The following is a 54,549-nucleotide window of genomic DNA, read 5'->3' as shown; positions in this document are numbered from 1 at the left end:
CCCGGAGAGATCCTGGTGGCGCCGTCCACCGATCCCGGCTGGACTCCCTTGTTCCTGACAGCCGGCGGCCTGGTGATGGAGATGGGCGGGCCCAACTCGCACGGTGCCGTGGTGGCGCGGGAGTACGGCATTCCCGCCGTCGTGGGGGTTCCGGAGGCCACCGTCCGGCTTGCCACCGGACAAATAATAACGGTCGACGGCGGCGCTGGAACCGTAGTGCCCGCGTAGCCTCCGGCGGGCTCCCGGACAGGTGTAGGGAACGGGCCTGAGGCGTACCCTTGGACTATGGGCTCCAATGACGGAGACGGCTGGACTACGAACCGCCGGAGTATGGAGAGCAGGCGCGGCATGAACCGCGCCTGGTTGCGGTGGGTTCCTGCCGTGGCGGCACCTGCAGTGATCGCCGCCGGGGTATTGGTGGGATCCATTCCGGCGCGGGCCGGCGATCCACTGCCTGGCAAGACCCCGGCCGAAGTGATCGCCCTAATAGCCGGTCACAGGACGCACACTTTTTCGGGAACTGTCCAACAGTCCTCCGAGCTGGGGCTGCCGGAACTGCCGGCAACTGGGCCCACCTCGGGACCGGCATCTGCCGGCGGCGCAGCCTCAGTGATGGAGTTCCTCACCGGGGAGCGTACGGCCCGCGTATTCATGGACGGGAAGACCAAGGCGCGCATCCAGGTGGTGGACCGTCTCGCCGAGCGGGACATCATCCGCCGTGGCAACGACGTCTGGTTCTACTCGTCAAAGGACAACTCGGCCGCGCACCTGACCCTTCCGGCCTACGCCAACGACCTGCCGCTCACCCAGCCGCCGCTGGCCGACCCGGGCAACACGGGGACGCCACCCCTTGATAAGCCGCAGCGGGTCCCGCCCACGCCGCAGGAGCTTGCAGAGAAGTTCCTGGCCGCGGCGGACAGTTCAACTGCCGTATCAGTGGGGCCGGACGTGGAAGCCGCCGGGCGCCCTGCCTACAACCTGCTGCTTGAGCCGCGCGCCGGTGGCACCCTCGTGGGCAAGGTGGCCATCGCCGTCGACGCAGCCAGCGGCATGCCGCTCGCCGTGGAAGTGACGGCCCGCGGCGCAGCACAGCCTGCCTTCAGCGCCGGATTCACCAGCCTGTCACTGGAGGCTCCGGACGAGGCGCTGTTTAACTTCGTCCCGCCGCCGGGCAGCACGGTGGAGGAGCTGCAGTCCCGCCATCCCGAACGCTGGCCGCTCACCCCGGGTTTCCCGGCCGGTCCAGGCAAGCACGTCACCCCGGATGACCCGGCCGAGAGTATCAAGGACAAGGTCCGGCCCTACCTGGCCGGCGCCGGCTGGGAGACGGTGGTGGAAGTTCCGGCGGAGGCAGGGGCTGCCGCAGCCCTGGATACCTTCCTGTCCCGGAATCCGCTGCTGTCCCAGGCCGCCGTCGCAGTTCCCGGCGGTCGGCTGCTCTCCACCACGCTGTTCAACGTCCTGCTCACCGACGACGGCCGGATCTTCGCGGGCATGGTCCCGCCGGAGAGGCTGCAAGCCGCATCCGCAGCTCCGTGACAGGGGCCGCAGGAGGCCCCGGCTGGCGGACCCACGGCCTGACCATCGAGACGCAGGGGCTGACCAAGCGGTTCGGGCAGCAGGTGGCCGTCAATGGCCTTGACCTGGCGGTGCCACCCGGCGCCGTCTTTGGTTTCCTGGGGCCCAACGGCTCCGGAAAGACCACCACCATCCGGATGCTGCTGGGCCTCGCCGCCGCCTCCGCGGGGTCTATCCGGTTGCTGGGAATGGACATGCCCGGCAAGTTCCAGGAAGTACTCCCGCGGGTGGGGGCACTGGTGGAAGGCCCGGCCTTCTATCCCTTTCTCTCCGGGACCGCGAACCTCCACCGCCTCGACGCCGCCACCCGGCATGCCGCGCCAGCAACCCGCAAAGCCCGGGTGAACCAGGCACTGGAACAGGTGGGACTGGGCCACGCCGCGGGCAAGAGGGTGCACGCCTATTCCCTCGGCATGAAGCAACGGCTGGGCATTGCCAACGCGCTGCTGTCACCCCGCGAGCTGCTGGTGCTGGATGAGCCCACCAACGGACTGGACCCCCAGGGCACACGTGAAGTGCGGAACCTCGTCCGTTCCCTCGCAGCCGACGGCACCACTGTCTTTGTTTCGAGCCATCTGCTGGCCGAGGTGGAACAGATCTGCACCCATGCAGCCATCATGAGCGCAGGCCGGCTCGTGGCCCAGGGCCCGCTTGCCGAACTGCGCCGGTCCGGGAGCGCCTGCATCCGGCTCGTGACACCGGACGCCGGAGCCGCCATGACAGTCCTGGCGCGCCTGGGATTGTCGCCGGAGCCCGAAGCTGCGCAAGCTGACGGTGAGGTGGTGACGGCGGTGCTTGCCGGGTCCGGGGCGCTTGCGGGACCGGATGCTGAGGCCGGAGGGCCCGCGCCCGGGGCCGCTCCGGATGCCGCCGCGGGTGGCACCGCCCCTGAAGATATCGTGGCCCACCTGGTGCAGGCGGGCGTCCGGATCCGTGGGTTCGCGGTGCAACGGGAAAGCCTCGAGGACCGCTTTGTTGCCTTGACGGGGGAGGGGTTCGACGTTGCCCGATAGCGCGCGGCAGGAGACCAGAAAGACAACAGGAACAGCAGGAAGGAAGCCCGCGTGGGCGCCGCACGGATCCGGGCTGTCTCTTCCGCTGTCGGAACTTCGGGTGCTGTTTGGGCGGCGGCGTACATGGGCCCTGCTGCTGGCGCTGGCCGCCATCCCGGTCCTGATCGCGGTGGCCGTCAGGATCTCATCCGCGGTTCCGGCGGGGCGGGGTCCTGCTTTTCTCGACCGCATCACGCAGAACGGGCTGTTCGTGGCCTTCACCGCCATGCTGGTATCTGTTCCACTTTTCCTGCCGCTGACGGTGGGCGTGGTGGCAGGTGACACCATCGCAGGCGAGGCCAATCTGGGAACGCTGCGGTACCTGCTGGTTGCTCCCACGGGCCGCGTGCGGCTGCTGTTGGTGAAGTACGCGGGGGCCCTGGCGTTTTGCCTGGCCGCGCCCGTCACAGTCGCACTGGCCGGTGCCGCCATCGGGGCGGCGCTCTTCCCCGTGGGTCCCGTGACTTTGCTGTCCGGGGACGTGATCGAGCCGCCGGAAGCCGCGCTGCGCCTCCTCCTGATTGCTGCTTACCTTGCCGTTTCCCTCGCCGGGCTCTCAGCGATAGGGCTGTTCCTTTCGACCCTTACAGTGGTTCCAGTAGGTGCCATGGCCGCCACGGTGGTGGTCTCGGTGGTGTCCCAGGTCCTTGACCAGCTGCCCCAGCTCGAGTGGCTGCACCCGTGGCTGTTCAGCCATTACTGGCTGGGCTTTGGCGACCTGCTCCGCCAGCCGGTGCTGTGGGACTCGTTCACCAGCAACGCCTTGCTGCAGGCGGGGTACATCGCCGTGTTTGGGGCGCTCGCCTATGGACGTTTTGTCACCAAGGATGTGTTGAGCTGACCCGTGCCGGTTCGTGCCGCGGGTCAGTAACGCGCCGCGTATCCGTAAAGCTGCATGCCGGCCATCGCGCTGAGCGAGGTGACCCCGATGCCCTCCTGCGGATTCAGTGCGTGCACCACCTGGCCGTTCCCCAGGTAGATGGCCACGTGGTAAAAGTTCGACGGCGATCCCCACACCAGCAGGTCGCCACGCCTTGCCTGCGAGATGGGAACGTGGACGGAAGCAGCCGCGTACTGCTGCGCGGCCGTGCGGGGTAGGTACTTGCCGGCGGCTGCGAACGCCGTTTGCACAAGCCCTGAGCAGTCGAAACCGGTGGGGCCCGTGCCGCCCCACTGGTAGTAGTAAGGTGCACCGACCTTGCTCAGGGCCACCGAGATGGCAGCCTCGTAGGTTCCACTTCCAATGGATGGTGCAGGTGCAGGTGCAGGTGCCGGGACTGGTGCGGGTGCCGGAGCTGCGGGGGCAGGTGCGGGAGCGGGAGCAGGTGCGGGAGCGGGAGCAGGGGCTGGTGCCGGAGCTGCTGGGGCAGGTGCCGGTGCCGGTGCAGGAGCGGGGGCAGGTGCAGGTGCCGCCGGTGCCGGAGCTGCCGGAGCGCGAGCTGGACCTGGAGCTGCGGGCACGGCAGGAGCCGGTGCCGCAGGGGCTGCCTGGGCAGGCCGGTTTCCCGGAGCACCCGGCTGCTCCTGGGCGGACCGCTCCGCAGCTGCCAGCGCCGCCTCCAGCCTGGCCTCCTCGCGCTGCCGGTCGAGGGCATCCACCCTGGCCGATTCAAGGGCAACGGTGGTGTTCCGGAGCTTGGCCAGCTGGTCCACCAGGACGGTGCGCTGGGCCTTGGCGTCCGCCACGGCCTTGGCCTGGGCCGCATTGGCCTCTTCAGCTTGGGTCTTCCGGGCTTCCGCCGTCCTTGCGGCATCATCGGCCGCTTTTGTGGCATCCTCAGCGGCCGCCGTCAGCGACTCCGAGGCCTGGGCTGCCGCATCTGCCGCCTCGAAGGCCCGGCTCCGGCTGGCCGAAAGGGCCTGCAGCGTGGCGGCCTGCTGGATGGTGTCCCCGCTGCCGCTGACAAAGGTACCCAAGGTGGGGTTGAGCCCGCCGTGGCGGTAGAGGTCCCCGGCGAGTTGCCCCACCTGCTTCTTGGCTCTGTGCTGCTGGTCCTGGGCTGCAGTGGCCTTCGCCGAAGCGACAGCCGCCGCCGACGAACGTTGCTGCAGCTCCACCAGGGCCTCGCTGTAGGCGTTGTTGGCCTGCATTGAAACAGCGAAGGCGGCTTGTTGCGAGCTTGCCGCGGACTCGAGGATCCGTTCAATGGAGGAGACCTGGTCCGCTGTGGCAGACGCGCTGGCCTTGGCAGCCGCGATATCCTCCGCCGACGGCATTTCTGGAGCTGCAGGTACGGAGATGTGCGGCGCCAACGGCGTTGTTACAGCTCCTGCCGGCGCTGCCAGCGTTCCAATGAGCACCGCGGCGGCGCACAGCACGGCCGCTTTGCGCCCGGATCCGGTCAAAACCATCTGCAGAAACCTCGAAGTGATAAGGCTGGGAGGTCCTGATCACGGCAGGGCGGTGCCCCTGGTCTGCTCCCCAGCAGTCCCGAGGCTACGTGAGCTTCTGCACTTTAGCAACAGCCGTCACATCAATAACATAAACCACAACAGTGTCATTTTCGGCTTAGCCAAGCTGGCGTGTCGCAGCTCGAGCACGCGCCCACCAGTAATAGACCGCGGGCTGAGTAACACGGCTAGGCGTGCTGGTGCGCCTCGTGTTCGGAGTGCGTGGCCGGTTCCAGCTGGAACGTGCAGTGGTCGGTATCGAAGTGGGAGCCCAGGCAGGTCACCAGCTTGTCCAGCAACTGGTCCGCTCCGCGGGCGGTCAGCACGCCATCCTCCACCACCACGTGCGCTGAGAAAACAGGCACGCCGGAAGTGATGGTCCAGATGTGGATGTCGTGCACGTCGGAAACGCCCTCCACGGACAGAATGTGTTCGCGGATCATCTGCACTTCCACGCCCTTGGGGCTGGCTTCGAGCAGAACATCAACCACATCGCGCAGGAGGGTCCATGCCCGCGGCAGGATTAACAGGGCAATCACCACCGACGCGATAGTGTCAGCGGCCTGGAAGCCGGTGAGCATAATGACCACAGCGGCAGCTATGACGGCGAAGGAACCCAGCAGGTCGCCCAGGACTTCAAGGTAGGCGCCGCGGACGTTGAGGCTTTCCTGGTGTGCCCCGCGCAAGATGAGGAGCGAAGCGATGTTGGCGGCAGCACCGAGGATTGCGGCGAACAGCATGATGTCCGTCTGTACCTCAGGCGCGGTACCAATCCGCCGGATTGCTTCGGAAAAGATCACTACGGAGATCACGACCAGGATCAATGCATTGGCCAGGGCCGCAAGGACTTCGGCCCGCTGGTACCCGTAGGTCCGCTGGTCGCTTGCAGGTCGGCCGGCAATCCAGGCGGCAAGCAACGCGATGGTTACCCCGGCCGCATCGGAGAGCATATGTCCGGCGTCGGCAAGCAGTGACAACGAACCGGAGAGGGCTGCACCCACCACCTGCACCAGGACCACAACCAGTGTGATGACGAGGACGGCCACAAGCCGCTTCCGGTGACGGCCCGTTGCGGTAATACCGTGCGTGTGGCTGTGGTCGTGTCCCATGCCTACAAGGCTAGCCCCAGCCGAGCTCGTGCAGCCGGTCGTCATCGATCCCGAAGTGGTGGGCGATCTCGTGGACCACCGTCACGGCCACTTCGTGGATGACGTCCTCGCGTGAGGAGCAGATGTCAAGGATGGGTCCGCGGAAGATCGTGATGCGGTCCGGCAGCGAACCCGCGTCCCACCAGGAGTCCCTTTCGGTCAGCGGCACGCCTTCATAAAGTCCCAGGAGGACTGTGTCCGGGTCCTCCCCGGCCGGTGGCACGTAGTCGTCCTCGATGAACACCGCCACGTTGTCCATGGCCCTGGCCAGCTTGTCCGGGATGCTGTTCAGGGCATCCTGGACGGCGGCCTCGAACTCGTTCGCGGACATGGAGAAGCTTTGGTGTTGGGCGGAGTGAAGGGGCTCGCTGGGACCCTCAGGTACGACGGGCAGACCCGGCGGCAGGCTGGCTGGCATACTCCGACTTTAGCCAAGAACCTTTTGCTTGGCTTCGCGTCCCCGTCGGGTCCTGCGCCGGGTCAATCCGACGCCCACAAGGCAGACCAGGCCGCCCACCAGGCCCAGTGCCGTGGGGATCTCGCCCAGGAGGAGCCAGGAGATCAGGATGGTGGTGCCGGGCACCAGGTAGGTGGTGGCTGCGAGCTTGCCGGCCTCGACCAGCGAGAGCGCGTAAGCCCAGGTGGTGAAGGCAATGGCCGTGGGAAAGATCCCAAGGTAGACCAGGCCCATGGTTGCTTCGGGCGGTGCGGCCTGGACTTCGGTGATCAGCTGTCCCGTAAACGGCAAGCAGCACAGTGCGCCCACCAGGATCCCGAACCATGTGGCCTGCGCGGCGGGAAACTTCCGCAGTACGGGTTTTTGGATGATGACGCTGACTGCGGCGAGCACGGCGGCAAGGAGGCACAGCAACACGCCAGCAACATCCGCCGTCGAATCTTCCCCTGGCACGGAAGGCCGGCCCGAACCCACTGCAATCAGCGCTACCCCGGCGAAGGCAACCAGGCTTCCGATGATCAGCCACCGCGGGAAGCCCTCCTTGAGGAAGATGCCGGCCATGATGGCCACGAGGATGGGATTGACGTTGATGAGCAGGGCACTGGTTCCTGCGTCCAGCACGTGCTCGGCCGCGTTCAACGCCACGTTGTACCCGCCGAACCACATCACCCCGTAGGCGAGGATGGGCCACCACTCCCGGCCCCGGGGAAGGAGCCTGCTCTTCAGCAATTGGGGGAGGACCAGTAAGGCCAGTACGACGGCGGCAATGGCCAGCCTGCCGAGCGTCAGGGAGCCGGGGGAGAAGTGGGGGCCGATCGCCCGGATTCCCACAAACGCCGAAGCCCAGAGGACCACGGTGACGGCCATGGCAGCCACGCCGAGTGCTTTGATCCGGGACGCGGGGGCAGGTGGAGGAGCCGTTGTGCTGACGGGGGTGCTTGATGCCATGGTGCCAATCTAGCCGGGGGCAGGGGTCAGTGGCTGGCGGAAATCGGCCACGTCTGGCCAAGTTCCTGCCAAAGATAAGCCAAAGTGCCGCAATGGATACCGGGTTGCCGGTTAGGATGCGGGTTATGGCCTCAAACCTTTCTCCTCCGCGTGATACGGCCCGAGTGGTCCGGACAGTCATCTGGGTCGTCATTGCAGCAGTGGTAGTGGCCGGCGTGGCCTGGTATGCCGCGCTGACCTTCGGGAAGTCCCAGGAGTCCGCGCCGCCGGCCGCGGGTGCTGAACAGCTTGTCCGGGCGGACAGCCACCGCTTAACCAGCCCGGCGGTGGAGAAAGCGCAACTGGTGGAATTCCTCGACTTCGAATGCCCGTCCTGTGGGTCCGTCCATCCGGTCGTGGAGGAATTCAAAGCGGAGTTCGGGGACCGGATCACGTTCGTCCACCGGCACTTCCCCCTGTCAGCCCACCCGAATTCAGGCCAGGCGGCCTTGGCCGCGGAGGCGGCTGGACAGCAGGGCCAGTACCAGCAGATGGCCAACAAGCTGTTCGAAACCCAATCCCAATGGGCGGGAAGCCAGAAGTCCCAGGCGCCGCTGTTCCGGACTTACGCCCAACAGTTGGGGCTGGACCTTTCGCAGTTTGACGCTGTCGTCGCCGATCCAAAGACGGAGGAGCGCATCCTGGCGGACATCGCGGACGGAAATGCCTTGGGCGTGACCGGAACCCCCACCTTCTTTCTCAACGGGGAAAAGCTCACCCTGTCCAGCAAGGCCGACTTCCGGCAGAAACTCGCGGACGCCGTCAAGTAGGGCTAGTTCGCCGCGGCCCACTCCAGCAGCCGCTCCACTGGCCACGTGGTGATGATGCGTTCCGCGGGGACACCGTTCTTCTCCGCGCGCTCGGCACCGTATTGCAGGAAGTCAAGCTGCCCGGGCGCGTGCGCGTCACTGTCAATCGAGAAAAGGCACCCGGCTTCCAGGGCAAGCTGGATCAGGGCATCCGGCGGGTCCTGGCGCTCCGGCCGCGAATTGATCTCCACCGCCACGTTGTGCTCCGCGCAGGCGGCGAACACCTCCTTGGCGTCGAATTCCGACGGCGGGCGCGTGCCCCGCGATCCCTCCACCAGGCGCCCCGTGCAGTGTCCCAACACATTGGTCTGCGGATCCTGGATGCCTTTGAGCATGCGCCGCGTCATGGTGTTCCGGTCGGCGCGGAGCTTGGAGTGGACGCTGGCCACCACGATGTCCAGGCGGTCCAACAGGTCGGGATCCTGGTCCAGCTCGCCCGACTCCAGGATGTCCACCTCGATGCCGGTCAGCAGCCGCACCCGGTTTTCCTGCTGCCCGTCGGAGCTGGGATGCGTGCCGTCATTAATGGCTGCCACGACGTCCAGTTGCTGCAGGAGGCGTTCCGCTGAGAGCCCGTTCGCGATGGTGAGGTTGGGGGAATGGTCCGTCAGTGCAAGGTAATCCCTGCCGAGGACCCCGGCGGCTGCCACCATCAGCTCAATGGGGGAGCCGCCGTCGGACCATTCGCTGTGGCTGTGCAAGTCTCCCCGCAGCGCTTCCCGGATGTCCGCGCCCCCGGAAACCAGCGGCTGCACGCCCTTCTCCCGGAGGTCGGCGAGGTAGTCCGGGACCTGGCCCTCCACGGCGTCCCGAATGACCTGGTAGGTCCGGTCGCCGATTCCCTTCATGGATTTCAGCCGGCCGTTCCGGGCCCGGGCCGCCACTTCTTCCGGCGACAGCGGGGCGATCACCCCGGCGGCTTTCCGGAAGGCCTGGACCTTGAAGGTGGCAGCGCGTCCGCGCTCCAGCCAGAAGGCAATCTCGTTGAGTGCTGCAACGGCGTCCATCAGTCCATCTTTACCTGTTCCTGCTGCTCTGGGCGTGTGTTTTCGCCGATTTTGGATTATTCCTGAGTAGGCCCTATAGTTTTAGAGTCCAGTTCGGAGCAACGCGAAGAAGAAAGACGGAAAGCCTCGCTTTACGCCTTTATTTTTGTGCCGAATGGGTTCTGGCCCCCATCGTCTAGCGGCCTAGGACACCGCCCTTTCACGGCGGCGGCACGGGTTCGAATCCCGTTGGGGGTACGCAAGGAACTGGTCAAACAGACAAAAAATGTCTGGTAGGCTGGAAGCCTTGAAAAAAGCGGTAGAGATACTGTGAAGCAAGAAACGCAAGGCCCTGTAGCGCAGTTGGTTAGCGCGCCGCCCTGTCACGGCGGAGGTCGCGGGTTCAAGTCCCGTCAGGGTCGCTCTGATTGTTGGAAGAAATTCCGGCTCTCATGGTGACATGTCACCTAGGCTCTGTAGCTCAGTTGGTAGAGCGTTCGACTGAAAATCGAAAGGTCACCGGATCGACGCCGGTCGGAGCCACCACTGGGAAGCATCAGTTCTTCGGAACTGGTGCTTTTCTTCTTTAACGCTGGCTCTGGACTCTGAGCTCCCTGCCGCAGGCGTCGTGACCGTAGGGCGCTCCACCATTTGCGGGCGCCCTCCCTGCTGCCGTTAAGTCACAGCCAGGGGATAGTGTTGGGATCAACAGAAGGGGGAGTGCCTGATGGAAAACCAGAACCCACAACCCGGTCAGGGCATCCAGAGCCGTGCCGTCCCGGTTCCTGTGCCAGTGCCTGGTCTTGGCCGCACAGTGATCTCCGAAACCGCTGTCGCCAAAGTGGCCGGAATTGCCGCCCGGGCCGTCCCTGGGGTCTACTCACTGGGCTCCGGACCGTCACGTGCCCTCGGCGCCATCCGCGACGCCGTCGGCAGTTCGGATCATGCGGCCGGCGTGCGTGCCGAGGTGGGTGAGACGCAGGTTGCAGTGGATATCAGCCTCGTGGCGAGCTATGGAACACCGCTCCATTCACTGGCCAACGAGGTCCGCGCGGCAGTTTACCGGGCGGTCGAGGAACTCGTGGGCCTGCAGGTTATCGAGGTCAACGTGGAAGTCACCGACGTCTACGTGCCGCCTCCACTCAAACCCACTGCCGGTTCCACTGAAAGGGAGGCTCTGCTGTGAACCTCACCGTGGCCGGTACCGCCATGGGTGCCTTTGTTGCCTTTATGTCCCTGGAATTCGGTTTGTGGGGCTTCCTTATATCCCTGCTGTTTATGGCCATCGGGGCACTTCTGGGCCGCGCCGCGGAAGGGAAACTCGACCTTCGCGGCGTCCTGGACGCCATCATCGGCCGGCGCTCGTCCTCATGAACTCCACCGCCCCGGCCATCCGGGGCCAGGAGCTGAGCGGACACAACCGCATCAGCACGCAGGCCCTGACAAGCCTCGCCAAAGCGGCAGCCGCCCAGTTCCTGGGCGTGGATACGGACGATGTCCGGGCTGACTGGGCGGACGACGACGGCATGCTGGCGCTGTCCCTCGTCACACCTATCAGCATCCCGCCGTTGAACGCCGTGGTGATGGACCCCTTGCGGGTGGAGGGCGCCGGGGGCTCTATCTGGGACCGCACTGTGAGGGCAAAGGCCCGCATCCTCGCCACGGTGACAGAGCTGAGCGGGGCACGGTTGAGCCGGGTGGACATCAGGATCAGCGGGGCCAGGATCAGCGAAGGGGGACGCGTGCAATGAGCCGGCAGATGGAAAGCCAGGGCCCGGATATGGGCCGCATCCTGCACCGGGAGACGCACTCCTCACGTGCCGTGGTGGCCACCACTGCCGCGGTCCTGGTCATTGCACTTGCTGCCTACGGACTCCTCGAAGCTGCTGTCCATGCCTTTGGACAGCCGGCCTGGCTGATTGAGCCGCAGGTGGCAGCTGAACGCCTGGTGGCTCTGCCCGCAGGGATTTCGCCGTTGCTGCTGGGCGCCATTGGAGCAGTGCTCGCCATGTTCGGCCTGGTATTTTTCCTCAACGGGGTCCTGCCGGGGCGCCGTGCCCGGCACCTTGTCCGCGGCGGTGGGGACGCCGCTGGCCCTGCCGTGGTGGTGGACGATGAAGTCATCGCTTCCTCCTTGGCGCGCCGTGCCCGGCTTGCCGCTAACGTCACACCCGAACAAGTCACGGTGGTGGTCTCGCAACGGCAGGTAGTGGTGAATGTCCGGCCCACCTCCGGAGTTCCCGTGGACCATGATGCTGTGCTCAATGCCGTCCAAAGCGAGCTCGGCGGCATGGCACTGGATCCAACACCGGAGGTGCAGGTCAATGTGGCGCCGTCAGGAGTGATCGGCGCATGAACAGCACCCCTACGCTTCTCAACCGGATTCTGATTGCGCTCCTGGGGCTGATGCTGATTGCTGTGGGCGCCCTGCTGATGCTGCTGGCCGCAGTCCCGGCCGCGGCTTCCTGGTGGCATTCCTGGTCACCCGGGGTCTGGAACCAAGTCAACCAGGCTTTCAACGCCACCAGGTTCCCCGGGCGGGGTGAAAGCTGGCTGTGGATCGTGGTGGCGCTGGCCTTGCTGGTGCTGATCGGACTCATGGTGGCCTGGGTTGCCCAGCAGGGCAAGGGCCGGGCAAACCTGCTGGCCGTCGAATACGATCCGGGTGAGGTCCCGGGCGACGTGCGGATCGGCGGAGGAGTGGCGGAGCAGGCGCTCAAACATGCCCTCGCGAACCGCCCCGATTTAGCAGGCGCCACCGTGACCACCTACGACGTCAAAGGCAGCCCGGCCCTGAAAGTGCGCCTCCTCCCGCGCCAAGGCGTGGCCCCGCACCTGCTCGCCGACGAGGTCTACGCGCTGGTGGCCGCACTGGAACAGGTGGTGGGAAAGAGGATTCCCGTGCTGATCCATATCGGCGCCGGCGCACGGACGCGCTTCAGCAGGGCTGAGCGCGTCCGCTGACCGACGGCTCATTCAGTCTTTGGCGAGATAGACAGCGCAGTCCACGGGCACTTCACGCATGCCCGCCCACTCGGCGGCAGGTTCCGGGCCACTGGAGAGAACCACGGAATACCCTTCAGGGACCGGGGCGGACGCGAACCCAAGGTTGCCCAACACCAGGATGTCCCCGTTATGGAAGGCCAGCACCCCGCTGTCCGGCGCATGGATCTCGGCCCAGCCAACGGACCCTGCACCCAGCCGCCGGGCGGCCCGGAAGGCAAGGGCAGCGCGGTAAAGCTCCAGGGTAGAGCCCTCCACTCCCTCCTGCTGGTCCGCCGCCAAGGGCCCAAAGCTGTCCGGCTGGGGGAGCCAGGGCTGCGAAGTTTCGCCGTCCCGGGTTATGGAAAAGCCGTAGCCCGGCAGCTCCGCGGTCCACGGCAACGGGACGCGGCAGCCGTCACGGCCGATCTCTGCGCCCCGGGTCCGGAAGAACGTTGGGTCCTGCCGCGCACCGGCCGGAAGGGTGGTGTGCTCGGGGAGCCCCAACTCCTCTCCCTGATACAGGTATGCGGAGCCCGGCAGGGCAAGCGAGATCAACGTCGCGGCCCTGGCACGGGCCAGCCCCAATGCGGGGTCGGGCTGTTCGTCATCTCCTCCCAGGCCCTTGGGAAACGTCGTGGGATCCTTAAGGCCGAACCGCGTAGTGTGGCGGACGGTGTCATGGTTGCTCAGCACCCAAGTGCAGGGAGCACCCACAGAGGAAGCCGCTGCCAGGGAGGCCTCAATGGATTCCGCCATGCGCTCCGCGTCCCAGCCTGCAAGCAGGAAATCGAAATTGAAGGCCTGCTGCATCTCGTCCGGGCGGGTGTAGCGGGCCAGCCGTTCCGCCGGCTCCACCCAGGCCTCGGCCACCATCATGCGGTCGCCGTCGTACCCGGCAAGCACAGAGTGCCAGTCGCGGTAGACGTCGTGCACGCCGTCCTGGTCGAAGAACGGCGAGGGGGGATAAACCGGGGACACCGCGCGGTGGGGCTCTTCGGCGTCGGTATGGGCTCCAGGTGCGTCACCGGGGCGGTGCGCAGCTTCCCGACTCACTTCCGGAGTGCCTTCAACCATTGCGGCAACACTTTCCCAGTCGGGCAGGCCGGGCTCCTTGATCAGGCCGTGGGCCACGTCCACACGGAATCCATCCACACCCCGGTCCAGCCAGAAGCGGAGCACCGAGCGCATTTCCTCGTGCACCTCGGCGTTTTCCCAGTTGAGGTCCGGTTGCTTCGTGTCGAAAAGGTGGAGGTACCACTCGCCGGGAGACCCATCAGCCTCGGTGATCCGGCTCCAGGCTGGCCCGCCGAAGATCGATTTCCAGTTGTTCGGGGCGAGGTTGCCATCACCGGAGCCGGGAACGTCGTCCTTGCCGGGCCGGAACATGTAGCGGGCCCGTTCAGGGGAACCGGGCGGTGAAGCAAGCGCCTCCTGGAACCACACGTGTTCGTCAGAGGTGTGGTTGGGTACCAGGTCCACGATGACCTTCAGCCCGCGCTGGTGAGCTTCCTGCAACATGGCATCGAAGGTCTCAAGCGACCCGAAGAGCGGGTCCACCTGGCGGTAGTCGGCGACGTCATATCCCCCGTCAGCTTGCGGGGATTTGTAGAACGGGGAGAGCCAAATGGCGTCCACTCCCAGCTGCTGCAGGTAGGGCAGGCGTTCCGTAACGCCGCGTAGGTCGCCCATGCCGTCACCGTTGCCGTCCGCGAAGGACCGGGGGTAGATCTGATAGACAACGGCGTCCGCCCACCATTCCTGGCGGGCTGGGCGGTTAACACGAACGTCCGTGTTGGACATTTGGTTCCTCTCAGATAACTTTTTGATGTAAACGCTTGCATTATTCGCAGCAACCTTACTAGTGTGAGCGTCACCACATCAACCTCACCTAGCAAGAGCACGCAGACCTACTTGTCACTCAGCGAGGAGCTTCAAGCTTATGAAAACCCCTAGATTCCTACTTCCGGTTGCCACCGCCGGTGTCCTGGCCCTGACCTTGGCCGCATGCGGCGGCGGCGGGGGCGGTACCACCGGCGGTGGCGGCGGTGGCGGCGGGGACGCCGAAGCCAACATAGACAGCCGGGGTCCCATCACTTACGTGCAGGGTAAGGACAACAGCAACGTTGTGCGTCCCCTCATCGAAAAGTGGAATGCTGCCCACCCTGATGAGAAGGTCACGTTCAAGGAACAGACCGACCAGGCGGACCAGCAGCACGACGACCTCGTCCAGAACTTCCAGGCCAAGAATGCTGACTACGATGTAGCGAGCGTTGACGTTGTCTGGACCGCGGAATTCGCTGCGAAGGGCTGGCTGCAGCCGCTCAAGGACAAGATGGCCGTTGATACCGCGGGCATGCTCGAACCCACCGTAGAGGCCGGCTCATACAAGGGCACGCTTTATGCGGCTCCGGTCTCCTCCGATGGCGGCATTCTCTACTACCGCAAGGACCTGGTTCCCGAGGCGCCCAAGACCTGGGACGAGATGATGGAGATGTGCTCCATCGCCAAGGCCAACAAAATGGGCTGCTACTCCGGGCAGTTCAAGCAGTATGAAGGACTTACCGTCAACGCTTCCGAGGCCATCAACTCGGCTGGCGGTTCCGTCCTGAACGACGAGGGAAAGCCGAACCTGAACACTGCAGAGGCCGAGGAAGGCTTGAACAACCTCGCCGAAGCCTTCAAGAACGGGAACATCCCCGCTGAGGCGATCACTTACCAGGAAGAGGAAAGCCGCCGCGCGTTCCAGGAAGGCAAGCTGCTGTTCCTCCGCAACTGGCCTTACGTGTACAACTTGGCCACGACTGAAGGCTCCTCCAAGGTCAAGGACGTGCTGGGCATGGCTGCCCTGCCAGGCAAGACCGGCCCCGGCGCTTCCTCCCTCGGCGGCCACAGCGCGGCCATCAGTGTCTACTCGGACCACAAGGCGACCGCCCTGGACTTCGTAAAGTTCCTCGTTGAAGAGGAACAGCAGAAGTTCTTCGCGACGCAGGGTTCCCTGGCTCCGGTGTTCGGCGCTCTCTATGAGGACAAGGAACTGGTCGCCAAGCTGCCGTACCTGCCAGTCCTGAAGACGTCCATCGAGAACGCTGTTCCCCGCCCCGTGACCCCGTTCTACCCTGCTGTCACCCAGGCCATCCAGGAAAATGCCTACGCGGCACTGAAGGGTGAGAAGTCTGCAAAGGACGCGCTGTCCGATATGCAGAAGTCCATCGAGACCGCCGGCGCAGGATCGTAACCAGCCATGGCTACCGAATTGGGCCCGACGCCGGTCAAAGGGCCGGCGTCGGGCACTACCCCGGTCCATCACGGACCCAAGGGCGTAGGCGAAGACAACAAGATCCTCAGCCAGGGCAAGTGGGCCTCGTGGCTACTTGCCCCGACCATCATCGCGCTCGGCATCGTGATCGTTTACCCGATCATCAGCGCGATCATCATGTCCTTCACGAAGGACGCGGGACTCGACCCGGTTACCGGCCTCTTTACTGAAGGCGGCCCGGCAGGCATCCAGAACTACGTGAACTGGCTGGGACAGCAGTGTGCTGCCCAGGGCGGCGGTACTGTCGCCTGCCCGCCAGGCACCCTGGGCGGGCAGTTCTGGACGGCAACTGGCACCACTTTCCTCTTTACTGTTATCACCGTTGCCTTCGAGACGGTCCTCGGTTTTTGGATGGCCATGATCATGGCCCGGACATTCAAGGGCCGCGGCCTGGTCCGGGCGGCCGTGCTCGTTCCGTGGGCTATCCCCACTGCCGTTACTGCGCAGCTGTGGCTGTTTATGTTCGACTTCAACGGCATCATCAACAAGCTGTTCAACGTCTCCATCTTGTGGACGGGCAGCGAATGGCCCGCAAAGTGGGCAGTGATCATCGCCGATACCTGGAAGACCACGCCGTTTATGGCGCTGTTGATTCTGGCAGGCCTGCAGATGATCCCTGCCGAGGTTTATGAGGCCGCGAAGGTGGACGGTGCCACCGCTTGGCAGCGGTTCCGGATGATTACCCTTCCGCTGGTCAAGCCGGCGCTGATGGTGGCCATCCTGTTCCGCACCCTGGACGCGCTGCGTATGTTCGACCTTCCGTACATCCTCACCGGCGGCGCCAACAACACCACTACGCTGTCCATCCTGGTGATCAACCAGATCAGGCAAGGCTTTAACTCTGCAGCCGCCTTGTCCACCATTACGTTCATCATCATCTTCCTGGTCGCGTTCATCTTTGTCCGCTTCCTTGGAGCGAATGTTGTGGAACAAAGCGGAGCCACCGGCAAGGGGAAGAAATGACAACCACAACTGCCTCCACGGCATTGCGGGCGCAGCAGGACAAGGGGCGCAAGACTGCGCAGAACCGGGAAAAGTGGGCAAGCGTCCGTACCTACGTCAGTGCGGCTGTCATCCTTATCTGGTGCCTTGCACCTGCTTACTGGATGGTGGTGACGGCGTTCCGCGAAGTGGGCTTCACCTACGACACAACGCCCTGGCCCACCCACGTGACGATGGACAACTTCATCACGGCCTTCGATACCTCGTTCGGCAACAGGTTCGGCCAGGCCTTGCTGAACAGTATTTTCATCGGCGTCACGGTAACGGTGATCTCGCTGGTGATCGGAGTGTTCGCGGCGTACGCCCTGGCACGCCTGAACTTCCGCTTCAAGTACCTGGTGCTGGGCTTCATCCTGGGGGCGTCCATGTTCCCGGGCGTTGCCCTCATCACCCCGCTGTTCCAGCTGTTCACCAACATCGGCTGGATGGGCACGTACCAAGCGCTGATCATTCCGAACATCTCGTTTGTCCTGCCCCTCACCGTTTACACGCTGACCTCTTTCTTCCGGGAAATGCCCTGGGAGCTGGAGGAATCGGCGCGCGTTGACGGCTGCACCCAAGGGCAGGCGTTCCGGAAGGTGATTATGCCGTTGGCTGCTCCGGCGATCTTCACCACGGCCATCCTGGCTTTCATCTCCTCGTGGAATGAATTCCTGATTGCCAGCCAGCTGTCAAACGAGGCTACGAAACCAGTGACGGTTGCCATTGCCAGCTTCGCCGGCGCGCAGCCCAACCAGATCCCCTACACGGCCATCATGGCCGCGGGCACCATCGTCACCATTCCGTTGGTAATTCTGGTACTGGTCTTCCAGCGCAAGATCGTTGCCGGCCTTACGGCAGGTGCGGTCAAGTGACAGGCGATGCTTCCCGCTCCCGGTCCGCCGGGGCGGGAAGCGACCGCCGCCGGATGAGGTCCGGTGAGGACTTTGACATCATCATCGGGTTCCTCGGATTCTGGGCGCTTGTGCTGCTGGTGGTCACCGTCTGGATGGAGGTGACGGCGCAGCCGGCACTCGGTTGGGCGCTGGGCCTTCTGGCCACGCTGCTCGCACTCTACGGAATGGTGCGGCTGCGTCGGCGCCTGCCTGGCCGGAGGTAGCGCACACAGGGTTCCGCCGCCGTCGGGCACCCGGCGGGAAGTAACACTGCGATGCGGGCCAGCGCTCAAAATACTATGGCCCAGGGGTATCGCGCGAAGCAGGGCGGATGCCTGCAGGGAGTACATGAGGGGACACCGTGGCACGCACAAGTGAAAGGTCGCAACGGGGCGGCCATAGCGGGGTCAGTATTGAAGACGTCGCCGCCGCCGCGGGGGTGTCCACTGCCACGGTGTCGCGGGCGGTCCGGGGCCTGCCCCGCGTCTCACCCGCAACAAGGCAGAAAATTCTTGAGGTAGCGGGAGACCTGGGTTACGTGGCCTCCAGCTCCGCTTCCGGCCTGGCAACGGGCCGAACCAAAACCATCGGTGTACTGGCGCCCTTCGTCAGCCGCTGGTTCTTCTCCAAGGCCATCGAAGGCGCAGACCGGGAACTTCACGCCCGGAACTACAACCTCTCGCTGTTCAACCTCGGCGGCCATGGCAGCAACCGAGAGCGGCTCTTCAGCAAGACCATGGTCTACAAGCAGATCGATGCCCTGCTGGTCCTGTGTATGGCGTTGTCCCACGACGAACTGGAACACCTGCAGAAAATCGACATTCCGCTGGTGGTGGTGGGCGGCCACGTGGAGGAGTGCGCCTATATCGGTATAGACGACTACGCCGCCGCCTCCACCGCCGTCCGGCACCTGATCGACCTGGGCCATCGGGACATCGCCCTGCTCCACGGCGATGACGAAACAGACCTGAACTTCGATGTTCCCCGCGTCCGTATCCTCGCCTTTAAGGACGTCATGACGGCGGCGGGCCTCCCCACCCGCCCCGAATGGGACGAGTGGGGGGACTTCACGGTCAGCAGCGGACAGGAGGCCTTCCGCCGCCTGTGGGCCAAACCGGGCGACAAACCGACAGCCATCTTCTGCGCATCGGATGAGATGGCCATGGGCGTCATTTTTGAAGCGTCCAGGCTTGGGGTCCTCGTGCCGGAGGAACTTTCCGTGGTGGGTATCGACAACCACGATTTTGCTGACGCCATGGGCCTCACCACCGTGGGACAGCGGCCTGACGAACAGGCCGAGCTGGCCACCAAGATGCTCCTCGACGAACTGGACGGTGAGGCGGGAGCGGTTCAGTCCGCCGTCGCACCCCATGAACTGATCGTCAGGAGGACGACGGCGCCGCGCCAGTCCTAGCGCCGCCGGCGCTCCTGAGGGAGAGCTTCAGGAGGCGCGCGCCAGTTGCCGGATGGGGATCCAGCGGGAAGCCAGGCGGCGGTACGCTGCTGCGGCGCCCGTCATGTCGCCCTCGGCCAGGCATTCGATGCCCAGCCGGATGTCCATGGGCGAATCGTCCGGGTACACCTTGTCTGCAACAGCCCCGTAGTCCAGCTCCACCATCGAGTTCACATGGAAGAGTTCCAGCCACTCGGTGAGCTGCGCCAGATCGTCCAGCATGTCCAGGTCGGGTGCCGCCAACGCCAGGTTGGCCACAGCATAACGCGCACGCTCCAGGGCTTCCGTGATGGGTGCCCAGACCCGGACCGTGAGGATCCGGCCGGCAGCCTCCACTACGTCTTTATGGTCTGAATCCATAAAAAGGGAAAACCAGCTGAAGGGGATTCCCCAGGTGGACGCCCGCGTGTGGACACGGATGGCACCGTCACGGGCCTTCACCTGGTCGATTCTTTCCTGGTGCTTGTCCCGCTGCTCCTCCGGGATCAGCAGTTCGGCCAGCGGGCCGTGGATTCCCTCCATCAGGGCGTTCGCTGCCAAACCGGCCCGCAGTACCAACTGGCTGGGACAGTACAGCAGCTTAGGCTCGGCGTCAGCGCCGTCGTCGGACGGGCCTCCTGTGCCTTCTCGCGACGCCGGGGCCGTGGTGACGCGCACCAGGTCCGTCCGCCCCGTGGGGAAGGGGTCGCCGCCGGAACGGGTGATCCGTCCCAGTGAGGCCAGCAGTTCGGCGTTTTCGACGGCGGCACGCGAGGCAGCCTGCGCTCCGGCGGCAGCGATGGCTTTCCGCTGCTCTTCGGGGAAGGCGTCGAGCGGTTCGTAGACGCGAAGTGTTGAGGAGAATGGCAGGCCGGCCTGGCCCCGGTAGAGGTTTCCCGTCATCACGGTCTCCTTGAATGGGTCCGGGATGGTGTCATCAGTCTGCCAGTTCCACCAGCACTGGTGCGTGGTCCGACGCGCCCTTGCCCTTGCGCTCCTCGCGGTCAATCGAAGCGCCGGTCACTCGTTCGGCCAGGGCAGGGGAGCCCAGCACGAAGTCGATCCGCATGCCTTCCTTCTTGGGGAAACGCAGCTGGGTGTAGTCCCAGTAGGTGTAAACGCCCGGGCCGGGGGTATACGGGCGGACCACGTCGGTGAAGCCGGCAGACATGAAGGCATGGAAAGCGGCGCGCTCGGGCGGGCTGACGTGGGTGTACCTGTTGTTGACGAACAGGTCGATGTCCCACACGTCCTCGTCGAACGGTGCGATGTTCCAGTCGCCCATGAGTGCCACCTGTGCTTCGGGGTTCTGCGTGACGAGTTCCTGGGCGTGCGTCTTCAGGCTTTCCAGCCACTTGAGCTTGTACGGCATGTGTTCGTCGTCCAGTGAGCGGCCGTTGGGGACATAGAGGCTCCAGATCCGAACGCCGGCGCAGGTGGCAGCCATGGCGCGTGCTTCCTGGACCGGATCCTTGCCCGCCTTGCCGAAAGAGGGCTGATCCAGGAACGTCCGCTCAACATCATCCAATCCCACCCGGGACGCGATGGCCACACCGTTCCACTGGTTCACGCCGAAGTGGGCAACCTCGTAACCCATCCGTTCGAAGAGTTCCCAAGGGAAGTTGTCGTCTTTGCACTTCGTTTCCTGGATGGCCAGGACGTCGCAGTCGCTGCGCTGCAGCCAGGCCTCCACACGGTCGGCGCGGGCACGGAGCGAATTCACATTCCAGGTAGCAATCTTCACAGCTCCTAACTTACCGTGGCCGCGCGGATTGCGGGGCCGGGGCAGTGTTGGTGCAACGGGCGCAACGGTGCGGAACCGCCTGCGCTTCCGGCCCATTTCGCGGTTCTTCGCAGCGATATGCCCCACGACGGCGGCCGCCAGAGCGCCAAGGGGCGCGGTGGAGTTTAGTTGGAGGTCCGAGTATATTCGCAACCAGGAATGACCCGGGTCACACGCGAAGGAGCTTCCGGCCATGGTGCGCGAGCTTTCCCACTACGTCGGCGGCCAACACGCGGCCGGCACCTCAGGCCGTTTTGGCGACGTCTTCGATCCCTGCACGGGGACCGTCCAGGCCCGTGTGCCGTTGGCCGGTGGGGACGAGGTGACCAGCGCGGTTGCTGCCGCAGCCATGGCGCAGGAGGAATGGGCGGCCATGAACGCCCAGCGCCGCGGCCGCATCCTGCTCCGGTTCGTGGACCTGGTGAACCAGGACATGGACGGACTGGCGCGGCTGCTGTCCTCCGAACACGGCAAGACCCTCGCCGACTCCAGGGGCGACATCCAGAGGGGACTGGAAGTCGTGGAGTTTGCAGCTGCCGCCCCGCACCTGCTCAAGGGTGAATTCTCCACGGAGGCCGGACCGGGAATCGACATCCATTCCCTGCGTCAGCCCCTGGGCGTTGTGGCAGGGATTACGCCGTTCAACTTTCCCGCCATGATTCCGCTCTGGAAGTCCGGCCCCGCCTTGGCCGCAGGCAACGCGTTCATCCTGAAGCCCTCGGAACGTGACCCCTCTGTGCCGCTGCGTCTCGCCGAGCTTTACACCGAGGCGGGCGTTCCGGACGGGGTATTCAACGTGGTCAACGGGGATAAGGAAGCCGTGGATGCGCTCCTTGAGGACCACAGGGTCAAAGCCATCGGGTTTGTGGGCTCCACCCCTGTTGCCCAGTACATCTACGCCACGGCCACAGCCCACGGCAAGCGCGCGCAGTGCTTTGGCGGTGCCAAGAACCATATGGTGGTGATGCCGGACGCAGACCTGGACCAGGCCGCGGACGCTCTCGTTGGTGCCGGGTACGGCTCGGCAGGGGAGCGCTGCATGGCTGTTTCGGTGGCAGTTCCGGTGGGACAGGAAACAGCTGACCGGCTGGTCGCCAAGCTCCGGAACCGCGTGAAGGGGCTGAAAGTGGGGCACAGCCTGGACCGGGACGCGGACTTCGGGCCCGTGGTGGCCGCCGCCGCGAAAAAACGCATTGAGGGGCTTATCCAGGCGGGTGTGGACGAGGGCGCCAGCCTCCTGGCGGATGGCCGGGGCATCACGGTGGAAGGCTACGAAGGCGGTTTCTGGGTGGGGCCAACCCTCTTTGACCACGTGACGCCGGACATGGGCATCTATCGGCAGGAGATCTTCGGCCCCGTCCTCAGCGTGGTGCGGGCGGTCGATTACGATGAGGCGCTTCAGCTGTGCAGCAGGAATGAGTTCGGCAACGGCGTGGCCATCTTCACCCGTGACGGCGATGCAGCCCGCGATTTTGCCAGCCGCGTCGATGTGGGCATGGTGGGCATCAATGTCCCCATCCCGGTGCCCATCGCCTACTACACGTTCGGCGGCTGGAAGGCGTCAGGGTTCGGTGACCTGAACCAGCACGGAGCGGACGCCTTCCGCTTCTACACCAAGACCAAGACGGTCACCACCCGGTGGCCCTCAGGAATACGGCACGGAGCCAGCTTCGTGATGCCGGAAGGAAGTTGATGACGGACAGCTCGAAGACCGGTGAGGACAACCACAACGAGGTGCTGCTTGAGCGCCGCGGCCGGCTGGGGGTCATCACCCTCAACAGGCCTCAAGCCGTCAACGCCCTGACCGCCGGGATGGTGGGTGCACTTCTGGAGCAGCTCACCGCGTGGGCGGACGACGACGGCGTTGCCACGGTACTGGTGCGGGGGGCGGGTGAACGGGGGCTGTGTGCCGGCGGCGACATTGTGGCCATCTACGAGGATATTTCCGCAGGTGGAGGGCGCACGGCGGACTTTTGGCAAACGGAGTACCGGGTCAATTCCCTGATTGCCCGCTACCCGAAGCCTTACGTCGCCGTGATGGACGGGCTGGTCCTGGGCGGCGGCGTGGGCATCTCGGCGCACGGCTCCGTCCGCGTGGTCACCGAACGCACCCGGATGGGTATGCCGGAAACCACCATCGGGTTTGCGCCCGACGTCGGCGGGACCCTGCTGTTGTCCCGCGCACCGGGGGAGGCGGGAACCCACGCGGCGTTGACCGGCGCGCACCTCAGTGCGGCGGATGCACTGCACCTTGGCCTCGCCGACCATTATGTTCCGTCCGACAGTCTTGAGGAACTGATGGTGGCGCTGGAAACCGAAACAGCAGAAGCCGCCGTCGTACGTTACGCGGTGGACGCACCCGGCTCCGCGCTCGCCGGGCAGCGTGGCTGGATTGACAGCTGTTACTCCTCCGACAACGCCGAGGAGATTGTCCGCCGGCTCCGTTCCTACCGCGGTGCCGACGGCGGCGGAGATGCCACGGAGGCGGCCCGGGCTGCTGACATCATCGAGGCGAAGTCGCCCACGTCTGTCAAGGTCACGCTGGCCTCCCTCCGCCGGGTAAAAAACTTCACCCTGGATGAAGCCTTGGCGCAGGAATACCGCGTGGGGATGCGGTTCCTGGAAGCGCCGGATTTCCGGGAGGGCATCCGGGCGCAGGTGGTGGACAAGGACCGCATCCCCCGCTGGAATCCGAGCACCCTGGCTGAGGTGCTGCCCGAGCAGGTGGAGCTCTTTTTTGCGCCGCTGGGCAACAATGAACTGGATTTGGAGCTAAAGGAGACGGACCATGCCTGAGAACCACACTGTTGCTTTCCTGGGCCTTGGCCATATGGGCGGCCCCATGGCGGTGAACCTGGTCAAGGCGGGGTATGCGGTAGCCGGCTTCGATGTGGTGCCTGCAGCACTGGAAGTTGCGCGGGCCCACGGCGTTCCGGTTGCTGCCAGTGCTGTTGACTCAGTATCCGGGGCGGACGTGGTCCTCACCATGTTCCCCAGCGGCCGGCACGTCCTGGACGCATATCAGGGAACAGGCGGCGGGCCGGGACTGCTGGCAGCGGCGGCACCCGGAACCATGTTCCTGGACTGTTCCACCATCAACGTGGACGAGGCCCGGGAAGCAGCCAGGCTGGCCATTGAAGCAGGGCACCGCTCGGTGGATGCCCCGGTATCCGGAGGCGTGGTGGGCGCCGAAGCCGGGACCCTCACCTTTATGGTCGGCGGCGATGCGCAGGACTTCGAGGCAGTCCGGCCGCTGCTGGAAGTGATGGGCAAACGGGTGGTGCACTGCGGCACGCACGGGGCCGGCCAGTCGGCCAAAGTCTGCAACAACCTGATCCTGGGCGCCTCCATGATCGCCGTCAGCGAGGCCTTTGTGCTCGGCGAGAAGCTGGGCCTGAGCCACCAGGCGCTGTTTGATGTGGCGTCGGCGGCGTCCGGGCAATGCTGGGCGCTTACTACCAACTGCCCCGTGCCCGGCCCCGTCCCCACAAGCCCGGCCAACCGCGATTACCAGCCCGGCTTCGCCGGAGCATTGATGGCGAAGGACCTCAAACTCGCCGTCAACGCACTGCAAAGCACCGGGGTTGCCGCCCGGGTTGGACCGCTTGCGGCGGAAATTTACGATACGTTTGCCGCGGAAGGCGGCGCCGGCAGGGACTTCTCCGCGATCATCACGGATATCCGGAACAAGTCCGGCCAGGACAAGCAGGAACCACATCAGGCAGCGCAGGACGACGGGAGCCCGGAATGACGGAATACACGAACATCCTTGTGGAGCAGCGGGGCAGGGTGGGCCTGGTGACGTTGAACCGGCCGCAGGCTCTGAATGCCCTGAACAAAGCCACCATGGAGGAGCTCGTGTCAGCCGTTCGCCTCATGGATACCGACCCAGGGGTGGGGGCGGTGGTCATCACCGGCTCGGGCAAGGCCTTCGCTGCCGGGGCTGACATCAAGGAGATGGCGGCGCAGGGTTACATGGACATGTACGCCGCCGACTGGTTCCGCGGTTGGGAGGACTTCACCCGGCTGCGCATACCCACGATCGCCGCAGTGTCCGGATTTGCCCTGGGCGGGGGCTGCGAACTGGCCATGATGTGCGACCTCATCATCGCCGGGGACAACGCGAAGTTCGGGCAACCGGAAATCAACCTCGGCGTGCTGCCGGGCATGGGCGGATCGCAGCGGCTCACCCGCGCCGTGGGCAAGGCCAAGGCGATGGACCTGATCCTCACCGGCAGGTTCATCGGGGCAGAGGAAGCGGACCGCTGCGGCCTTGTGTCCCGGGTGGTGCCGGCCGAGGACGTTGTGGACGAGGCGATCAAGGCCGCCGACGTGATCGCGTCCAAGTCCAAGCCCGTGGCCATGGTGGCGAAGGAGGCCGTAAACGCCGCCTTCGAAACCGGGCTCGCCCAGGGGGTCCTCTTCGAACGCAGGCTGTTCCACTCCCTGTTCGCCACGGAGGACCAGAAGGAAGGGATGGCGGCGTTCACGGAAAAACGCCAGCCGGAGTTCGGGCACCGCTGAGGGAAATGGACTCCCGGCCGCCGCCCACGTCCGCCGATGCCTCAGCCGCCGTGCGGTTTTTCATGATGCGCCTCCGGCCGGTCCCGCCTCATCCTTGCCACAGCCTTGTCCTGGTCACAGCCTTTACGCAGGTGCGTAAGGTAGACAGGGGAGACCAATTTTGAACGCGGACGGGGAGTTGTATGTGGGGAACGGCGGCGGACGCAGGCGGCTCAACCGATAATCTCACCGGACTGGTGGGGGTTGCCGCGCGGGGCATCGAGCAGCTGGGCGAATGGGGCGTAGGGCTTTTTACCCTTGCTGAAACCGTGGTCCCGCCCATCCCCAGCGAAGTGATCCTTCCTCTGGCCGGCTATCTGGCCCGGCAGGGGTCCTTGAACCTGGTCCTCGTTTTTGTCACCAGCACGCTGGGAGCCTACCTGGGGGCAGTCTTCCTTTACTGGCTGGGAGCGAAGCTTGGATTTGAGCGTTCCATCCGCGGCCTGTCCCGGCTGCCGTTGGTGGATCGCGAGGACTTTGAGCACGCGGCGGGCTGGTTCCGCCGCCACGGACGGTCCTCCATCTTCTTCGGCAGGTTGCTGCCAGGGGTGCGGAGCCTGATCTCCCTTCCTGCCGGGGCGTCCGCGATGCCGTTCGGCACGTTCAGCCTCTACACCCTGGCGGGCAGCGGGCTGTGGAACGGGGCGCTCCTGGGACTCGGCTACCTGTTGGGCACCCAGTATCGGATTATTGAGGAGTACTCCCGGTTCCTGAACTACGCCGTGTACGCCGCCCTGGGCGTCACTGTGATGCTGCTGGTCGTCCGGCGTGTCAAGCGTGCGAAGGCAGCGCGCTGATCCTGCAGGACCTCGCTCCAGGAGCACGGGGCAGCTTCGAAGAGAAGAGCAATAAGGGGGCGAGCCCCGTCAGGGTTCGAGGAAGTCGCCGGCATTGCGGCGGAAGTCCCGCAGTATCCGGATCAGCTGATCCATATCGTCCGGCTCAAACCCGGGGTCGCTGAAAACTCCGGTGTTCAGTGCCGCCGTCGAACGCTTCGCCAGGGTACGGCCCTCGGCAGTGAGCTCAACCAGTGTGGTGCGGCCGTCGGTGGGATGCGGAGAACGGCGCACCAGCCCCGCGTCCTGGAGCCGGTCCACGGCATTGGTGATGGAGGTCGGATGGACCTGGAGCAGGGTGCTCGCCCTCTTCATGGGAAGGGAACCGTTCCGGGCGAAGCTCAGGAGCGCGAGCAGCTCATAGCGGGCGAACGTCAGCCCGAATGGCTTGAGCGCAAGTTCGATCCTGCCGAGGAGGATCTGTTGGGTCCGCATGATCGCCGTGATGGCGGCCATGGACGCAGCGACGTCCGCCCAGCCGTGCTCTTCCCAGTTCCGGCGTGCGTCGGCAATGGGATCACGGGAGAGCGGAGTACCCACAACCACCCTTTCCACAGGTGATGTACCTCACTTGGATGATGGACCTGTGCAATATACTAGGACATCCAATGGTCCGGCAAGGCCTGGCCCAGGTCATCGACTGGCACGGAGGGAGTTCGACGCCGATGCGGCCCATAGCACCCGACGCCGGAACTCCGCCTTTTCCAGACGCTGACCTGATGTACATCGTGGACCTCCTGCCGCCGGCTGAACGTGACAGGTACTTCAGCATCCGCCGGTTTTTTCAGTCCTCCGTCCGGCAGCGCTCCATTGAGTACTGGAACCGCGAGGAGTTTCCCTTTGGCCTTTTGGCAGATATGGGAAAGCACGGTCTCGGTGCCCTCCAGCTGGACGGCAGTTCCATCCTCTTCAAGGGCCTTATGTACGTGGAACTTGCCCGGGCGGATGTCTCCCTGTCTGCGTTGGCCGGGATCCACAATGAGCTGATTCTCGGCATGATCAGCCAACTGGGGTCGGAGGAGCAACAGGCCCGGTGGCTGCCGGGCCTGAAGACTTTCCGCCACCTCGGAGCATTCGCCTTGACGGAGCCGGACCATGGCTCTGACATCGCCGGCGGCCTGGAAACCTCAGCCAGGCTGGAAGATGGTGAGTGGGTCCTCAATGGAGCCAAGCGCTGGATCGGGGCCGGCACCATCGCCGACTTCGCACTCGTGTGGGCCAGGGACGAGGCGGACGCCGAAATCAAGGGTTTCATCGTGGAGACCGACCGTCCCGGCTATACGGCAACGAAGATTTCCAACAAAATCGGCCTGCGGATCATGCAGAACGCCGACATCGTTCTGTCGGACGTACGTATCCCCGCTGCCAACCTGCTGCCTGGGGCCGCGAGCTTCTCCCGCACCAACGAGCTGCTCCGGGACTCCCGCGCCTGGGTTGGCTGGCAAGGTGCCGGGATTCAGCTCGCCGCCTTCGACGTCGCCCGTACCTATATCCTGGGCAGGCGGCAGTTCGGCAAGGAGCTGGCCCGGTTCCAGCTGGTCCAGCAACAGCTCGCGGACATCCTGGGCAACGCTTCGGCCTCGCTGGCGCTGATGGCACAACTGGCGCGTATCCAGCAGGAGGGGAAGCTGGAGATGGCGCAGGCGGCCATGGCCAAGGCCACCATCACCCGTTTGGCACGGGCCTCGGTGGCGATGGGCCGTTCACTGCTGGGCGGCAATGGCATCACCAGCGATTATGAAATGGGCAAGCTGTTCGGTGACGCCGAAGTCCTCTACACCTACGAGGGTACCTATGAGATCAACTCGCTGATCGTGGGCAGGGCCGTCACCGGGAAATCCGCTTTCCTATGAGGCCCGCTTTCTTCATTCCAACCGGTGCCTCACCGTTGTTCTGCGGGGCTGGGATGGGTAGCATCGAACACTAAGCCTGCTTAGTTTTTTTGATGTTCGTCAAGGGGAGCGGGAATGAGCTTTATGAATTCAGTTGTGGTGATCACTGGAGCATCCAGCGGGATCGGGAGGGCCACCGCCCTGCGCTTCGCCGGCAAGGGCGCCCGGCTGGTCCTGGCTGCCCGCGGAGCGGAATCCCTTGAGGCCGTGGCTGCAGAATGCAGGAAGCGCGGTGCGAAGGCCATCGCCGTTCCAACGGACGTAGCCGACGCGGACCAAGTGGAGGAACTGGCAACCCGTGCCGTCGAGGAGTTTGGGCGCCTGGACGTGTGGGTCAACAACGCGGCGGTGGGCGCTTTCGGCCTGCTGACCGAGATCCCGCCAAAGGACTTCCAGCGAGTACTGGACGTCAACATCTCCGGCTACGTCAATGGCGCCCGGGCGGCCCTGACCCGACAGTCAGCCCAAGGCTCAGGCACACTCATCAATGTTGCGTCGATTGTGGCGGCAACCCCGCTGCCCTACTCCGCCGCCTATTCCATTTCCAAGGCCGCGGTGCGTGCCCTGACCGTGAGCCTCCGCTCCGAACTCGCCCGCGAAGGCGTCACCGGCGTAAACGTGTGCACGGTCCTGCCGGCTACCATTGACACCCCGTTCTACCAAAACGGAGCCAACTACACCGGCCGCCGCCCTATGGCGATGCCTCCCGTCTACTCGCCGGAACGGGTGGCGAAAGCGGTGGTGAAGCTCGTGGCCCACCCGCGGCGGGAAACGGTCGCGGGAGGAATGGCAGGCCGCCTCCTGCTCCTGCAGCACAAGGTCATGCCCGGCGCCGTCGAAGCTGCGACGGCCCGCCAGGTGGACAGGCGCCAGCTTTCCCGGCGGCAATCTTCCCCAGCCACTTCCGGAAACCTTCATCAGTCTTCCCAGTCGCTCCGGAAGCCATCTGTCGGCGGGGGGTGGCACGGCCGCCGGCGAACCGCCCAGCGCACATTGATGGGTGCGGCGGCCCTGGCCGGCGCAGCCTTGGCGCTGCGGAAGCGGCTGGGCTGATTGCCGGGCGCGGTGCCCGGCCCCCGGTTGCCGGGGCCGCCGTCGTGCCCGGCGCACCCTCCTAGAGGTACCTCCCGGCATAGACACGCAGCGCGTCCCGAACGAAACCCGCTCCTGCTTCGCCACCGTAATTGGCGGCGAACCGCGCGTCGGAAACATACATGTCCGCCAGCCCCACCACATAGCTCCTGACGTCGCCGCCGCTCTCCGAAGCGGGAGTGCCGGGGATGGAAGTCAACCAGTCGACGTGGCGCCGGGCCAGGTCCTGCGCTTCGGGGCTGTCCGCGGCAAGTCCTGATGCCGAAGCGGCGATCCAGTCGCTGCCAAGCTTTTCGGCGCGGGTCTTCCACGCTTGTTTCTGCTCGGTCCCCATGCTGCGCCACCAGGCGTCGCTTTTGGCGTAGGCCTCCTTGCCCCAGCGTTCCTCCACCTCGTCCTTGTATTGGGTGTGGTCGAAGCCATCAAACATTTTTTCGGCCATCAGTTCGCCTCCTCCTTTTACTGCTGCGATTGTTTGCTGGACGGACAGAACCTGCCGGGCAAGCCGCTCCTGCTCCTGCCGGAGCCAGTCCAGGTGGCGGCTTAGTGCTATGACGGCGTCTGTCTGGTGTTCGAAGACCTCGGCGATGGCAGGCAGCCCCAGCCCGAGTCCCCTGAGCAGGAGGATCCGTTGCAGCTGCAGGAGGGCTGCGCCGTTGTAGTAGCGGTAGCCGTTACCCCCGACGCGGCTGGGTTTCAGCAGCCCGATGTCGTCGTAGTGGCGCAGGGCGCGGCTTGTTGTGCCTGCCATCCTGGCAACATCCTGGATGGACCAGTCCATCCCGCCTCCGCTTTGGTTGCTTCCATGCTCCGAGCGTAGGGGTTGACGCGGCGTCAAGGTCAAGCAGGTTTTCCGGGGTAACGCTTACGCAGTGGCCGGTTGCGTGGTGAGCGGGTACGGGCCTGGGCGACGAGGCGCGTGAAAGCGAAGATGAACACTGTTTCGATGAGGATCATCAGCGCCACGAGCAGCCACTGTTGCTCGGCAACAAAAACAACGCAGCCTGCCACTGCCAGCACGGTGCCGAGCACCAAGGCGTACACGGCAAATCCCACGGCGACGCGCGCGCTGCGGACTCCGGTCCGGAAACCGAAACCGTGGGGTTCGCCGCCGGGTTGCCCGGGGACACGGTCCGGCCCGGCAGGCGGGAGCGTGTCGAACTCCTCCCACGGGTCCTTCTCAGCGTCGTTGCCCGGAACCTTGTCCGGGTGCTGTCCGGTCATAGTCCAATTATCCCAGTACCTGACGGGAAAGGGGCAGCCGGATGGAAGACGGGAAAGGGGGAACCGGAAAGGGAGCCCGGCTGGCAGCCAGCGTTCCGGACTGGGTGCAAGGGGACACAAAACAGCGGCCCCTCCAACGGATTTTGGTGGGGCCGCTGCCGTGACGGGTTCCTCCTGCAGGAGCGGGAGGAAAGCCGAAGCCTTAGAGCGGGCGGATGTTTTCCGCCTGCGGGCCCTTGGGACCCTGGGTCACATCGAATTCAACCTTCTGGTTCTCATCGAGTGAGCGGTATCCGCTGCTGGAAATTGCGGAGTAGTGGGCGAAAACGTCAGCGGACCCGTCATCGGGGGCAATGAAGCCAAAACCCTTTTCGGCGTTGAACCATTTAACTGTGCCTGTTGCCATGGCTGCATTCCTTCGTGTGACTCTGATTCTCTCCCCGGGCCATCGGCCCGAAGTGCGCGGAGAACGTCCCCCGCAGTCCCCAACGTACGGGTCGGACGCCATCCTTGCAAGGGTATTGACAATAAAGTGTTGTCAGCGCATGCCCTCACGGCGGATTGCGGTGGCAATGGCAGCGGCCCTGGTGTCCACTCCGAGCTTGGCGTAGATGTGGGCCAGATGGGTCTTGACCGTGGCCTCGGAAATGAAGAGCCGCCGTCCGAGTTCCCGGTTGCTGAGGCCCTGCGTGAGGAGGCTGAGCAGTTCGGCTTCGCGTGGGGTCAGGATTTCGTCGGGGTTCCGCAGCTGTTGGAAAAGCCGGGACGCGACGGGCGCGCTCATCACGCTCTTGCCTTGGACGGCCCCGCGGATGGCCGCGAAGATCTCGTCAGGTGCTGCGTCCTTCAGGAGGTATCCCATGGCGCCGGCGTCCACTGCCCGCACAATGTCCGCATCGGAGTCGTACGTGGTGAACACCAGGATGGCCTGGCCTTGGTTGCGCTCGCGGATAAGCCGTATGGCCTCGATCCCGTCCATGCCCGCGCCCATGGCGAGGTCCATGACCACTACCCCGACGGAGTCGTGTTCCAGGCGTTGCAGGGCTTCCTCGCCTGAAGCTGCTTCTGCGACGACGGCGATGTCCGGCTGGGTGCCCAGCAGGGCACGGAGTCCGCTTCTCACCACCAGGTGGTCATCCACCAGCAGCACCGTGATGACGCTCATGCAGACTCTTCCGGCCCTGCGGGCAATTCAGGTACTTCCGGAGCGGGCAGCTGGGCGGCCACGATAGTCCCTTCGCCGGGTTCGCTTTCCACTGAGAAAGCGCCGCCCAGCTGCTCCACCCGCTGCCGCATAGCCCGCAGGCCGTACCCTCCGGCGTCTGACGGCGGCGCTGCCGCCGCGGGATCAAAGCCGGCGCCGTCGTCGTGGACATCGAGGGTGACGGTGTCCGGAAGGTAGCCAAAAGTCAGCATTGCGGTGGCGGCACCCGCGTGGAGCTTGATGTTTGATGCTGCACTTTGTACTACCCGCAGCAGGGCATGGCGGACTTCCGGTGGCACGGGCCGCGGTTCACCGGTGACCAGGAGCCTGGCGTTCGGGAGGTACTGCCGTGCGGCGAAAAGCAGCGCATCAGGCAACGGGGTTGCGTCCAGTCCGGGCGAGGCAAGGTCATGGACCAGGCTGCGGGTTTCGGACAGGTTGACCCGCAGCAAAGCGGTGGCCTGGGCGAGTTCGGCTTGGGCTGAAGGGGCCGGCCACGCCCTGCCGGCCGCTTCCAGCAGGAGCAGGCTGCTGGCCAGCCCCTGGGTCACGGTGTCGTGGATTTCCCGGGAAACGCGCTCCCGTTCGGCGATGGTTCCCGCCCGGCGTTCACTGGCCGCGAGCTGTCCCTGGGCGAGGGAGACTTCCGCATGCAGGCGGCGCTGTTCCGCGGCGTCGTGCTGGATTCTGTCATAGATCAAGGTCAGCATCACACCGACGGCGAGCGGGCCGAGGAGCATGGCAAGGTCGGTGCCGCTGCTCAGCCGGAACAGCCCTGCGGCGGTAGCAGCAGCGGTGGCTCCTGCTGCTGCATAAGCGGCCGCACCGCTCAGTGCACTGCGGCAGAGGAAGAAGAGCGCGAACGAGCACCAGGCAAAGCTCGGCGCCGCGATAACCAGGACCGCCCACACCGCAGCCAAAGTGAACACCCACGGCGTCCCCGGCTTCCCGCGTGACGCAAGGACGGCGACGATGAAGTACAGCAGGCAGGCGGCTGCAGCGAGGGCCAGGACCAGGACATTATCCGCGGGGCTGTGCCGCATCACGTAGCGGACCAGGGACGCCACCAGCAGGACTGCAAAGCCGAGATGCACTGCTGCGTCAATGGTGCCGAAGCGGGCGCCGGCATTTTTCGTGGACACGGTGGCTCCGTTTACAGCCGTCCCGGCCGGGCCGGTCCCGCCGGCAGCGGCAGGATCAGGGGCGGATGCGGCCTGGGCGGCGTTGGCTCGGGTAGGCATGGGAATTCCGGTTCCGGTGAGGAGTGCTGACCCCCAATGCTATTGCCCCGGCCCTTGCTCCGTCTCTCAACCTTTTGGCTGATACAGCTGGCTTATTGGCGCAGGGCGGTTCCGCCAAAGGCCCGATGGCAGGAACCCGGAGTCCCGGAAGGATTGGACCGTACGCCGTTCCCAACGCTTGTTTGGGGCTCCGAGCAAAGGAAACATCATGAAAAAGTCCACAAAAGTTTTTGCCGCCGCAGCCGCAGGCACACTCGCCCTCACCGCCGGTGTAACAGTTGCCGCGAATGCCGGCCCTGCTCCAACTGCCGTCCCTGCGGCCGAAATCCAGCCCGTTCCGGAGAACGTGGTGCAGCAGAACCGCGTCTCGGTGGGCGCCTCGGCCAGGGCAGTGCAGGCGGCGCTGGCCAAGTGCCAGGCTGACAAGCTGCCGTTCGTGACGGTGGCGCTGGTGGACCGCTTCGGAACGGTGCAGGCGCTCCTGCGCGGTGACAATGCGGCCGAGCACACCATCGAGGCAGCCCGGCAGAAGGCCTACACCGCTGCCGCCTTCGGCACCCCCCACCAGCGAGCTGGCCAAGCGGATCAACGGAACGGGCCCCAGCATCGCCGACCTCCCCGGCACCCTCTTCCTTGCCGGCGGCGTGCCGCTGAAGGTGAACGGGGTGTCGGCGGCGGGCATCGGCGTCGGCGGCGCTCCCGATGGTGCGCTTGATGAAGCCTGTGCTGCAGCCGGTGCGGAGGCCATCGCCGGTTCCGGTGCCGCTCAGTAGGCTGGGCGCATGAGGTGGTTCCGCGCCCTGTTGCTGGTCCTCTGCTTGTCCATGTCACTGACGGCGTGCCACGGTATGGGGGGCCCGGGGGAGCCGCGGACGGCGTCTCCTTCGGCGTCCGTCCTCACCAGCACCAACGCCGAACGGTCCGCCTCGGCTCCGGCATCACCCGCGCCTTCTTCCAAGCCGCCGGCACCTGCGGGCACGCGTCCTGCGCTCTCGACCGACGCGCAGGCACAGCTCGATCAGGAGCTGATAGCGGCCGCCAAGGCCAACAACGTGCCGTTGGTGAGGGAGCTGATTGCCCGCGGCGGCAACGTGAACGCCAAGGACGCCCTCCAGGATTCGGCTTTCCTGTATGCAGGCGCCGAAGGACTCAATGAGGTGCTTCGGCTGACGTTGGCCGCGGGGGCAGACGTCGCCAGCACCAACAGGTACGGCGGAACAGCCCTTATCCCGGCCAGCGAACACGGCCACGTGGAGACGGTGCAGATCCTGATCGACGCCGGAGTACCCGTCAACCACGTCAACAACCTCGGCTGGACTGCGATGCAGGAAGCCATCCTGCTGAACAACGGCGGACCCAGGCAGCAGGAAGTGGTCCGCCTGCTCCTGGCAGCGGGCGCCGATCCGGATATTCGGGATCCGGAGGGGCGGACGGCGTTGCAAAATGCCGAACGTCTGGGCTTCGCGGAGATCGCGGCCATGCTTCGCGGCCGGGGCTGACTACGCGGCGCCACTGAAACTCCCCACCTATTGCAAAAAAGTTCGACGGCACGCCGCACTTTTGGTGCGACGCGCCGCCGTCGTGCCTCAAAAGTGGGGAAACCCAGCGAGGGCTACACAGCCTCGAGGACGCTGACATAGTTGGCGATGCCCACGCCGCCCATGTTCTGGACTGCGGCGCGGCGGGGGTTGGCAAGCTGCATGCCGCCCGCGGTGCCCGTCAGTTGCATGGCGGCAATGACGTGCTGCGAGACTCCGGTCGCTCCCACCGGGTGGCCCTTTGCCTTCAGGCCGCCGGACACGTTCACGGGCAGCTTGCCGTCCCTGTACACCCAGCCTTCCTCGATGGCCTGGGCGCCCTGGCCCGGCCCGGTCAGGCCCATCGCCTCGTACATCAGCAGTTCGGCGATGGTGAAGCAGTCGTGGACCTCCGCGAAGTCCAGGCCCTCCAGCCCGACGCCGGCCATCTCCAGTGCACGCTGCCATGAAACCCGGGTGGCCTCGAAGGCAACCGGGTCCCGGCGGGAGGCGGGGAAGAAGTCGTTGGCGTGGCCAAAACCGGCAAGTCGCACCGGGGAAGTGGCACCACCCGTTGGGGAGGTTGACAGCACAACGGCGGCGGCGCCGTCGGACACGGGGGAGCAGTCGGTGCGGCGCAGGGGATCGGCCACCATGGGGTTCTTGTCCGAGACGGTGCGGCAGAACTCCTCGCCGAGGTCCTTACGAAGCTGGGCGTACGGATTGTCCACCCCGTTGCGGTGGTTCTTCGCGGCAATGCTGCCCAGGACGTCACCCAGGTTTCCGTCGCCATAACGCTTACCGTAGTGCTTGGCCACCTCGGCAAAGAGACCCGTAAAACCAGTGCTGGATGCCTAGCCTGCCATGTCGTAGTCCGCGCCCAGCAGGCCTGCTCCGACAACGTCGGCACCGGCGTGGGTCATCTTTTCCGCGCCGATCACCAGCACCGTTCTTGCCGTGCCCGCCAGCAGGGACTTCGTTCCCTGCTGGAATGCGGCGGAGCCGGAGGCGCAGGCGTTCTCCACCCGGGTGGCGGGAACGTTTGCCAGATCGGGGGAGACCTGCAGCGCCAGCGACGACGGGAATGCCAGCGGCATCATCCCCGAGTTGAACTGGCCGAGGTAGATCTCGTCGATCTGGCCAGGGTCTATGCCGGCATTGCTGATTGCCTCGGTGGCCACCTGGACGATGAGGGACTCCAGGGTCTCCTCCGTGAGCTTGCCGAAACGGCTGTGGCCCCAGCCGGTCAGGAGGACATCCTTGCCGAACTGTTCTTGCAGGCTCATGCCGGTGCCCCTTCCAGGGCGGCCGCTGCTGTGTCCTGCTCGTCCAGGGCAACGGTGAACTCTGCTTCCGTCTTTTCGCGGATCTCCTCAACGGTGACCCCGGGCGCCAGGCGGGTGAGCGTGAGCTGCCGCTCCCCTTCGCCGTTCCGTAGCAAGTCAAAGACGGCGAGGTCGCTGATGACCCGGTCCACCACCGAGAGGCCGGTCAGGGGCAGCGTGCATTGCCGCACAATCTTGGCGCTGCCGTCCTTGGCGTTGTGCTCGGTGAGGACTACTACGCGCGGGGTGCCAGCCACGAGGTCCATCGCGCCGCCCATTCCCTTGACCATCTTGCCGGGGATGGTCCAGTTGGCGAGGTCGCCGCTGCCGGAGACCTGCATGGCGCCCAGGATGGCAACCTTGACGTGTCCGCCCCGGATCATGCCGAAGGACGTGGCGGAGTCGAAGATGCTTCCGCCGGGCAGCACCGTGACGGTCTGCTTGCCGGCGTTGATGAGGTCGGCGTCTTCCTCGCCCTCGTAGGGAAAGGGGCCCATGCCCAGGAGGCCGTTTTCGCTTTGCAGCACCACCCGGACGCCCTCGGGCAGGTTGTTCGCCACCAGCGTGGGGATCCCGATGCCGAGGTTTACGTAGTCGCCGTCGTTCAGTTCTTCGGCCGCGATTGCAGCCATTTCGTCCCTGGTCCAGGCCATGGGGTTCTCCTTGGGTTGGTGTCGGTTAGGCCGGTACGGTTTCGGCAGTGCGGGAGGCGGCCGGCCGGACGGTGCGCTGCTCGATGTCCTTGACCCGCTCCGTCGCCTGGACCAGGCGCTGGACAAACACTCCCGGTGTGACAATGTGGTTCGGATCCAGCTGGCCCGGTTCCACAACAACCTCGGCTTCCGCGATGGTCAGCCGGCCGGCCGTGGCAACAACAGGGTTGAAGTTCCGGGCGGTGTAGCGGTAGATCAGGTTGCCGTCCGTGTCGGCGGTGTGCGCGTGAACCAGCGCGACGTCGGCCCGGATGGCGCGCTCGCGGACGTACGTTTCGCCGTCGAACACTTCGTGCGGCTTGCCTTCGGCAACCAGGGTGCCCACGCCGGTTTTCGTGTAAAACGCCGGGATTCCCGCGCCGCCGGCCCGGAGCCGCTCGGCAAGCGTGCCCTGTGGGGTGAACTCCACCTCCAGCCTGCCAGCGAGGTACTGCTCGGCGAAGAGCTTGTTTTCGCCGACATAACTGGCAATGACCTTGCGGACCTGACCCGCTTCAATAAGGATGCCCAGGCCCTTGCCGTCCACACCCATGTTGTTCGAGACCACCGTCAGGTCCTTGACCCCAGAATCACGGACGGCCTCGATCAGGTCCGCGGGGATGCCGCTGAGGCCGAATCCGCCGACGGCAAGTGTGATGCCGTCCCGCAATGCCCCCTCCAGGGCGGTGGCGGCTGAGGGCTGAAGTTTGGACATGGGGCCTCCTCGTTGAGATTCCCGCAGCGGTGGTCCATCTTGTGGACGCGGGGTCTGGAAATGGACACTACGGGCGGTTGAGAAGGGCTGTCAAGGCCGAATTCTGCCCGATTTCGGCGGTGTTCTATAGTGTGGACGGTGGGATTATTCATGTCCATAATGTGGATATCTAAGGAGTGAAATGACCAATTCGCCGGTCCAGGGCGCCCAGGTGGTCAGCCGCATCGCCGGGCTGCTCCGGCTCGTGGGACGCGGTGCCGAGGGGATGCCGTTGTCCGCGCTGGTGAAGGAATCGGGCCTGACCCGGCCCACAGTCCACCGGCTGCTCTCCTCCCTCGCGTCGGAAGGACTGCTGGATCACGATGCCGGCAGTGGCAACTGGGTGCTGGGCCCGGAGATGCTCCTCATGGGATCAGTGGCAGCTGCACGGTTTCCACTCGAAGACATTGCCCGGCCAAGCCTCCGCAGGCTTGCCGAGGCCACCGGCGAGAGCGCCTTTTTCTCGATCCGCCGGGGTTCGGAGACGGTGTGCCTGCTGCGCGAGGAGGGAAGCTTTCCGGTCCGTTCCTTTGTGCTGCACGAGGGCGTGCGCTTCCCGCTGGGTGTCGCCTCTGCGGGGACCGCGATCATGGCTTTCGTGCCCGAGGCCGAGCAGGAAGAGCTGCTGCGCGGCTGGGCGGAGCACGCGGGTGCTTTCGCCGCAGCGCACACACAAGAAGTTGTCCGGGCCAACCTGGCCCGGACCAGGCAGGCTGGCTACTCGGTGAACCCCGGGCTGGTACTGGAGGGCAGCTGGGGGATGGGCGCCGCCGTGTTTGACGCATCGGGTAAGCCCGCGTGGGCGCTTTCCCTCACGGGCATTGAGCCACGCTTCAAGCCCGAGCGGCAGGAAGAGCTGGGCACCCTCCTGATGGCCGAGGCGCACCGCATCACCCAGCAGTTGGGTGGGGACGGGAAAGGCCGGCGGGGCCGCTGAGTCTCCCCGGCTTTGCCCGGGAACGACGACGGCGCGCCGCCCTTTCGGTGCGACGCGCCGTCGTGCTCCCCGAAGGTGGGGATATTCAGCGCTTGAGGACTTGCCCCGCTACAGCCCGACGCGCGGTTCTTCAGGGCCCTCGTGCTTCCACCAGCCATCAAAGATGGTCACGGGGACGGTGCGCTTGTGCCGGGTCCGCAGGTACTTTTCTTCGATGAGCCCGGCCACGGATTCTGGAACGTCCCGGCCCTCCAGGTAGTCGTCGATCTGGTCGTAGCTCAGGCCCAGCTCATCCTCGTCGGTACGGCCCGGCCGGTCGTCCAGCAGGTCAGCCGTGGGCACCTTTTCCCAGACGCGGGCGGGCGCGCCGAGTTCGGCCAGCAGGGCGCGGTTCTGACGCTTGTTCAGGCCAAACAGCGGAAGGATGTCCGCACCGCCGTCGCCGTACTTGGTGAAAAAGCCGGTGACAGACTCAGCGCCGTGGTCCGTGCCGAGGACCAGGTAGTTGTGTTCGCCGGCAAGGGCATACTGGGCGATCATGCGGGTGCGTGCCTTGGTGTTGCCCTTATGGAAGTCGGAGATTTCCGAGCCCACCGTTTTTTCGAACTCGTCCTCGAAGCCGTCCACGGCGGCGGAGATGTTGAACGTCCATTCGGTCTTGGGCTGGATGAAGTCCAGGGCAGCCTGGGCGTCCTCCTCGTCGTGCTGGACGCCATAGGGCAGCCGCACGGCCACGAAGTTTGCATCCACGCCCTCGGCCTCAAGTTCCTCGACGGCCAGCTGGGCCAGCTTTCCGGCCAGGGACGAGTCCAGGCCGCCTGAAATGCCCAGGACAAAGCCCTTGGTGTGGGTGGCTTTCAGGTAGTCCTTCAGGAATGTGACGCGCTTGCGCACCTCCCCGGCGGGGTCGATCCGGGGCTGGACGCCCATTTCTTCAATGATCCTGGCCTGGAGTTCGCGCATGTTGTCCAGCCTAGCTGTATTAACCACAGAGGTTAGTGACGATCGGCGTGGTGCGGTGACATGAAGAAGACCTCCGAGTGGAGTGGGGCTTGTCTAGAGTCCAATTCCACAAACGGAGGTCTTCAATGTCCCACCCTAATGCTTTCCTGGCCCGCAGGGGACGGATTGAGCTGGCAAAGTGCATTGTCGAGGAGGGTTGGTCGTTACGCCGGGCCGCAGAGCGTTTTCAGGTCTCCGTCCCGACCGCGGCGCGCTGGGCCAGCCGCTACCGGGAGCTGGGCGAAGAGGGGATGGAGGACCTCTCCAGCCGTCCGTCCCGGTCTCCGCGCCGCACTCCTGTCCGGCGGGAACGACGGATCATCGCGCTGCGGGTCAACCGCCGCTGGGGGCCGGCGAGGATCGGTTACCTGCTTGGCATCCACCCCTCCACCGTGCACCGGGTCCTCTCCCGGTTCCGGCTTGCCCGGCTGTCATGGCTGGATCGGGCCACCAGCAGGGTGATCCGCCGCTACGAGCACCAGAACCCCGGGGACCTGGTCCACGTGGACATCAAGAAACTCGGCCGGATCCCTGACGGCGGCGGACACCGCGTGACCGGCCGGGCCGCGGGGAACCGGAACAAGACCGGCACCACTGCCAACCGCAGGCCCGGCTACGCCTACCTGCATAACGCGGTCGATGACCACTCCCGCTTTGCCTACACCGAGATCCTCGCCGACGAGAAGAAGGAGACCGCCGCCGGCTTCTGGGAACGGGCAAACGCAGCGTTCAACGCCGCCGGGATCACGGTGATCCGGGTCCTGACCGACAACGGCTCCTGCTACCGCTCCCACGCCTTTGCCGAAGCTCTCGGTGTTGGCATCAAGCACAAACGCACACGCCCCTACCGGCCCCAGACCAACGGGAAAGTCGAGCGGTTCAACCGCACCATGCTTGATGAATGGGCCTACGCGAAGCCCTACGCATCAGAGGCCGAGCGTGTTGCCGCTTTTCCGGCCTGGCTGCACCACTACAATCACACCCGGGGCCACACCTCACTGAAGGGTCAACCACCCGCCAGCCGTGTCACCAACCTCCGTGGGTAATACACCTAGCCATCAGTGTCAACCGGCCTCAAGCATCCGCACCGGCCCGCCCCCACTAAACTGGAGTCCATGACTTCCCCCAGTGACACTGCAGTAGACACTGCAGCCGCCCGCGCCCGCCTGCTGGAACTGATCAAGGAACTCGCCGTGGTCCGCGGCAAGGTAATCCTGTCCAGCGGAGCGGAAGCCGATTACTACATCGACCTTCGCCGCATCACCCTGCACCACGAGGCGTCCAAGCTCGTGGGCCAGGTAATGCTGGCCCTGGCGGACGACGCCGGAATCGACTTTGAGTGCGCGGGCGGCCTCACCATGGGAGCTGACCCCGTGGGTACCGCCGTGATGCATGCTGCGGTGGACGCCGGCCGGACGGTTGACGCGTTTGTGGTCCGCAAGGCCCAGAAGTCCTACGGCATGGGCCGCCAGGTGGAGGGCCCGTCCGTGGAGGGCCGCAAGGTCCTGGTTCTTGAGGACACCTCCACTACCGGCGGTTCGGCGCTGACCGCAGTAGAGGGAGTCCGGAAGGCCGGCGGCAACGTGGTCGCCGTCGCCGTTATTGTCGACCGGAACACCGGGGCCAAGGAAAAGATCGAAGCGGAGACGGGGGTTCCCTACCTGTTCGCGTTCGGCAAGGACGAGCTCGGGCTGGCTTAGCCCCGTTTTGCCCAGGCAGCCGGGGCGGGCGTGGCCCGGCTGCCTAATTTCGTTCAGGCTTTTTGTTGGTCCGGGACGCGGCGGTGCCCTATCATTTGGTATCCCCTCGAGTACCCCGTACGGAGAACGTGCACAATGCTGCCCCCTGAAGAACCCTTGAGCGCCACGGACCAGATCCAGAACCTCATCCTGGAAAGTGCCGATTTCGAGGGCTTCCTGAACGAATTGGCGCGGTTCTCCGCACATCAGGTGGCCGGCGACGGCGAGGACGCGCTTTGCGGCATTACGTTGCTCCGCGACCGCAAGGCCGCCACCATCGGCTGGAGCAGCGACTCAGCCCGCGAAGTAGACGAAATCCAGTATTCCTTGTCGCAGGGCCCTTGCCTCACCGCCGCCCAGGAGCACCGCGAAGTCCACGTTCCTGACTTGTTGGAGGAAGACCGCTGGGGACCGGACTACGCGTCCGCGGTGGCCTCGCACGGCCTGCGGTCTGTACTCTCGCTGCCGTTCAACCTGCAGGGCGACGCCAAAGCAGCACTGAACCTCTACTCCGACGTCCCGTTCAAGTTCGACGAACGCGCCACGGCCAAGGCCCGGGGCTATACGAGGGAAATTTCGCAGGCACTCAGGCTGGCGGTGCGGTTCTCGCTTCATACGGACAGCGCCGCGAATCTCCGGGCAACCCTGGAATCCAGGACCATCATCGACATCGCCATCGGCATAGTGATGGCACAGAACAGGTGCAGCCAGGAGGCGGCGGTCAGCATCCTCACCGAGGCCTCCAGCAACAGCAACACCAAGCTGCGGGATATCGCCAAGTCCTTGGTGGACTCCGTTGGGGGCGTGGGTACGCGGACGCACTACCAGGAACCGGGGCAGCGCCAGGCCGACCAAACCGCGTAACTAACGGGTTGTGCCCAGCTCCTGCTGGAGGTTACGCTTACCAAGGTTGAGCCGTCGGCCATAGACACCCTCTTTTGGAGTACCTATGGACCGCGCACTAGATGCCCTCGTTAACCTCGATGTCCCCGCGGACATTGTCCGCATTGACGTCCGGGGGAGCCTCAACCATGACTCTCGCCCCGGTCTTGTCCAAATCATCCGCCGTATCAGGAGGATGGGGATCCGTTCCCACATCCGGGTTGAGCTTTCCCGCGCTGCCATGGTCGAGTCCGCGGCCCTCGCAGGCCTTCGAAGTGACCTCAACGCCATCGACGCCGGCAGTCTGCCGGGGATTTACGGCTCCGGGGTGTCCCTTGACCTCTCTCCTGCGGGCGACGACTGGGCTGCAGCGCCTGCCCCCGCCGGACAACCGCTGACGATCCTCGACGGCTTTTCCCTCAGCAGCGCCGCAGACATGGACGCCCTTGGTTACGCGTCTGCTTTTCCTGGCGAAGCAGAAGCAGAGGTCCCGCTGCTGGACCTCACCGGGTTCGAGGTGCTCTGCGGCCGGGCGCTGCAGGACTACTCGGATGAGGAACTGCTGCTTGCCAGCGACACCCTCTTCACCCTTTTGGATAACCCGGCCGCTTTCCCGGGATCGGACCTGCTGGGCCGGTACGACGACATCGGCCAGGAGATGCTGCGCCGCCAGCAGGACGCTTCAGCGCCCTGCCCGGCCACGGAAGGACAGGCTGCCAGCTGAGCACGCCCCGTTGACCGGGTGTCACTGAAAGGTTACCGGCGGCTCCTTGCGGCGGCGTCTTCCAGTGTGCCTACGGTAGGGGTGTGCCATACGAGGGGGAAGTAAATCCGCAGGACCGGCGCGGGGCTTCCGGAGCCCGGCTGCTGCAGGACGCCGCTGCCCTTAAACAGTTTTCCCGCCGGGGATTCCTCTCGGGGGCAGGGGTGTCCGGCCTGCTGGCCGCGGACATGCTGCTCACCCGCCAGGTGCAGTCCGCCCGCCAGACGAACCGGATCCTTCCACTTGCCGACGACTTCGCTGATGCGTACTATCCGGACGCCAGTTGGTTCCTGTTCCCCGGCTATAAAACCAGCTGGGAGGAGGCGCAGTGGATCCTGAACTCCCTCCGGGGCACGCTTAACAAGCGCGCGCGGCTCGCCGCCGTCGGCTATTCCAACCTGGGCCTGAACATCGATGAGGTGGTCATCGCCGTGATTGAGCACGTCCGCGCCCAGAAGCTCACCAAGCTGTTCTTCTACGGGCACAGCTTCGGCGGAATGGTGGCCACCCAGGTGGCGGCCCGGCTGCTGGAACTCCATGGTGTGGAAGCGGAGTTCATCGTGCTGGACTCCAGCCCGTACAGCAAGCACGACGTCCTGGACCAGAGCTGGTTCGACGGTGTGGTGTTCCTCTACGAGCGCGGTTTCCGGCTTCCGTCCACCCTCCGCGGCGGGTACGAACTCGGGGAGCGCGTCATCCATAAGGACGAACGGAGCTGGCGGCAGATCCTTGACCAGACGCTCGAGCAGCTGTCACCGATCGCGCCTTCCAGCCTGCTCGTCCAGTCCGAGTCCGCCTACATCTACCATTTTGACGGTACCCGGTTCGCGGACAGGATAGGGGGCGCCAAAATGGCCTACATCGGCAACCGGCGGGACCCCACTGTCCGCTATCAAACGGCCGTTGAAGCGTGGTCGGTGGCGTTCAAGGCAAACATGGTGTCCAGCGGGCTCCAGACCGAAGGCGCCGCCCCTGCCCATGCCAGCCCGGGCTGGAATCCCAACATCTACCGGCCGCTCCTGGACGAGCTTTTGGATGAGAACTTCCCGCTGCCCCGGGGCGGATCCCGGGTGACCGTCTTCTAGCCGGGCCTAAATCTGGTTTTTCAGGTCCGCCACGGAGTTCAGGACCTGGTTGGGACGGAAGGGATATGAACCGATCTCCTCGCGCTGCGTGATGCCGCTCAAGACCAGGACCGTGTGCAGCCCTGCCTCCATGCCGGCGATGATGTCCGTGTCCATCCGGTCACCGATCATTGCCGTGGTCTCGGAGTGCGCGTCAATCTGGTTCATGGCGGAGCGGAACATCATCGGGTTGGGCTTGCCCACGATGTACGGCTCCCGGCCGGTAGCCTTGCTGATCAACGCGGCGATGGCGCCGGTGGCCGGCATGGGCCCGTCCTTTGAAGGGCCAGTGGCGTCAGGGTTCGTGGCGATGAAGCGTGCCCCGGCAAGGATCAGGCGGATTGCCATGGTGATGGCTTCGAACGAGTACGTTCGCGTCTCGCCGAGCACCACAAAATCAGGGTCCTGGTCGGTGAGGATAAACCCGGCCTCGTGCAGGGCCGTCGTCAGTCCTGCCTCGCCGATGGTGTAGGCGCGGTTCCCTGATCCTGAACCCTCCACCTGGTTCTTGAGGAACTGGGCGGTGGCCAGGGCTGAGGTCCAGATGTTCTCCTCGGGAACTTCCAGCCCGGAGGCCCGCAGCCGCGCGGCGAGGTCGCGTGGGGTGAAAATCGAGTTGTTGGTGAGCACCAGGAAACGCTTTGACGTGTCCACCCAGCGCTGAATGAGCTCCGCCGCACCGGGCACGGCCTGGTTCTCGTGGACCAGGACGCCGTCCATGTCCGTCAGCCAGCATTCGATGTCCTGGCTGCTGCGGTGAACCGCCGGGTTCCCTTTGACCTTGTCCGCTTCTGCCATGCCTACCTCCGCCGGTGATGAAAGCCCGAAAGGTCCAGTCTAGTGTTGAGGTGTGAATCAAACCCCCGGTATGACGTCCGAACCCCAACCTGAGCCGGAGCAGCCCGGGGAGGCACCTGCCGGCGAGGTTCCGGGCGAAAAGCCGGAAGTCGGCGTCGGGCCCTGGGAAGGCGAGTTGCCGGAAGGCGACCACTGGGACCCCGATCTCCTCGCGGACGGCGACCGCCGCAATGTGCTGGACAAATACCGGTACTGGAAGCACGAGGCGATCGTGGCGGAGCTGGACTCCAGGCGCCACAACTTCCACGTCGCCATCGAAAACTGGCAGCACGATCTCAACATCGGCACGGTGGTGCGCACTGCCAATGCGTTCCTCGCCAAGGAGGTTCACATCATCGGACGACGGCGGTGGAACCGCCGGGGCGCCATGGTCACCGACCGCTACCAGCACGTCCGCCACCACCCCACCGTTGAGGACTTCGTGGCTTGGGCGCAGGGGGAGGGGCTCGCGATCATCGGGATCGACATCTTCCCGGACTCCGTACCGCTGGAAACCTACGAACTGCCCAAGGACTGCGTGCTGGTATTCGGCCAGGAAGGCCCCGGGCTGACGCCCGAAGTCCATGAGGCGGCCCTCGCCACCCTGTCCATCGAGCAGTTCGGCTCCACCAGGTCCATCAACGCGGCCTCGGCAGCGGCCATTGCCATGCACGCCTGGGTGCGCCGGCACGTGTTCAACCAGCACGTGTAGCAGCCGGTGCGGGGCGTAACCCACAGCACTCCCCGCGCGGAAATGGCTAGGATGGTGCTAGCCGTAAGCGGTACTCCAGGGCTACCAGCCCACAGACGAACCTCAGCATAGGAGTCAGCATGCCCATTGCAACCCCAGAGATCTACTCCGAGATGATCGACCGCGCAAAGGCGGGCGGCTTCGCATTCCCGGCCGTGAACGTTACGTCCTCCCAGACGCTGAACGCTGCCCTGCGCGGCTTCGCCGACGCTGAGTCTGACGGCATCATCCAGGTTTCCACCGGCGGCGCGGCCTACTGGTCCGGCGCCTCCACCAAGGACATGGTTGCCGGCTCCCTGGGCTTCGCAGCTTTCGCCCGCGAAGTTGCCAAGAACTACAACGTCAACATCGCCCTGCACACGGACCACTGCCCCAAGGATAAGCTGGACGGTTTTGTGCTGCCCCTGCTCGCAGCGTCCGAGGCTGAGGTCAAGGCCGGCCGCAACCCGCTGTTCAACTCCCACATGTGGGACGGCTCCGCCGAGACCCTGCAGGAAAACCTGCGCATCGCCCGCGAACTGCTCGAGCGCACCGCTGCCGCCAAGATGATCCTTGAGGTTGAAATCGGCACGGTCGGCGGCGAGGAAGACGGCGTTGAGAACGAGATCAACGAGAAGCTCTACACCACGGTCGAAGACGCGCTGGCCACCATCGAAGCGCTGGGATCCGGCGAGAACGGCCGCTACATCACCGCCCTGACCTTCGGCAACGTCCACGGCGTCTACAAGCCCGGTGGCGTAAAGCTGCGCCCGGAGATCCTCAAGGACATCCAGGCACAGGTGGGCGCGAAGATTGGCAAGGACAGCCCGTTCGACCTCGTCTTCCACGGCGGCTCCGGCTCCTCGGACCAGGAAATCGCGGACGCCGTCTCCTACGGAACCATCAAGATGAACATCGACACCGACACCCAGTACGCTTACACGCGTCCCGTGGCCGATCACATGTTCCGCAACTACGACGGCGTCCTGAAGGTTGACGGCGAAGTGGGCAACAAGAAGACCTACGATCCCCGCGTGTGGGGCGCATCGGCTGAAGCCGGACTGGCCGCCCGTGTGGTCGAAGCCACCAAGCAGCTCGGTTCCGCGGGAAGGACCTTCTAGGAATGTCCGACGAGTTCCGCAGAAACCTGATGGGCCCCGAGCCCACGCTCCTGCCTGCCGAGACCGAGGTCTACCAGCAGCTGGAAGCCGGCAAGGAAGCCCTGGACCTGGTGGAGAAACACCCAACCTCCTCACTGCTGTGGGCTGTGCTCGCGGAAGAGGCCTGGGCCGAGGGGCGGACCATCGATTCCTACGCCTACTCCCGGGTGGGCTACCACCGCGGACTGGACTCGCTGCGCCGCAACGGCTGGCGGGGTGTGGGGCCCATTCCCTGGGAGCATGAGCCCAACCGCGGCTTCCTGCGGGCGCTGTATTCCCTCGGCCGCGCATCTGCCGCGATCGGCGAAGCGGAGGAGCCGGAGCGGATCGAAAAGTTCCTGAACGACTCAGACCCCGGGGCGAAAGCAGCTATCGAAGGCTGACCTGCGGGTTAAAGTTCGACGGCGGCCGGTCACCTTTTTCAAAAAGGTGACCGGCCGCCGTCGTTCTCTGGAGTTTTTGGACAGATACGACGACTTCAAACGCGTCGAAGTCCGGGTATTTGTCCAAAAATTCTGGGGGTCAGACTGCTTTCTGGAGCCCTGTCCGTGCCATGGCGTCGGCGTAGGCGACACGCATGTCCTCGAGGTACTCCTCCTGGCGCGCAGGCGAACCGGCGAAGGCGCGGCCGCTGAGGGAGCGCACCTTGTAAGTCTTCAGGCCGCGGCGCCACAGCAGCGGCACTTCGGTTTTGAGCAGCAGGTTGGCCAGTCGGTTGGCTTCAGTGCCGTGTGCCACGATAACCGAGGCGCGCGGAACCAGTGCCAGGAACTTGAGCAGCGGCTTGAGGCCGGCGGAGATCTGGTCCGGAGTGAACTTCCCGTTTGGCTCTCCGGCAACGTGCCAGGGGTGGACGTTCCAGGGCATCACGAACTCCGGACGCAGCCCCAGCTTCCACTGGATGCCAAGCATCCGGGTGGCAGCGTCGTGGTCCCCGGGGGTGATGAAACCGGACGGGTCGGCCTCGCCGATGTTGGAGTACAGGCTGATGATCCGGCACTCGTCGACGTCGTGCATGGGGTCCACGTAGGGCACTACAGTGCCGGGTTTTGCCTCCTGCAGGGAATCGCACAGTTCGTTCACGGCTGCAACATTGGGTTCGTAGCGGCGGCTCAGGAGCTGCTCATGGAAAGATTCGGGTGCCAGGGCTGTCATGTAGTGCTGGATCTCCTGCGGGGATTGGTGTTGCTGCCACCTCGGAAAATGGGCGCACGGTGGCGCACACATATCCGCGATGGTTGAAATGGGGTGGACCGATTCCTGGTCGGCCTTCACCAGTTTAGCAAGCCCCGCAAAACGAAACGCCGGTCCCGCGCACCCGATTCAAGCGGGGCACGGCACCGGCGGGTCCGGCGTTACGCTATTTCCGGCTACCAGAGCCGCTTGCTGGCCCGGCGTGCGCCCTCGCCCAGTGCTTCCAGCTTGGCGAACGCAATCTGGGGGTGGACCCTGCCGCCGAGGCCGCAGTCGGTAGAAGCGATGACGCTCTCGCGGCCCACCGCTTCTGCGAACCGGACAATCCGGTCGGCCACCAGGTCCGGATGCTCCACCACATTGGTGGCATGGGAAACGACGCCCGGGATGATGACCTTGCCCTCAGGAAGCTTGGTGTCCTCCCAGACCCGCCATTCGTGTTCGTGCCGCACGTTTGCAGCTTCAAAGGAGTAACCGCCGGCGTTGATCTGGAGCATGGTCTCCACCAGGTCCGCCAGCGGAAGGTCCGTGGTGTGCGGGCCGTGCCAGGAGCCCCAACAGAGGTGGAAGCGGACCTGCTCCTCGGGAAGGCCTCGGAGGGCGTAGTTCAGTGCCTCCACGCGGATCTGCGTGAACTTGAGGTAGTCCGCGACGTTGGGTTCGGGGCTGATCTGGTCCCAGTTCTCGGCGATGGAGGGATCATCGATCTGCAGGATCAGGCCGGCGTCGATGATGGCCTTGTACTCTTCGCGGAGCGCGTCGGCACAGGCGTAGATGTACTCCTCCTCCGTGGCGTAGTACTCGTTCGTGATGCGGGAGGCGCTGCCGGGGGAGAGCGCTGCAACAAAGCCGTCCGTGAGTCCGGTGGCCGCCAGCCCGGCCTTCAGGTTGGCGATGTCGGAGGCGACGGCGTCCTGGCCGGTATAGACGAGCGGGCCGGTGACCTTCGGGAACGGCTTGGGGCCACCCGTGAAGATGCCGCTGGTGGGATCGTTGTAGGCCTCGGAAAAGATGGTGCGGTCGCGGCGGTGGATGAAGCCGGTCAGCTGGACGTGGCCCGGGGTGGATTCCTTCGGTTCGACCGCCCACTTGGCGTCATTGTCCAGCTCCAGGCCGCCCATCCGGGCAAAGGAGTAGGACCACCAGGCGCCGTAGTCCACGGACGCGGACATGGCGTGCCCGTACTCGCCGTCGTTCGGGATATCGACGCCCAGGCTTTGCTGGCGCTGGACCAGGTCCACTACGGACGCGGTGAGGAGTTCGTTGTAGCCCTCGACGTCGGCAGGGTTTTCCTCGCGTGCGGCATTGGCGGCGATCAGCTCAACGGTGCGGGGCAAGGAACCTGCGTGGGTGACGCGGATATGGTCTGTGTTCAAGGTCATGCTGAAATTTCCTTTCCATCGGTCCTGGCAGTAGCACCTTCACAGGCAGGACGTCCCTGCACTTGGGGGTTGCTGCGGCGTCAGCGATCCAGGTCTCTCGGCCGCTCCGGATGGTTCACTCTCACCTAAATCCAGATGGCTCCCCGGGAGCAAATCCGCTTCGGTTTGTTTCGCAACAGGCAGGGCGCCGAAGCCACGCTTTCGAAACGTAATAACTGCATGTGTATTCCTGTTATATCCATTGACAGCTTTCGCTGAGGTTGGTTGGCTTTTGTCACAGCCCGCGATGGGGGACATGGCGGGCTGGCACACCTATGCACTCGAAAGAGGTACCGCACCGTGAAAAAAACCCTGGCAACCTTCAGGACCCTGGCAGTTACCGGAGCCCTGGCCCTGGCCGTAGTGGCAGCGCCCGCCCCTGCCATCGCTGTGGGCGAAGGCCCCAACTATGACGGCAACGGCCAGATCACCACATCCAAGCTGGCCTCCTATGACCAGATGGTTTCCTTCCTCAAGGACCAGGACACCAAGCAGCCGGCCATGGAGCTGGAGGTTATCGGGCAGACCGTGAAAGGCCGGGACATCCACCTGGTCAAGTACATCTCGGATCCGGCCAAGCCCACCATCCTGTACCTGACCCAGCAGCACGGCAACGAACAGCTCACCACCGAAGGTGCGCTGGAATTCGTCAAGCACCTGGGCACCGGAAAGTCCGGGAATGTCCTGGACGGCGTGAACATCCTGATTGTGCCCATGCTCAACGCAGACGGTGCCATGGGGGACGTGAACTTCCCGCTGGACGACTACCTGGCCAAGGGCGACCGCAATATGACCCGGTACAACGCCGAAGAGGTGGACCTTAACCGGGACCATGTGGCCAAGATCCAGCCGGAAACCCAGGCGCTGCACAACAACGTGATGCGCAAGTACAAGATCGACTACATGATCGACCTGCACCACCAGGGCACCCGCAGCCAGCGTGACGGCGAACTTGTGTCCGGGTCCATCCTGTACCCCACCACCCCCAACGCCAATCCCGCCGTTGTTGAAAAGTCCAAGCAGTTGGGCGCCGTTGTTTTCAACAGCGTCGACTCCACAGGCTGGGGCCACCTCGGCAAGTATGTGGGGGGCAGCGCCGAAACCATCAGCCGCAACGGCATCGCCGTCGAGTACGGCATCTCGACGTTGCTGTTTGAAATGCGCGGCATGTCCGACCACTACCTGGATGGCTACGCCCTGGGGCTCCGAAGCAACGGCTACCTGATCAAGCAGACGGTCACTACCCTGACCGCCACCGCCGCTGCCATCGCTGACGGATCAATTGCCGACGCCGACACCTCCTTCTGGGACAACCTGGCCACCCAGACCTCCCGCCCGGCCGGGGAAACCGACGACGAATAGCATCCGCTGACAGCCCGCCGCGGTCCTTCACCCGTGCAGGGTCCTTTACCCTGCAAGAAGGGCCGCGGCGGCCCAACGAGTGGACAAAGTAGCTGATCGGCTAAACTTGGGTGGTAAGAGCCCCGGAACTCTTGCGTCGCTGTGCTGCCCCGCAGACCAGCGAAGGCCGGTCCATTCGGGGCATTCTGATGAACGGCGTTGCGCCAGGCCTGCCACATCGTGGCGGAGGCCCGGGCAGCCCGAACGAATGGGGGAGGATCCCATGCCAGCAATTGTGATCGTAGGAGCCCAATGGGGCGACGAAGGAAAAGGCAAGGCGACCGACCTGCTGGGCGGCCGTGTTGACTACGTCGTCAAGCCCAACGGCGGCAACAACGCCGGGCACACCGTCGTCGTAGGCGGTGAAAAATACGAACTCAAGCTGCTTCCGGCAGGCATCCTCAGCCCCAATGCGGTACCTATCATCGGCAACGGCTGCGTGGTCAACCTCGAGGCACTCTTCCAGGAGATCGAAGGCCTTCAGGCCCGCGGCGCCGACACCTCAAAGCTTCGCGTCTCAGCGAATGCCCACCTTGTCGCTCCGTACCACCAGGTGCTGGACAAGGTGACAGAGCGTTTCCTCGGCAGCCGCGCCATCGGAACCACCGGGCGCGGCATCGGCCCTGCGTACATGGATAAGGTGGCCCGCCTGGGCATCCGGGTCCAGGACGTCTTTGACGAGTCAATCCTCCGCCAGAAGGTGGAAGGTTCGCTGCGGCAGAAGAATGAACTCCTGGTCAAGGTCTACAACCGCCGCGGCGTGCTGGTGGACGAGATCGTGGAGTACTTCCTGTCCTTTGCCGAACGGCTCCGCCCCCTGGTCATCGACAGCACCCTGGTTCTGAACACTGCCCTGGACGAGGGCAAGGTTGTCCTGATGGAAGGCGGCCAGGCAACATTCTTGGACGTGGACCACGGAACCTACCCGTTCGTCACCTCTTCCAACCCCACCGCCGGCGGTGCGTCCGTGGGTTCGGGCATTGGACCCACCCGCATCTCGCGCTCCATCGGCATCATCAAGGCCTACACCACACGCGTCGGCGCCGGCCCGTTCCCCACAGAACTGTTCGACGACATGGGCCTGTACCTGCAGAAGACCGGCGGTGAATTCGGCGTCAACACCGGCAGGCCGCGCCGCTGCGGCTGGTACGATGCCGTCCTGGCCCGCCACGCCTCCCGCGTCAACGGCTTCACGGACTACTTCGTCACCAAGCTGGACGTGCTCACCGGCATCGAGCAGATCCCCGTTTGTGTGGCCTATGACGTGGACGGTGTGCGCCACGACGAGATGCCCATGACACAGACCGAGTTCCACCACGCTGTTCCGATCTTCGAATACTTCGAGGGCTGGACCGAGGACATCACCGGTGCGCGGACCTTGGCGGACCTGCCGGAGAACGCACGCAATTACGTCCTGGCCTTGGAGAAGCTGTCCGGCACGCGCTTCTCCGCAATCGGTGTGGGCCCGGACCGCGACCAGACCATCGTGGTGAACGACCTCATCAACGACTGACGCTGACGGAACTACAACGGCGGCGGGCCACCTTGCGAAAGTGGCCCGCCGCTGCTGTTTGGCCGGGTCTTTGCAATTTACACAGGGTTTACCCGGCAGCCCTTGCCAGGCCGCGGGCGCAACCGCGAGACTCTTTGATACACCCGGTGACCGGTTCACCGAACCACAGCCGCTGAACAGGGCCAGCCATGTGCCCGGTCAGTCGGGCGCCGACGCCGCCGCCCACGGACCCACAGGCAGGACGGGACCCGCAGAACGGAAGGATTCGTTATGGCCGGAAAGTTCGAAGCATTTGTTGATCAAGAATCGTTTTTCAGGTTCCGGCTGCTGGCGCCGGATGGCGCAGTGATGGCCGTCTCCGGCCCCTTCGAGGACAAAGCCGCCCTTGCTGCCGGAATTGCCGCTGTCCGGGAGTGCGCCGGCACCGGGCTGGTCACCGACCTTTGCCCTGCCGGTGCTGTTGCACGTCCGGCACCCGCGGGGGCTCCTGTGTTGGCGCCGGCGGCCGCGCCGGCTGACTGCGAGGACCGGCGCACTCCCGCCGGACACACGTTCGTTTTAGCGAAAGGACCACGCAGGCAGGGAACCAAGCCCCGCTGGACCACGGCGATAGCCCGTTGAAGGCACCGCCAAAAAGTTTTTGAAGTTTTTTCCCGCATGGCGTAACCCTTGATGCGCCTGCAGCGATTACCCCTATGTAGCGCCGGTCTGGAACTTGTCCCCCATCACGTTCCAGGCCGGCACTTTCTCTTTCCTGTCGCGGAAACAGTTGGTCCGGCCAGCCGCGACGCATGTGTGGCGGGCGCGGGCATCGGTTACTGAGCGGTAAAGTGATGCAGGGAAAAGGCGTTCCGGGAACTGGAATCCAGCCTTCCCTTCACTTGACCCCCTCTCTGACTGAAAGCGCTACGTCCGTGACTGATGCACTGACAGATGGGACCCTGCGGGAACAAGCCGCCGGGGCGTCCGCCTTCAGCGTTGTTTATCGGACCTATGCATCACAGGTCCTGGGTTATCTCACCGCCCGGGGAGTCGAAGATCCGGAGGCGGCCATGCAGGAAGTGTTCCTCTCCGTTCTGCCCCGGCTCGACACTGTCCATGGAGGTGCCGCAGGACTCCGTACGTTTATTTTTTCCGTGGCCCACGCGCGGATTGTTGACGACCATCGACGCCAAAGCCGTACGCCTGCCAAGCTGCCTTTTGAGCCCGCTCTGGACCACCGGGAAGACTCGTCGGCCGAGGCGGAAGCCCTCCAGCGCATTTCGCCACGCGAGGTCCTGAATCTGCTGGACGGGTTGCCGCAGGATCAGCGCGAGGTCCTGGCCCTACGCCTCGTTGCCGGACACACCGTTGAGCAGACAGCTGCAGCCATGGGCAGGACCCCCGGCGCCGTGAAGCAACTTCAGCGGCGTGCGCTGGGGAAACTCCGCGAACTTTCGGCAGTGAAGGAGTACCTGCGGCCATGACCCACGCTGATCACCTGCCGGACACGGTGGAGGAAATGCTCCTCGACGCCGGGCAAGTGCAGGACTCCGAGCTGCGCGCTGCCCTTCTTGTGCTGGGATCGTTGGCGTCGCTGCCGACACCGGCCCCGTCCGGGAAACTGGCCGCGCTGCTGACGGAATCAGAGGACGGGTCCGCCGGCAATGCGGATGACGCCGGCGGTATATCGGACAGCGGGCCCGGGGACGAACTCGCGAAGCGCCGGCGGCTCCGGGCACACCGGCCCACTGTGGTCGGCCTCGCCCTGATAGCCGGGATGGGACTTGGCGTGTCCGGGGTAGCCGCCAGTGCTCCGGTCCCCGGACACTCCGGCCCCTTTATCCAGCACTTGCTTGAAGACTGGGCTCCCGCCTGGACTCTTCTTGTGACGGACGCCCTTGAGACCGTGCTGCCGCCGGATACCCTGGACGGACACGTCCCGGATGCAACGGTGCAGGGTGAACCGCAACCGGGCGTCAGTGAAGAAAACGCCACTGGTGGTGGATTACCTGCGATCGCTCCCGCCGCGGAGGACCGCTTTGACACGCTCCGCGTCCCGGAAGCCCCGGTACCGAACACGCAAGGGCAGCCGGCGCACGGGAACGCCGAGGCACAACGAGGCGGCGGGCAGGGCCCGGCCTCGGATTCAGGGAAGAGCGACGCCGGAGCTGCGGAACGGGAAAGCCCGGGCGCTTCTGCCGGGCTCCCGGAGCAGGCAGCGGCCCAGGCCGCCGGCGCCCGGCGCGACTCGAAGCACGCGGCTCCAGCGGTCCCCGGGGCACGGGTGGATTCGGGGACGGAAGCTATCAGGCAGGGTGCAGATGCTGCCGCCGGAGCGGCCGTCAAGGCTCTGCCCGGGACGAAATCGCTGCAGAGGCTCACCCCTGAACCGCCACGATGACGTCGTTCACCCGGCCTGCCTTTCCGGCCACGTAGGCTAGGCGCATGGGGCACAAAAATGATCCTGCCGTCGTCGAACGACTGATGCGGACCAAAGGGCGGTGGGCCATCGTTGGCCTAACCACCAATGAATGGCGGGCCGCTTACGATACGTCGCTTTTCGTCCGCGACCGCCTGGGGATGGAGATCATCCCGGTCAACCTCCCGGGCGAGCCGGTGCACGGGGAAACCGGCTACCGTAGCCTGGGCGACATCCCCGCTGAGAAGCATCCCATCGACGTCGTTGACTGCTTTGTGAACTCCCAAAAGGTGGGGGACGTGGT

The 54,549-nt window shown here is 65.0% G+C and carries 58 protein-coding genes, 3 tRNA genes, 2 pseudogenes and 1 riboswitch (2 of these 64 running past the window's edge); of the genes and pseudogenes, 42 read left to right on the top strand and 21 right to left on the bottom strand.

Translation table 11 applies throughout. The features are described from left to right. The 4 genes from QFZ70_RS15455 to QFZ70_RS15440 form a co-directional block, all read left to right on the top strand. Positions 1–228, top strand: partial view of a PEP/pyruvate-binding domain-containing protein gene (locus QFZ70_RS15455; protein ID WP_307097899.1) — the 3' portion only. Its footprint begins 2,445 nt before the window's first position; the window shows 228 of its 2,673 coding nt (coding positions 2,446–2,673); the start codon falls outside the window, past its left edge; the stop codon is at positions 226–228. Positions 229–348: 120 nt separating this feature from the next. Next, complete coding sequence (locus QFZ70_RS15450) at positions 349–1,539, top strand: hypothetical protein (protein WP_373461686.1); 1,191 nt, start codon at positions 349–351, stop codon at positions 1,537–1,539. Continuing rightward, positions 1,536–2,591 (top strand): ABC transporter ATP-binding protein, encoded by a 1,056-nt coding sequence (locus QFZ70_RS15445; protein WP_307096860.1) that lies wholly within the window; start codon positions 1,536–1,538, stop codon positions 2,589–2,591. Before QFZ70_RS15450 ends, QFZ70_RS15445 begins: the two co-directional genes overlap by 4 nt. 73 nt (positions 2,592–2,664) lie before the next feature. Further along, the gene (locus QFZ70_RS15440) at positions 2,665–3,471 is read left to right on the top strand and encodes an ABC transporter permease (RefSeq protein ID WP_307097898.1); all 807 of its coding nucleotides are present in this window, start codon (positions 2,665–2,667) and stop codon (positions 3,469–3,471) included. Between the two features lie 23 nt (positions 3,472–3,494). On the opposite strand, the gene QFZ70_RS15435 is transcribed toward QFZ70_RS15440, so the two are convergent. The 4 genes from QFZ70_RS15435 to QFZ70_RS15420 all read right to left on the bottom strand — a co-directional run bounded on the left by QFZ70_RS15435 (position 3,495) and on the right by QFZ70_RS15420 (position 7,574). After that, a complete protein-coding gene (locus QFZ70_RS15435; protein ID WP_307096859.1) occupies positions 3,495–4,982 on the bottom strand; it encodes a C40 family peptidase in 1,488 nt (495 codons plus the stop codon). 227 nt (positions 4,983–5,209) lie between these two features. Then, positions 5,210–6,130: a cation diffusion facilitator family transporter gene (locus QFZ70_RS15430; protein WP_307096858.1), complete on the bottom strand. Its 921-nt coding sequence runs from the start codon at positions 6,128–6,130 to the stop codon at positions 5,210–5,212. Positions 6,131–6,140: 10 nt separating this feature from the next. Continuing rightward, the gene (locus QFZ70_RS15425; RefSeq protein WP_307096856.1) at positions 6,141–6,587 is read right to left on the bottom strand and encodes a metallopeptidase family protein; all 447 of its coding nucleotides are present in this window, start codon (positions 6,585–6,587) and stop codon (positions 6,141–6,143) included. 9 nt (positions 6,588–6,596) lie between these two features. Beyond that, entirely contained in the window at positions 6,597–7,574 is a 978-nt protein-coding gene (locus tag QFZ70_RS15420) for a DMT family transporter (RefSeq protein WP_307096854.1), read from the bottom strand. A gap of 125 nt (positions 7,575–7,699) precedes the next feature. On the opposite strand from QFZ70_RS15420, the gene QFZ70_RS15415 reads away from it, so the two are divergent. Continuing rightward, complete coding sequence (locus QFZ70_RS15415) at positions 7,700–8,383, top strand: thioredoxin domain-containing protein (protein ID WP_307096853.1); 684 nt, start codon at positions 7,700–7,702, stop codon at positions 8,381–8,383. A 2-nt stretch (positions 8,384–8,385) separates the two neighbouring features. Here QFZ70_RS15415 and QFZ70_RS15410 read toward each other — a convergent pair whose 3' ends face one another. Further along, positions 8,386–9,429: a PHP domain-containing protein gene (locus tag QFZ70_RS15410; protein ID WP_307096851.1), complete on the bottom strand. Its 1,044-nt coding sequence runs from the start codon at positions 9,427–9,429 to the stop codon at positions 8,386–8,388. A gap of 164 nt (positions 9,430–9,593) precedes the next feature. Here QFZ70_RS15410 and QFZ70_RS15405 point away from each other — a divergent pair. The 8 genes from QFZ70_RS15405 (at position 9,594) to QFZ70_RS15370 (ending at position 12,372) form a co-directional block, all read left to right on the top strand. Beyond that, positions 9,594–9,666 (top strand) — tRNA-Glu (locus QFZ70_RS15405). Between the two features lie 90 nt (positions 9,667–9,756). Beyond that, positions 9,757–9,830 (top strand) — tRNA-Asp (locus QFZ70_RS15400). A 48-nt stretch (positions 9,831–9,878) separates the two neighbouring features. Then, positions 9,879–9,954, top strand: a tRNA-Phe gene (locus QFZ70_RS15395). A gap of 181 nt (positions 9,955–10,135) precedes the next feature. Next, complete coding sequence (locus QFZ70_RS15390; RefSeq protein WP_307096849.1) at positions 10,136–10,594, top strand: Asp23/Gls24 family envelope stress response protein; 459 nt, start codon at positions 10,136–10,138, stop codon at positions 10,592–10,594. Continuing rightward, a complete protein-coding gene (locus QFZ70_RS15385) occupies positions 10,591–10,782 on the top strand; it encodes a hypothetical protein (protein ID WP_307096847.1) in 192 nt (63 codons plus the stop codon). The genes QFZ70_RS15390 and QFZ70_RS15385 overlap by 4 nt, the downstream gene beginning before the upstream one ends. Continuing rightward, the gene (locus QFZ70_RS15380) at positions 10,779–11,159 is read left to right on the top strand and encodes a hypothetical protein (protein ID WP_307096845.1); all 381 of its coding nucleotides are present in this window, start codon (positions 10,779–10,781) and stop codon (positions 11,157–11,159) included. Before QFZ70_RS15385 ends, QFZ70_RS15380 begins: the two co-directional genes overlap by 4 nt. After that, the gene (locus QFZ70_RS15375; protein ID WP_307096844.1) at positions 11,156–11,764 is read left to right on the top strand and encodes a DUF6286 domain-containing protein; all 609 of its coding nucleotides are present in this window, start codon (positions 11,156–11,158) and stop codon (positions 11,762–11,764) included. Before QFZ70_RS15380 ends, QFZ70_RS15375 begins: the two co-directional genes overlap by 4 nt. Further along, a complete protein-coding gene (locus QFZ70_RS15370; RefSeq protein WP_307096842.1) occupies positions 11,761–12,372 on the top strand; it encodes a hypothetical protein in 612 nt (203 codons plus the stop codon). Before QFZ70_RS15375 ends, QFZ70_RS15370 begins: the two co-directional genes overlap by 4 nt. Positions 12,373–12,384: 12 nt before the next feature. On the opposite strand, the gene QFZ70_RS15365 is transcribed toward QFZ70_RS15370, so the two are convergent. Continuing rightward, the gene (locus tag QFZ70_RS15365; protein WP_307096841.1) at positions 12,385–14,193 is read right to left on the bottom strand and encodes a glycoside hydrolase family 13 protein; all 1,809 of its coding nucleotides are present in this window, start codon (positions 14,191–14,193) and stop codon (positions 12,385–12,387) included. Positions 14,194–14,332: 139 nt separating this feature from the next. On the opposite strand from QFZ70_RS15365, the gene QFZ70_RS15360 reads away from it, so the two are divergent. From QFZ70_RS15360 to QFZ70_RS15340, 5 genes are all read left to right on the top strand, one after another. Further along, on the top strand, positions 14,333–15,628 hold the full coding sequence (locus tag QFZ70_RS15360) for an ABC transporter substrate-binding protein (protein WP_307096840.1): 1,296 nt from the start codon (positions 14,333–14,335) through the stop codon (positions 15,626–15,628). A gap of 6 nt (positions 15,629–15,634) precedes the next feature. Further along, a complete protein-coding gene (locus QFZ70_RS15355; RefSeq protein ID WP_307096838.1) occupies positions 15,635–16,672 on the top strand; it encodes a carbohydrate ABC transporter permease in 1,038 nt (345 codons plus the stop codon). Next, entirely contained in the window at positions 16,669–17,565 is an 897-nt protein-coding gene (locus QFZ70_RS15350; protein ID WP_307096836.1) for a carbohydrate ABC transporter permease, read from the top strand. The genes QFZ70_RS15355 and QFZ70_RS15350 overlap by 4 nt, the downstream gene beginning before the upstream one ends. Continuing rightward, positions 17,562–17,810: a hypothetical protein gene (locus tag QFZ70_RS15345; RefSeq protein ID WP_307096834.1), complete on the top strand. Its 249-nt coding sequence runs from the start codon at positions 17,562–17,564 to the stop codon at positions 17,808–17,810. Before QFZ70_RS15350 ends, QFZ70_RS15345 begins: the two co-directional genes overlap by 4 nt. Before the next feature lie 137 nt (positions 17,811–17,947). Beyond that, positions 17,948–19,000, top strand: coding sequence for a LacI family DNA-binding transcriptional regulator (locus QFZ70_RS15340; protein ID WP_307096832.1), 1,053 nt, complete (start codon positions 17,948–17,950; stop codon positions 18,998–19,000). 27 nt (positions 19,001–19,027) lie between these two features. Here the strand turns inward: QFZ70_RS15340 and QFZ70_RS15335 are convergent, their stop codons facing one another. Together QFZ70_RS15335 and QFZ70_RS15330 are read right to left on the bottom strand one after the other, a co-directional pair. Beyond that, the gene (locus QFZ70_RS15335) at positions 19,028–19,921 is read right to left on the bottom strand and encodes a hypothetical protein (RefSeq protein WP_307096830.1); all 894 of its coding nucleotides are present in this window, start codon (positions 19,919–19,921) and stop codon (positions 19,028–19,030) included. A 34-nt stretch (positions 19,922–19,955) separates the two neighbouring features. Further along, positions 19,956–20,762 (bottom strand): exodeoxyribonuclease III, encoded by an 807-nt coding sequence (locus QFZ70_RS15330; protein WP_307096828.1) that lies wholly within the window; start codon positions 20,760–20,762, stop codon positions 19,956–19,958. A gap of 232 nt (positions 20,763–20,994) precedes the next feature. Here QFZ70_RS15330 and QFZ70_RS15325 point away from each other — a divergent pair, with 232 nt between their 5' ends. From QFZ70_RS15325 to QFZ70_RS15305, 5 genes are all read left to right on the top strand, one after another. Beyond that, positions 20,995–22,494: a CoA-acylating methylmalonate-semialdehyde dehydrogenase gene (locus tag QFZ70_RS15325; RefSeq protein ID WP_307096826.1), complete on the top strand. Its 1,500-nt coding sequence runs from the start codon at positions 20,995–20,997 to the stop codon at positions 22,492–22,494. Then, positions 22,494–23,597 (top strand): enoyl-CoA hydratase/isomerase family protein, encoded by a 1,104-nt coding sequence (locus QFZ70_RS15320; RefSeq protein ID WP_307096824.1) that lies wholly within the window; start codon positions 22,494–22,496, stop codon positions 23,595–23,597. Before QFZ70_RS15325 ends, QFZ70_RS15320 begins: the two co-directional genes overlap by 1 nt. Continuing rightward, positions 23,590–24,552, top strand: a complete 963-nt coding sequence (gene mmsB, locus QFZ70_RS15315) for a 3-hydroxyisobutyrate dehydrogenase (protein WP_307096822.1) — start codon at positions 23,590–23,592, stop codon at positions 24,550–24,552. Before QFZ70_RS15320 ends, mmsB begins: the two co-directional genes overlap by 8 nt. After that, positions 24,549–25,325 (top strand): enoyl-CoA hydratase, encoded by a 777-nt coding sequence (locus QFZ70_RS15310; protein WP_307096820.1) that lies wholly within the window; start codon positions 24,549–24,551, stop codon positions 25,323–25,325. Before mmsB ends, QFZ70_RS15310 begins: the two co-directional genes overlap by 4 nt. Before the next feature lie 182 nt (positions 25,326–25,507). Continuing rightward, positions 25,508–26,161 (top strand): DedA family protein, encoded by a 654-nt coding sequence (locus QFZ70_RS15305; protein WP_307096819.1) that lies wholly within the window; start codon positions 25,508–25,510, stop codon positions 26,159–26,161. A 69-nt stretch (positions 26,162–26,230) separates the two neighbouring features. On the opposite strand, the gene QFZ70_RS15300 is transcribed toward QFZ70_RS15305, so the two are convergent. Beyond that, positions 26,231–26,740 (bottom strand): MarR family winged helix-turn-helix transcriptional regulator, encoded by a 510-nt coding sequence (locus QFZ70_RS15300; protein ID WP_307096817.1) that lies wholly within the window; start codon positions 26,738–26,740, stop codon positions 26,231–26,233. Positions 26,741–26,865: 125 nt separating this feature from the next. On the opposite strand from QFZ70_RS15300, the gene QFZ70_RS15295 reads away from it, so the two are divergent. Beyond that, positions 26,866–28,053, top strand: a complete 1,188-nt coding sequence (locus tag QFZ70_RS15295) for an acyl-CoA dehydrogenase family protein (RefSeq protein ID WP_307097897.1) — start codon at positions 26,866–26,868, stop codon at positions 28,051–28,053. 114 nt (positions 28,054–28,167) lie between these two features. Further along, the gene (locus tag QFZ70_RS15290) at positions 28,168–29,145 is read left to right on the top strand and encodes an SDR family oxidoreductase (protein ID WP_307096815.1); all 978 of its coding nucleotides are present in this window, start codon (positions 28,168–28,170) and stop codon (positions 29,143–29,145) included. A gap of 61 nt (positions 29,146–29,206) precedes the next feature. Here the strand turns inward: QFZ70_RS15290 and QFZ70_RS15285 are convergent, their stop codons facing one another. From QFZ70_RS15285 to QFZ70_RS15265, 5 genes are all read right to left on the bottom strand, one after another. Then, positions 29,207–29,965 carry a TipAS antibiotic-recognition domain-containing protein gene (locus tag QFZ70_RS15285; protein ID WP_307096814.1) on the bottom strand — a complete coding sequence of 253 codons (759 nt, stop codon included), beginning with the start codon at positions 29,963–29,965 and terminating at the stop codon, positions 29,207–29,209. Positions 29,966–30,024: 59 nt separating this feature from the next. Further along, positions 30,025–30,408, bottom strand: a complete 384-nt coding sequence (locus QFZ70_RS15280; protein ID WP_307096812.1) for a hypothetical protein — start codon at positions 30,406–30,408, stop codon at positions 30,025–30,027. Positions 30,409–30,610: 202 nt separating this feature from the next. Further along, positions 30,611–30,814 carry a cold-shock protein gene (locus QFZ70_RS15275; RefSeq protein ID WP_069950491.1) on the bottom strand — a complete coding sequence of 68 codons (204 nt, stop codon included), beginning with the start codon at positions 30,812–30,814 and terminating at the stop codon, positions 30,611–30,613. 132 nt (positions 30,815–30,946) lie between these two features. Continuing rightward, the gene (locus tag QFZ70_RS15270; protein WP_307096810.1) at positions 30,947–31,573 is read right to left on the bottom strand and encodes a response regulator transcription factor; all 627 of its coding nucleotides are present in this window, start codon (positions 31,571–31,573) and stop codon (positions 30,947–30,949) included. Further along, a complete protein-coding gene (locus QFZ70_RS15265; protein ID WP_307096808.1) occupies positions 31,570–32,853 on the bottom strand; it encodes a sensor histidine kinase in 1,284 nt (427 codons plus the stop codon). Before QFZ70_RS15265 ends, QFZ70_RS15270 begins: the two co-directional genes overlap by 4 nt. A gap of 208 nt (positions 32,854–33,061) precedes the next feature. Between QFZ70_RS15265 and QFZ70_RS15260 the strand changes: the two are divergent. Together QFZ70_RS15260 and QFZ70_RS15255 are read left to right on the top strand one after the other, a co-directional pair. Next, positions 33,062–33,626: pseudogene (locus QFZ70_RS15260) on the top strand (heme-binding protein). 9 nt (positions 33,627–33,635) lie between these two features. After that, positions 33,636–34,352 (top strand): ankyrin repeat domain-containing protein, encoded by a 717-nt coding sequence (locus QFZ70_RS15255; protein ID WP_307096806.1) that lies wholly within the window; start codon positions 33,636–33,638, stop codon positions 34,350–34,352. Positions 34,353–34,465: 113 nt separating this feature from the next. Here QFZ70_RS15255 and QFZ70_RS15250 read toward each other — a convergent pair. From QFZ70_RS15250 to QFZ70_RS15240, 3 genes and pseudogenes are all read right to left on the bottom strand, one after another. After that, a pseudogene (locus QFZ70_RS15250) lies at positions 34,466–35,656 on the bottom strand (acetyl-CoA acetyltransferase). Next, the gene (locus QFZ70_RS15245; protein ID WP_307096804.1) at positions 35,653–36,348 is read right to left on the bottom strand and encodes a CoA transferase subunit B; all 696 of its coding nucleotides are present in this window, start codon (positions 36,346–36,348) and stop codon (positions 35,653–35,655) included. The pseudogene QFZ70_RS15250 and the gene QFZ70_RS15245 overlap by 4 nt, the downstream one beginning before the upstream one ends. A 25-nt stretch (positions 36,349–36,373) precedes the next feature. Further along, positions 36,374–37,102, bottom strand: a complete 729-nt coding sequence (locus tag QFZ70_RS15240; RefSeq protein ID WP_307096803.1) for a CoA transferase subunit A — start codon at positions 37,100–37,102, stop codon at positions 36,374–36,376. Between the two features lie 181 nt (positions 37,103–37,283). Between QFZ70_RS15240 and QFZ70_RS15235 the strand changes: the two genes are divergently transcribed. Next, on the top strand, positions 37,284–38,078 hold the full coding sequence (locus tag QFZ70_RS15235; RefSeq protein ID WP_307096802.1) for an IclR family transcriptional regulator: 795 nt from the start codon (positions 37,284–37,286) through the stop codon (positions 38,076–38,078). A gap of 108 nt (positions 38,079–38,186) precedes the next feature. Here QFZ70_RS15235 and nadE read toward each other — a convergent pair whose 3' ends face one another. Continuing rightward, on the bottom strand, positions 38,187–39,041 hold the full coding sequence (gene nadE / locus QFZ70_RS15230; protein ID WP_307096800.1) for an ammonia-dependent NAD(+) synthetase: 855 nt from the start codon (positions 39,039–39,041) through the stop codon (positions 38,187–38,189). Between the two features lie 125 nt (positions 39,042–39,166). Between nadE and QFZ70_RS15225 the strand changes: the two genes are divergently transcribed. The 5 genes from QFZ70_RS15225 (at position 39,167) to QFZ70_RS15205 (ending at position 43,549) form a co-directional block, all read left to right on the top strand. Further along, positions 39,167–40,126: an IS481 family transposase gene (locus tag QFZ70_RS15225; RefSeq protein WP_307093758.1), complete on the top strand. Its 960-nt coding sequence runs from the start codon at positions 39,167–39,169 to the stop codon at positions 40,124–40,126. A 69-nt stretch (positions 40,127–40,195) separates the two neighbouring features. Next, positions 40,196–40,780, top strand: coding sequence for an orotate phosphoribosyltransferase (pyrE, locus tag QFZ70_RS15220; protein WP_307096798.1), 585 nt, complete (start codon positions 40,196–40,198; stop codon positions 40,778–40,780). Between the two features lie 135 nt (positions 40,781–40,915). Beyond that, positions 40,916–41,683 carry a GAF and ANTAR domain-containing protein gene (locus QFZ70_RS15215; protein ID WP_307096797.1) on the top strand — a complete coding sequence of 256 codons (768 nt, stop codon included), beginning with the start codon at positions 40,916–40,918 and terminating at the stop codon, positions 41,681–41,683. A gap of 85 nt (positions 41,684–41,768) precedes the next feature. Further along, positions 41,769–42,425 (top strand): hypothetical protein, encoded by a 657-nt coding sequence (locus QFZ70_RS15210; RefSeq protein WP_307096795.1) that lies wholly within the window; start codon positions 41,769–41,771, stop codon positions 42,423–42,425. Positions 42,426–42,508: 83 nt separating this feature from the next. After that, on the top strand, positions 42,509–43,549 hold the full coding sequence (locus tag QFZ70_RS15205; RefSeq protein WP_307096793.1) for an alpha/beta fold hydrolase: 1,041 nt from the start codon (positions 42,509–42,511) through the stop codon (positions 43,547–43,549). 6 nt (positions 43,550–43,555) lie between these two features. On the opposite strand, the gene QFZ70_RS15200 is transcribed toward QFZ70_RS15205, so the two are convergent. Continuing rightward, positions 43,556–44,386, bottom strand: coding sequence for an HAD-IIA family hydrolase (locus QFZ70_RS15200; protein ID WP_307096792.1), 831 nt, complete (start codon positions 44,384–44,386; stop codon positions 43,556–43,558). A gap of 70 nt (positions 44,387–44,456) precedes the next feature. Here QFZ70_RS15200 and QFZ70_RS15195 point away from each other — a divergent pair, with 70 nt between their 5' ends. The 3 genes from QFZ70_RS15195 (at position 44,457) to QFZ70_RS15185 (ending at position 46,698) form a co-directional block, all read left to right on the top strand. Further along, entirely contained in the window at positions 44,457–45,137 is a 681-nt protein-coding gene (locus QFZ70_RS15195; RefSeq protein WP_373461685.1) for a TrmH family RNA methyltransferase, read from the top strand. 119 nt (positions 45,138–45,256) lie between these two features. After that, complete coding sequence (gene fbaA, locus QFZ70_RS15190; protein WP_307096788.1) at positions 45,257–46,276, top strand: class II fructose-bisphosphate aldolase; 1,020 nt, start codon at positions 45,257–45,259, stop codon at positions 46,274–46,276. Between the two features lie 2 nt (positions 46,277–46,278). Then, the gene (locus QFZ70_RS15185) at positions 46,279–46,698 is read left to right on the top strand and encodes a DUF3151 domain-containing protein (RefSeq protein WP_307096786.1); all 420 of its coding nucleotides are present in this window, start codon (positions 46,279–46,281) and stop codon (positions 46,696–46,698) included. 139 nt (positions 46,699–46,837) lie between these two features. On the opposite strand, the gene QFZ70_RS15180 is transcribed toward QFZ70_RS15185, so the two are convergent. Together QFZ70_RS15180 and QFZ70_RS15175 are read right to left on the bottom strand one after the other, a co-directional pair. After that, positions 46,838–47,470 carry a uracil-DNA glycosylase gene (locus QFZ70_RS15180; protein WP_307096784.1) on the bottom strand — a complete coding sequence of 211 codons (633 nt, stop codon included), beginning with the start codon at positions 47,468–47,470 and terminating at the stop codon, positions 46,838–46,840. Between the two features lie 215 nt (positions 47,471–47,685). After that, on the bottom strand, positions 47,686–48,891 hold the full coding sequence (locus QFZ70_RS15175) for a cobalamin-independent methionine synthase II family protein (RefSeq protein ID WP_307096782.1): 1,206 nt from the start codon (positions 48,889–48,891) through the stop codon (positions 47,686–47,688). A gap of 12 nt (positions 48,892–48,903) precedes the next feature. Beyond that, a riboswitch (SAM riboswitch) is annotated at positions 48,904–49,008 on the bottom strand. Between the two features lie 222 nt (positions 49,009–49,230). Between QFZ70_RS15175 and QFZ70_RS15170 the strand changes: the two genes are divergently transcribed. The 6 genes from QFZ70_RS15170 to QFZ70_RS15145 all read left to right on the top strand — a co-directional run. Further along, entirely contained in the window at positions 49,231–50,292 is a 1,062-nt protein-coding gene (locus QFZ70_RS15170) for a M14 family zinc carboxypeptidase (RefSeq protein WP_307096780.1), read from the top strand. A 262-nt stretch (positions 50,293–50,554) separates the two neighbouring features. Then, on the top strand, positions 50,555–51,844 hold the full coding sequence (locus tag QFZ70_RS15165; protein ID WP_307096779.1) for an adenylosuccinate synthase: 1,290 nt from the start codon (positions 50,555–50,557) through the stop codon (positions 51,842–51,844). Positions 51,845–52,114: 270 nt separating this feature from the next. Beyond that, a complete protein-coding gene (locus QFZ70_RS15160) occupies positions 52,115–52,465 on the top strand; it encodes a DUF1508 domain-containing protein (protein WP_307096777.1) in 351 nt (116 codons plus the stop codon). Between the two features lie 293 nt (positions 52,466–52,758). Beyond that, positions 52,759–53,310: an RNA polymerase sigma factor gene (locus tag QFZ70_RS15155; protein WP_307096775.1), complete on the top strand. Its 552-nt coding sequence runs from the start codon at positions 52,759–52,761 to the stop codon at positions 53,308–53,310. Further along, on the top strand, positions 53,307–54,227 hold the full coding sequence (locus QFZ70_RS15150) for a hypothetical protein (protein ID WP_307096774.1): 921 nt from the start codon (positions 53,307–53,309) through the stop codon (positions 54,225–54,227). Before QFZ70_RS15155 ends, QFZ70_RS15150 begins: the two co-directional genes overlap by 4 nt. 44 nt (positions 54,228–54,271) lie before the next feature. Next, positions 54,272–54,549 carry the 5' portion of a CoA-binding protein gene (locus tag QFZ70_RS15145; RefSeq protein ID WP_307096772.1) on the top strand. 148 nt of this gene lie beyond the right edge of the window, so the window shows 278 of its 426 coding nt (coding positions 1–278); the start codon lies at positions 54,272–54,274; the stop codon falls past the right edge of the window.

It is taken from the genome of Arthrobacter sp. V1I9 (assembly GCF_030817075.1).
In the GTDB taxonomy this organism is placed as follows: Bacteria; Actinomycetota; Actinomycetes; order Actinomycetales; family Micrococcaceae; genus Arthrobacter.
Note: the sequence above shows the minus strand (reverse complement) of the source record. Positions and strands in the feature narration are given on the sequence as shown.

Coding starts and splice junctions, on each gene's coding strand:
- QFZ70_RS15160 (WP_307096777.1), top strand. CDS start 52,115: ATGGCCGGAAAGTTCGAAGCATTTGTTGATCAAGAATCGTTTTTCAGG.
- QFZ70_RS15350 (WP_307096836.1), top strand. CDS start 16,669: ATGACAACCACAACTGCCTCCACGGCATTGCGGGCGCAGCAGGACAAG.
- QFZ70_RS15390 (WP_307096849.1), top strand. CDS start 10,136: ATGGAAAACCAGAACCCACAACCCGGTCAGGGCATCCAGAGCCGTGCC.
- QFZ70_RS15360 (WP_307096840.1), top strand. CDS start 14,333: ATGAAAACCCCTAGATTCCTACTTCCGGTTGCCACCGCCGGTGTCCTG.
- QFZ70_RS15245 (WP_307096804.1), bottom strand. CDS start 36,348: ATGGCCTGGACCAGGGACGAAATGGCTGCAATCGCGGCCGAAGAACTG.
- pyrE (WP_307096798.1), top strand. CDS start 40,196: ATGACTTCCCCCAGTGACACTGCAGTAGACACTGCAGCCGCCCGCGCC.
- QFZ70_RS15415 (WP_307096853.1), top strand. CDS start 7,700: ATGGCCTCAAACCTTTCTCCTCCGCGTGATACGGCCCGAGTGGTCCGG.
- QFZ70_RS15305 (WP_307096819.1), top strand. CDS start 25,508: ATGTGGGGAACGGCGGCGGACGCAGGCGGCTCAACCGATAATCTCACC.
- QFZ70_RS15175 (WP_307096782.1), bottom strand. CDS start 48,891: ATGACCTTGAACACAGACCATATCCGCGTCACCCACGCAGGTTCCTTG.
- QFZ70_RS15450 (WP_373461686.1), top strand. CDS start 349: ATGAACCGCGCCTGGTTGCGGTGGGTTCCTGCCGTGGCGGCACCTGCA.
- QFZ70_RS15295 (WP_307097897.1), top strand. CDS start 26,866: ATGCGGCCCATAGCACCCGACGCCGGAACTCCGCCTTTTCCAGACGCT.
- QFZ70_RS15435 (WP_307096859.1), bottom strand. CDS start 4,982: ATGGTTTTGACCGGATCCGGGCGCAAAGCGGCCGTGCTGTGCGCCGCC.
- QFZ70_RS15280 (WP_307096812.1), bottom strand. CDS start 30,408: ATGACCGGACAGCACCCGGACAAGGTTCCGGGCAACGACGCTGAGAAG.
- QFZ70_RS15255 (WP_307096806.1), top strand. CDS start 33,636: ATGAGGTGGTTCCGCGCCCTGTTGCTGGTCCTCTGCTTGTCCATGTCA.
- QFZ70_RS15150 (WP_307096774.1), top strand. CDS start 53,307: ATGACCCACGCTGATCACCTGCCGGACACGGTGGAGGAAATGCTCCTC.
- QFZ70_RS15270 (WP_307096810.1), bottom strand. CDS start 31,573: ATGAGCGTCATCACGGTGCTGCTGGTGGATGACCACCTGGTGGTGAGA.
- QFZ70_RS15165 (WP_307096779.1), top strand. CDS start 50,555: ATGCCAGCAATTGTGATCGTAGGAGCCCAATGGGGCGACGAAGGAAAA.
- QFZ70_RS15375 (WP_307096844.1), top strand. CDS start 11,156: ATGAGCCGGCAGATGGAAAGCCAGGGCCCGGATATGGGCCGCATCCTG.
- QFZ70_RS15235 (WP_307096802.1), top strand. CDS start 37,284: ATGACCAATTCGCCGGTCCAGGGCGCCCAGGTGGTCAGCCGCATCGCC.
- QFZ70_RS15290 (WP_307096815.1), top strand. CDS start 28,168: ATGAGCTTTATGAATTCAGTTGTGGTGATCACTGGAGCATCCAGCGGG.
- QFZ70_RS15320 (WP_307096824.1), top strand. CDS start 22,494: ATGACGGACAGCTCGAAGACCGGTGAGGACAACCACAACGAGGTGCTG.
- QFZ70_RS15195 (WP_373461685.1), top strand. CDS start 44,457: ATGACGTCCGAACCCCAACCTGAGCCGGAGCAGCCCGGGGAGGCACCT.
- QFZ70_RS15240 (WP_307096803.1), bottom strand. CDS start 37,102: ATGTCCAAACTTCAGCCCTCAGCCGCCACCGCCCTGGAGGGGGCATTG.
- QFZ70_RS15430 (WP_307096858.1), bottom strand. CDS start 6,130: ATGGGACACGACCACAGCCACACGCACGGTATTACCGCAACGGGCCGT.
- QFZ70_RS15335 (WP_307096830.1), bottom strand. CDS start 19,921: ATGACGGGAAACCTCTACCGGGGCCAGGCCGGCCTGCCATTCTCCTCA.
- QFZ70_RS15225 (WP_307093758.1), top strand. CDS start 39,167: ATGTCCCACCCTAATGCTTTCCTGGCCCGCAGGGGACGGATTGAGCTG.
- QFZ70_RS15215 (WP_307096797.1), top strand. CDS start 40,916: ATGCTGCCCCCTGAAGAACCCTTGAGCGCCACGGACCAGATCCAGAAC.
- QFZ70_RS15355 (WP_307096838.1), top strand. CDS start 15,635: ATGGCTACCGAATTGGGCCCGACGCCGGTCAAAGGGCCGGCGTCGGGC.
- QFZ70_RS15310 (WP_307096820.1), top strand. CDS start 24,549: ATGACGGAATACACGAACATCCTTGTGGAGCAGCGGGGCAGGGTGGGC.
- QFZ70_RS15275 (WP_069950491.1), bottom strand. CDS start 30,814: ATGGCAACAGGCACAGTTAAATGGTTCAACGCCGAAAAGGGTTTTGGC.
- QFZ70_RS15425 (WP_307096856.1), bottom strand. CDS start 6,587: ATGCCAGCCAGCCTGCCGCCGGGTCTGCCCGTCGTACCTGAGGGTCCC.
- nadE (WP_307096800.1), bottom strand. CDS start 39,041: ATGCGCGAACTCCAGGCCAGGATCATTGAAGAAATGGGCGTCCAGCCC.
- QFZ70_RS15380 (WP_307096845.1), top strand. CDS start 10,779: ATGAACTCCACCGCCCCGGCCATCCGGGGCCAGGAGCTGAGCGGACAC.
- QFZ70_RS15185 (WP_307096786.1), top strand. CDS start 46,279: ATGTCCGACGAGTTCCGCAGAAACCTGATGGGCCCCGAGCCCACGCTC.
- QFZ70_RS15200 (WP_307096792.1), bottom strand. CDS start 44,386: ATGGCAGAAGCGGACAAGGTCAAAGGGAACCCGGCGGTTCACCGCAGC.
- QFZ70_RS15180 (WP_307096784.1), bottom strand. CDS start 47,470: ATGACAGCCCTGGCACCCGAATCTTTCCATGAGCAGCTCCTGAGCCGC.
- fbaA (WP_307096788.1), top strand. CDS start 45,257: ATGCCCATTGCAACCCCAGAGATCTACTCCGAGATGATCGACCGCGCA.
- QFZ70_RS15265 (WP_307096808.1), bottom strand. CDS start 32,853: ATGCCTACCCGAGCCAACGCCGCCCAGGCCGCATCCGCCCCTGATCCT.
- QFZ70_RS15325 (WP_307096826.1), top strand. CDS start 20,995: ATGGTGCGCGAGCTTTCCCACTACGTCGGCGGCCAACACGCGGCCGGC.
- mmsB (WP_307096822.1), top strand. CDS start 23,590: ATGCCTGAGAACCACACTGTTGCTTTCCTGGGCCTTGGCCATATGGGC.
- QFZ70_RS15370 (WP_307096842.1), top strand. CDS start 11,761: ATGAACAGCACCCCTACGCTTCTCAACCGGATTCTGATTGCGCTCCTG.
- QFZ70_RS15420 (WP_307096854.1), bottom strand. CDS start 7,574: ATGGCATCAAGCACCCCCGTCAGCACAACGGCTCCTCCACCTGCCCCC.
- QFZ70_RS15365 (WP_307096841.1), bottom strand. CDS start 14,193: ATGTCCAACACGGACGTTCGTGTTAACCGCCCAGCCCGCCAGGAATGG.
- QFZ70_RS15410 (WP_307096851.1), bottom strand. CDS start 9,429: ATGGACGCCGTTGCAGCACTCAACGAGATTGCCTTCTGGCTGGAGCGC.
- QFZ70_RS15210 (WP_307096795.1), top strand. CDS start 41,769: ATGGACCGCGCACTAGATGCCCTCGTTAACCTCGATGTCCCCGCGGAC.
- QFZ70_RS15285 (WP_307096814.1), bottom strand. CDS start 29,965: ATGGACTGGTCCATCCAGGATGTTGCCAGGATGGCAGGCACAACAAGC.